The following is a 55,393-nucleotide window of genomic DNA, read 5'->3' on the forward strand; positions in this document are numbered from 1 at the left end:
CTAAATAGCTGCGCCTAATACCGCTACACTTTTGCCTGACCATGTTTTCCTCCGGGGAATGGGCTGGCGGTTTCCATAAAATGGCGGACCTTTTTCAGTAACTGCCACATTGAGCGGCACTGATGATTACGGGTTATCGTGTCATGAAGTGCCTGCCATAGCCGTTCCACATGATTCACCCACGGCGAGTAAACCGGCTGGTAAATTACCCTGAACTTGGGATTTGCTTTCAACCAGCGCTGTGTTTCGCGGCTTTTATGGATAATGTAGTTATCAACGATCAGCGTGATTGTTTTCGCCCGCCGGTAAGTGGCTTTCAGGTGCTTCAGCAGAGCGATAAACAGCGCTGAACTTTTGCTGTTGCCGCCCACGTAGCTGACTTTACCCGTGCCACTGTGCAGTGCGCCGGCCAAATAGTATTTTTCGTTCTGCCCCGGCGTCACTACCCGTTTCTGCTGTCCGCGCAACTGCCAGTCCGCACCGATTTTAGGATTAAGGTGGATATCCACTTCATCTTCATAAAATACCGGATGCTCTGCGCTGCATTCATCCAGCGCTTTGTGGATTACCGCCATCTTTTCATCTTTATGTGGGTCACGGATACGCAGAGTTGGCGCGGCCCTGCGCCATACAAGCCCCGCAGATGGCAACCAGCGGCGAACGGTTCCTGCATGTAACTGGCAACCGGTTATCTCATTGATTTTTATTGCCAGTAATTCGGTGCTCCAGCGTGAACGTTGATAACCAAAATCGCCGGGAGAATGCTTTATCAGCTCACGTAACAGGGTGCAGATATGTTCAAAAGGCCAGCGTCGGGAGCGCCCTGCGGGTAAGGATTTCAGGCCTTCAATACCTGAGTGCGTAAACCAGTTAATCCAGCGACCAACGGATGAACGGGCACAACAGAGAGTTCTGGCAACATCGCTGACCCGTTCACCCCGATGAAGCATCAGCATGGCCGTGAGTCTGCGGGCATGATTTTTATCACGCGTTTTATGAATAGCTTTCTGCATCAGGCGTCGTTCGCCACGGGGTATTGGTACTATGATCGGCATCGCTCAGTCCGGTTGGTGATTTTGGTTGGTTTGGCGATTGATCAGATCGCACAATCCGGGCTGAGTTCCCTTTCAGTGATCTACTATTCCGCGCAGCTATTTAGGGAAAACCGATCTCACGAATAAAATCGATTACATCGCTCCCGGCGAGCATAAACGGCTGGCGGTCCCCGCCGCCGCAGGGAAAACGGTGCAGTGGGCCGCGATCAACGACTATGGCGGTACCACCAAAACAGAAACCCAGACGCTGCAATAAGCCGCGCCTCACGATGATAGCTCTCAGGGAATGACAAGCGATATGACGCAAAGAACGCCGAATTTATCAACCGTGAAGCCACTTGCCTTCTGGTTGCACTGCGCAATCGCCAGCGGATGCCTGGCCTCCGGCCATGCCTGGGCCGGTGACTTCTACTTTGATCCAACCCTTCTGGAAACGGAGAAAAGCGGCCAACAGGCGGTGGATCTGGCGGTATTTTCGCAGAATAACGCCCAGCTTCCCGGCGAATATATTGTTGATATTTATATTAACAACAAGAAAACCGGCCAGCGTAAGCTGCCGTTCGTTGCAGGTAAAGAACACCAGTTGATTCCTCAGTTCACCCTCGGGCAATTGCGTGAACTGGGCTTTAAAATCGACAACTATCCACAGTTGGCGGAGCAGGACAACGCCACGACGGTTGCCGACCTGACGCAGGCGATTCCCGGCAGCATCTCACAGTTTGATATCAACCACAGCCGACTGAATCTCAGCGTGCCGCAGATTGCCCTTTACCGTGACGCCCGCGGCTATGTAGATCCTGCTCGTTGGGACGACGGGATGCCGGTTTTGTTCACCAACTACAACTTTAGCGGTTCGCAAAACCAGTACGACAACGACAGCGATCGGCGCCAGTATCTGAATATGCAAAATGGCGCCAACATCGGCCCCTGGCGACTACGCAATTACTCGACCTGGGCGCACAGCGATAATGACACGCGTTGGGATAGCATTAATAGCTGGCTACAACGGGATATCAAAAGCCTGAAATCGCAGCTGGTGATAGGCGAGAGCGCCACCGAAGGCACGGTGTTCTCCAGCTATCAGTTTACCGGCGTGCGGCTGTACTCTGATGAAACCATGCTACCCAACAGCCAGCGCGGTTTTGCGCCGACCATTCGCGGCATCGCCAACTCCAGCGCTATCGTTACGGTACGGCAAAACGGCTACATCCTGTATCAAAGCAACGTTCCGGCGGGGGCTTTTGAAATCAACGATCTCTACCCTTCGGCGTTCAGCGGCGACTTAGACGTCACTATCGAAGAAGCCGACGGCAGCATACGTCATTTCGTCCAGCCGTTCTCCGCGCTGCCGCAGATGCAAAGACCGGGTTATCTAAAATACAGCGTCACCGCGGGGCGCTTTCGCGCTGCCAGCTCGCAGGACAGCCACGAGCCGGAGTTCCTTGAAAGCACAGCCAGCTATGGTCTGAACAACGCGTTCACGCTTTACGGCGGCCTGAACGCCTCGCAGGACTACCGAGCGCTGGCGCTGGGCCTCGGCTCTACGCTTGGCGTTCTGGGAGCAGTATCGATGGACGTCAGCCGCGCGGACACTCAGCTTGATAACGATGAAAGCTATCATGGCTACAGCTGGCGCACCCAGTACATCAAAGACCTACCGGAAAGCGGCACCAGCGTGTCGCTAAGCTACTACCGCTACACCAGCAGCGGTTATTTCAACTTCTCCGACGCCAACCAGAAGGGTATCAACGGCGGCGATCACCTGCGCAATGAAGCTCAGTTCACTGTCAGCCAGACGTTGTTTTCTGGTATCAGTTTCTACGCCTCTGGCTCGCAGCAGGAGTACTGGGATCGCGAGCAGCAGGATAAAAACCTGTCCATTGGCCTGAACGGCAATCTGTGGGGCGTGAGCTATAACCTCAGCGGCCAGTTTACCGACTCACATGACAGCGACAACGACCGTACGCTGTCGCTCAGCCTGAGCGTGCCGTTGGATCGCTGGCTGTCGCATGCGCAGGCAACCTGGCGCACCACTGACCAGCGCGATTGCGCTACTCAGCACGAAGTGGGCATCAATGGCTCGCTGCTGGAAGACCGTCGGCTGACTTATAACCTGAAACAACGGCAAAGCGAAGGCGGCGATCCGGGCAGCAGCAGTCTGTACGGCAGCTACCGTTCTGCCTACGGCACCGTGAATGCCGGTTACGACTACAGCAGCGATAACCGCCAACTGAGCTACGGTCTCTCTGGTGGTATTGTCGCCCATCGTCACGGTGTGACCCTGTCGCAGTCGCTGGGCAATGCCTTTGCGCTGATTGACGCCAACGGCGCGGCAGGGATCCGGGTGAAAAATTACCCCGGCATCGCCACCGACTATTTTGGCTATGCCGTGATCCCCTATCTGACCGCGTATCAGGAAAACGCCATCTCTCTCGATACCACAATGATGCCGGATAACGTCGACGTCACCGAAACGGTGCGCACCGTAGTGCCTAATCGCGGTGCCGCCGTAACGGCACACTTTATTGCCCGGACCGGCTACCGCGTACTGCTGAAACTCACCGATGCGCGCGGAAAAGCACTGCCCTTCGGCGCCATCGCCAGCAGTCAGACGCAGCAGAGCATCGTCGATGAAGGTGGCGTGCTGTATATCACTGGTGTAAACAGCCAGCCGCAGATCTGGTCCGTGCGCTGGGGGAATCAGCCAGATCAACAGTGCCAGTTTACCTTCAGCCTGCCGGAAGATTCTGCTCGCAACACCGCAATACAAAATGGGAACGCGCTATGTCAATAAAGAGTCTGTGGATGAAAAATGGGATTACCGCCGTGCTACTGGCGCTACCTATCACCCCGGTCTACGCGGTGAACGGGGCCTGCTCCGCGACGGGAAGCTTTAACGTCAATATAGCCAGCGACTGGACGCAAGCACAGAACGTTGCGGGAACCTCGCTGGAACTGCCAACGCCGCTCTCAGGCAATGCTTATCAAATCGATTGCAGCTGTAGCGCGGGTAGCAAAGTGGCGTTGTACTATACGGTCACCAGCGCGCTATCTAAAAACGGTAAACTCAGCGGCTTTTACCAGTTGAATGATAATCTGGATATTAAAACTGAAGTTGATGACATTCCTGGGAAGACGGCGGTCACGCCGCTGAACACTAAACCTATCCAGGAAAGTGGCTCTTACAGCCCCAGCAGCAGCAAAGGTAGCGTGTGCACGGCTGACCCAGCGGAGATCCGCGCCGCGCCGGTAACCATTGGCGCGAGCACCCGTTTTACGCTGTACGTCACCAAACCCTTCCTGGGGGAACTGGTAATTCCAGACACCCTGGTCGCCTCAGTACAGGCCGGATGGACCAGTTCGTCCACCCCACCATCGGTGAGCAGCATGGAAGATATCGCCGAACTGCGCATCCAGGGGAGCATCACCGTGCCCCAGGATTGTAAAATCAACCAGGGCGACGTGATTCAGGTCGATCTCGGTTTTATCAACGCCAACCGTTTCACCACCAAGGACCAGATGCCGGACGGCTATACACCGGTCAATTTTGACATTCACTATGACTGCGGTGATACCTCAACCATCAAAAATAGCATGGAAATGAGGATTGATGCTGATGATGTGATTGAGCAGTACACGTTAGTCGCCCGCCGCCAGGAAGCCAATAACGTCCCGGACATCGGTGTGAGAATGGCCCGTATCGACGGGACCCATGTCAATGTCCCGTTCACAAATGGATTGATCAATATCGATCCTTCCGGCAAGGGAGTAATCAACCTGGAAGCCTGGCCGATTAATATGCTCGGCGGCACGCCCGCGCCGGGGAAATTTAGCGGTACCGCAACCATCACCGTTCTCGTGAAATAATGGCTCACAACATCGGCTGGCGCTGAGCCAGTTCGATAAAATGCTGCAGGGCGGGCTTTAGCTCGCCTTTTTTCCACGCCATCAACAGCGCAATGGTCGGAACATCGCCAACAATAGGACGGAAAACCACCTGTCCGGTATTAAAATTATTCATATAACCGGGTATCAAAGTCACCCCCAGCCCCATGCCGACCAGGTTCATGGTCACCAGAATGTTGGTTGCCACCTGCACAATGTTGGGCTGGCTTTTTTGTCGCTGAAACCAGTTTTTGACAATCATCGCTAACGCGCCGGAGTAGGCCGGATCGGTACTGACAAAATTCACGCCGTGTAGTTGTTCTGCGGAGATTGCTTGCTCATTAGCTAACGGATGATTCACCGGTAAAACCACTACTAACGGCTCATGAATCAGCTCCAGATAATCGAGATCCGGGCTGTACACCGGGTGGCGCATTAAGCCCACATCCAGCTCTCCACTCAGGATCTTCTCTTCCTGTTCAGTGGTGATCAGACTCACCAGCTCAATGTGCGTATCAGGCTGTTTTAAACGAAACAAAGGCAGCACCTTCGGCAGCAGATTTACCTCTGCGGAAGGGACAAAACCGATGGCGAAATGATTATCTTCCTGCACCGTTTTACGGGCACGAACTTTGGCGTTTTCCGCCTGTTCGAGGATCGCCAGCGCATCTTGTAAAAAGCACTCTCCCGCCGCCGTCAGCGCAACTTTTCGTTTATCCCGCACCAACAATGGAACGCCCACGCACATTTCCAGATCGCGGATCTGGCTGCTTAACGACGGCTGAGAGGTATGCAGCTTTTCTGCCGCTCGGGTGAAATTCAGCGCCTGCGCCACCGCTACGAAATAGCGTAAGTGCCTCAGTTCCATGCCCTTCTCCTTGTTATCGAAAAAATGTCTCAACTGGTAGAAATTTACTATTTCACAGATTGATAACCAAACAGCAACATCCTTAGGGTACAAAAAAAGAAGGTCAATACATCTTAGCTTTCAGGATTAAAAAATATGACCACACCCTCAAATTTAGACATCTACCAACTGATCGATACGCAAAACGGTCGCGTAACCCCACGAATTTATACCGACCCTGAAATTTACCAACTGGAGCTGGAACGCATCTTCGGACGCTGCTGGTTATTTCTCGCCCACGAAAGCCAAATCCCCAAACCCGGTGATTTTTTTAACACCTACATGGGCGAGGATGCAGTTGTGGTGGTTCGCCAGAAAGACGGCACCATCAAAGCGTTTCTCAACCAGTGTCGCCACCGCGCAATGCGTGTCAGCTACGCCGACTGTGGCAATACCCGCGCCTTCACCTGCCCTTATCACGGCTGGTCGTACGGCATTAACGGCGAGCTGATCGACGTGCCGCTGGAGCCACGCGCCTACCCACAAGGGCTGTGCAAATCGCACTGGGGGCTGAACGAAGTTCCTGGCGTAGAGAGCTACAAGGGACTGATTTTCGGCAACTGGGATACCTCCGCGCCTGCGCTGCGCGATTATCTCGGCGACATCGCCTGGTATCTCGACGGCGTGCTGGATCGTCGTGAAGGCGGCACCGAAATCGTCGGTGGCGTACAAAAGTGGACCATCGATTGTAACTGGAAATTCCCCGCCGAACAGTTTGCCAGCGACCAGTATCACGCGCTGTTCAGCCATGCCTCGGCCGTGCAGGTGCTGGGGGCAAAAGACGACGGCAGCGATAAACGCCTGGGAGACGGACAAACCGCCCGCCCGGTGTGGGAAACCGCCAAAGACGCACTACAGTTCGGTCAGGATGGGCACGGTAGCGGATTTTTCTTTACCGAAAATCCTGATGCCAATGTCTGGGTCGACGGCGAAGTCTCCAGCTACTACCGTGACACCTACGCGGAAGCCGAGCAGCGTCTGGGTAAAGTTCGCGCCCTGCGTCTGGCCGGTCACAACAACATTTTCCCAACGCTTTCCTGGCTCAACGGTACTGCCACCTTAAGGGTCTGGCATCCGCGCGGGCCGGATCAAGTTGAAGTGTGGGCATTCTGTATTACCGATAAAGCCGCCTCTGATGAAGTGAAAGCCGCGTTTGAAAACAGCGCAACGCGGGCTTTTGGCCCCGCCGGATTCCTGGAGCAGGACGACTCGGAAAACTGGTGTGAAATACAAAAACTGTTGAAGGGTCATCGCGCACGCAACACCAGGTTGTGTCTGGAAATGGGGCTTGGCCAGGAGAAACGTCGTGAAGACGGCATTCCGGGGATCACCAACTACATCTTTTCGGAAACCGCCGCGCGCGGCATGTATCAGCGCTGGGCCGATTTGCTCAGCAGCGAAAGCTGGCAGGAAGTGCAGGAGAAAACCGCAGCTTACCAGCAGGAGGTGATGAAATGAGCACCTTAGTTTCTCAGGAACTACACCATCGCATTACACAGTTTCTCTACCATGAAGCCAGCCTGCTGGATGACTGGAAGTTTCGTGACTGGCTGGCACAACTGGATGAAGACATTCGCTACACCATGCGTACGACGGTCAATGCCCAGACGCGCGATCGTCGCAAAGGCGTGCAGCCGCCGACCACCTGGATTTTCAACGACAACAAAGACCAGCTCGAACGTCGTATCGCGCGCCTGGAAACCGGCATGGCCTGGGCGGAAGAGCCACCGTCGCGTACCCGGCACCTGATCAGCAACTGCCAGGTCAGTGAAACTGGAGTTCCCGACGTCTTTGCCGTGCGCCTTAATTATCTGCTGTATCGCGCGCAAAAAGAGCGCGATGAAACCTTTTACGTCGGCATGCGCATAGACAAAGTGCGCCGTTTGCCGGGCGATGAGTGGCGCTTACTGGAGCGTGAGATCGTGCTGGATCAAGCGGTGATCACCTCCCATAACCTGAGTGTACTGTTCTGATGAGTCGTGTTTATGCCTGCCCCGTAGGGGATTTGCCGGAGGGTGAAGCGCTCCGGCTTGATACTTCGCCCGTCATCGCGCTGTTCAACGTTGGCGGCGAGTTCTATGCCATTAACGATCGCTGTAGCCACGGTAACGCCTCGATGTCGGAAGGCTATCTGGAAGACGACGCTACGGTGGAATGCCCGCTGCATGCCGCCAGTTTTTGCCTGAGAACCGGCAAGGCGTTGTGTCTACCCGCCACCGATCCGCTAACCACCTACGCAGTATATGTGGACGGTAGCGATGTGTTTGTTGATATTCCAGAGGACGCAAGATGAGCGATTTACGCGATAACGTGGTCTTTATCACCGGCGGCGGCTCCGGTCTTGGCCTGGCGCTGGTCGAGCGTTTCATCGAGGAAGGTGCGCGGGTCGCCACGCTGGAGCTGTCGCCAGCTAAAGTTGCCAGCCTGCGTCAGCGCTTTGGCGAACATGTGCTGGCAATCGAAGGCAACGTCACCTGCTACGCCGACTATCAGCGCGCGGTAGATCAAATCCTGACGCATTACGGTACGCTGGACTGTTTTATCGGAAATGCGGGGATATGGGATCACAACGCCTCGTTGGTCAATACGCCTGCGGATGCGCTGGAGAGCGGCTTTCATGAGCTGTTTAACGTCAACGTGCTGGGCTATCTGCTGGGCGCAAAAGCCTGTGCCCCTGCACTTATCGCCAGCGAAGGCAGCATCATCTTTACCCTGTCCAATGCGTCGTGGTATCCCGGCGGCGGCGGCCCGCTGTATACCGCCAGCAAACATGCGGCTACCGGGCTGATTCGCCAGCTGGCATACGAGCTGGCACCAAAGGTTCGTGTTAACGGTGTCGGTCCATGCGGTATGGCGACAGATCTACGCGGCCCGCAGGCGCTGGGACAAAACGATACATCGATTATGCAGTCGCTTACGCCGGAAAAAATCGCCGCTATTTTGCCACTACAGTTTTTCCCGGAGCCGGCGGATTTTACCGGCCCGTATGTGATGCTGGCGTCAAAGCGTAACAACCGCACATTGAGCGGCGTGATGATCAATGCCGACGCCGGTCTGGGTATTCGCGGTATTCGTCACGTCGCCGCCGGACTGGATCTCTGAGGAGGCGTTATGAACCCAAAAACTATCGCTATCGTCGGCGGCGGTCAGTCGGCGGCTATGGCTGCCGCTGCACTGCGCCAACAAGGATTTGACGGCGAATTACACCTGTTTTCCGATGAGCAACATCTGCCCTATGAACGCCCACCGCTCTCCAAAGCGATGCTACTGGACGACAATCCGCAACTTCAGCCGATACTCCCCGCTGACTGGTGGCGGGAACACAACGTACAGCTGCATCTGGGGGTTACTGTGCGGACGCTCGGCCGCCAAACGCATCAGTTGGTGCTGGCTAATGGGCAGAGTTATCCATGGGATCGGCTACTGATTGCGACGGGCGCTGCGGCACGCCCCCTTCCGCAACTGGATAAGCTGGGCGATCGTTGCTTCACCCTGCGCCACGCGGGCGATGCCGAGCGCCTGCGCGACAATTTATTGCCGGGCAAGTCGATTGTCATTGTCGGTGCGGGCACCATTGGTCTGGAACTGGCGGCCAGCGCGACTCAACGTGGCTGTCAGGTGACGGTAGTGGAGCTGGCGCCAACGGTCATGGGCCGCAACGCGCCTGCTCCGGTGCGCGACTATCTGCTAGCCCGCCACCAACTTGCGGGCGTGCGAGTACTGCTTAACAGCACTATTGAGCATGTCGAAGCAGGAGAGTGTCTCTCACTCACGCTACAAAACGGCGAAACTCTCACCGCTGATGCGGTGATCTATGGCATCGGTATCGTGGCGAACGATATGCTGGCCCGCGAAGCGGGGCTGGAGACGGCGAACGGCATTATCGTTGATATCGCCTGCACCACCTCCGATCCCGCGATTTTCGCCGCCGGTGACGTAGCGATAACGCGCCAGGCTGACGGTTCGTTAGTACGCGTCGAAAGCTGGGAAAACGCCAATTTTCAGGCACAGGTTGCCGCCGCCGCGATGCTCAATCAACCGCAGCCAGCAGCAACGCCGGGCTGGTTCTGGACCGATCAATATCGCGATAATTTGCAGTTTATTGGCGAAATGCAGGGAGATAGCTGGCTCATACGCGGCAATTCAGATGCGCAGAGAGCAATATGGTTTAACCTACAGGATGACGTGATTGTCGGCGCAGTAACGTTGAATCAGGGCCGAGAAATACGTTTATTGAGAAAATGGATTCAGGCAAAGAAAAAGCCGCCAGTGGCGGCTTTAATCGATGAAACAATCTTGCTTAAGTCAATATAACTGCCGGATGGCACTTCGTTTATCTGGCCTACATGTGAGTTACCTGTAGGCCGGATAAGATGTTTACACCACCATCTGGCAATCCGTATTACTTACGCGTAAACCGGGAAACGTGCACAGATATCCAGCACTTTACCTTTGACGCGCTCGATAACAGCTTCGTCATTGATGTTGTCCAGAACGTCACACATCCAGCCAGCCAGCTCTTTCACTTCAGCTTCTTTAAAGCCACGGCGAGTCACAGCCGGAGAACCGATACGGATACCGGAAGTCACAAACGGGCTCTTCGGATCGTTCGGTACGCTGTTTTTGTTAACGGTGATGTTAGCACGGCCCAGCGCGGCGTCAGCTTCTTTACCGGTCAGGTTTTTATCAACCAGATCCAGCAGGAACAGGTGGTTTTCAGTACCGCCAGAAACCACTTTGTAGCCACGGTTCAGGAACACTTCCACCATCGCTTTGGCGTTTTTGGCAACCTGCTGTTGGTAAACCTTGAACTCAGGCTCCATCGCTTCTTTCAGCGCCACAGCTTTCGCCGCGATCACGTGCATCAGCGGGCCGCCCTGCGCGCTTGGGAACACAGCGGAGTTCAGTTTTTTGTACAGCTCTTCGTCACCGCCTTTCGCCAGGATCAGGCCACCGCGCGGACCCGCCAGGGTTTTGTGGGTAGTGGTGGTCACAACGTGTGCGTGTGGAACCGGGTTCGGATAAACGCCCGCGGCAATCAGACCCGCAACGTGCGCCATATCGACGAACAGGTATGCACCGATGCTGTCGGCGATTTCGCGCATTTTTGCCCAGTCAACAACGCCGGAGTAAGCAGAGAAGCCACCGATGATCATCTTCGGTTTGTGCTCTTTGGCCTGCTTCGCCATGTCTTCGTAGTCAATTTTGCCGGACTCATCAATACCGTAAGGGATGATGTTGTACAGTTTGCCGGAGAAGTTAACCGGGGAGCCGTGAGTCAGGTGGCCGCCTTGTGCCAGGTTCATACCCAGAACGGTATCGCCCGGTTGCAGCAGAGCGGTATAAACAGCGAAGTTAGCCTGAGAACCAGAGTGCGGCTGTACGTTGGCGTAGTCAGCGCCAAACAGCTCTTTTGCACGATCGATAGCCAGTTGCTCAACGATATCAACGTACTCGCAACCGCCGTAGTAGCGCTTGCCCGGATAACCTTCAGCGTATTTGTTGGTCAGCTGAGAACCCTGCGCCTGCATAACACGCGGGCTGGTGTAGTTTTCGGAGGCGATCAGTTCGATGTGCTCTTCCTGACGTACTTTTTCCTGCTCCATAGCCTGCCACAGTTCGGCATCATAATCGGCAATGTTCATTTCACGCTTTAACATCCGCATCTCCTGACTCAGCTAACAATAGAATTTCGGCCTAAAAAGGCAGTCCCTAGGACTTCGGCCAACAGTATAACCGAATCATTCTTCGATAACAGGTCTTGACAAAGGATTTTACGCAAACGATTACCTTCGCGGTACGCAAGGCTTTGGAGAACAAAGGTCTGCTGAATTTCAACGGATTTCTTTTCAGGTTTGTGATGCAGATTTTTCACGATGTAACCTTTACAACGCAAAGTTACAAAGAACCATTTACAATGCAGGGGTATTTTTTATAAGATGTATTTGACATACATCATTAAAGTCTCAGATAGAAGGAAGACCGTATGCTTGACGCACAAACCATCGCTACAGTGAAAGCCACCATTCCCCTGCTGGTTGAAACAGGCCCGAAGCTGACCGCCCATTTCTACGACCGCATGTTTACGCATAACCCAGAGCTGAAAGAAATCTTCAACATGAGTAATCAGCGTAATGGCGATCAGCGTGAAGCGCTGTTTAATGCTATTGCCGCGTATGCCAGCAATATCGAAAATCTGGCGGCACTGTTGCCGGCTGTTGAGAAAATCGCACAGAAGCATACCAGCTTCCAGATTAAACCCGAGCAGTACAACATCGTAGGTGGCCATTTGCTGGCAACGCTGGACGAAATGTTCAGCCCAGGCCAGGAAGTTCTGGATGCATGGGGCAAAGCATACGGCGTTCTGGCGAACGTTTTCATCAACCGTGAAGCGCAAATCTACAGCGAAAATGCCAATAAAAATGGCGGTTGGGAAGGTACCCGTCCTTTCCGCATCGTGGCAAAAACTCCACGCAGCGCACTTATCACCAGCTTTGAGTTTGAACCTGTCGACGGTGGTGCAGTAGCTGAATATCATCCGGGGCAATATCTGGGCGTCTGGCTGAAGCCAGAAGGTTTCCCGCATCAGGAAATTCGTCAGTACTCACTGACCCGTAAACCCGATGGCAAAGGCTACCGTATTGCGGTTAAGCGTGAAGACGGTGGTCAGGTTTCAACCTGGCTGCACAACCATGCCAATGTTGGCGACGTTGTTCATCTGGCCGCACCTGCGGGCGATTTCTTTATGGACGTCGCGACCGACACCCCGGTATCTCTGATCTCCGCGGGCGTGGGACAAACCCCAATGTTGGCGATGCTGGATACGCTGGCGAAAGCGAAGCATACGGCGCAGGTTAACTGGTTCCACGCGGCAGAAAATGGCGATGTCCATGCCTTTGCTGATGAAGTCAATGAACTCGGCAAAACGCTGCCACGCTTTAGCGCACACACCTGGTATCGTGAGCCAACCGAAGCCGATCGCGCGAAAGGTGCGTTTGATAGCGTAGGTCTGATGGATTTGAACAAACTGGAAAGCGCAATTAGCGATCCGGCGATGCAGTTTTATCTGTGCGGTCCGGTTGGTTTCATGCAGTTCGCCGCGAAGCAGCTGGTCGGGCTGGGCGTGAAAAACGAGAACATTCATTACGAATGCTTCGGTCCGCACAAAGTCTTGTAATGTGTTACGCGAGTAGGCCGGATAAGGCGTTTACGCCGCCATCCGGCAATCACTCTACCTGATGCGCTACGTTTATCAGGCCTACAAATTAACGGCGCGGCTTAAATTGCCGCGTCGTCTTCTTCACCGGTACGAATACGAATAACGCGTGCCACGTCGAAGACAAAAATCTTACCGTCGCCGATCTTGCCGGTCTGGGCAGTACGGATAATGGTGTCGACGCAGGTATCGACGATGTCGTCGGTAACCACAATTTCAATTTTAACCTTCGGCAGAAAATCCACCATATATTCCGCACCACGGTACAGCTCGGTATGGCCTTTCTGACGGCCAAACCCTTTCACTTCTGTCACAGTCATACCGGTAATGCCGACTTCTGCCAGCGCTTCGCGGACGTCGTCCAGCTTGAAGGGTTTAATAATCGCATCAATCTTTTTCATGCTATTCCTTGAAAAGGTCGCCTGTCTTTTGATCGAATAAAGCTAACATAATCCGCAGATTTATTCTTTGAAATCGTTTGCATCCAGCTCGTGCCGAGAAAGCAATTTATAGAATTCGGTGCGGTTGCGCCCCGCCATTCTTGCTGCATGGGTCACATTGCCCTTGGTGATTTGCAGCAGCTTACGCAGATAGTTGAGCTCAAACTGGTTACGCGCCTCAACAAAGGTCGGCAGCGCGGTGTTTTCCCCTTCCAGCGCCTGCTCCACCAGCGCGTCGCTGATCACCGGCGAAGAGGTCAACGCCACGCACTGCTCAATCACGTTGACCAGCTGACGCACGTTGCCCGGCCAGCTGGCGGTCATTAACCGCTTCATGGCATCGGTTGAAAAGGCGCGTACGAACGGTTTGTGCCGTTCAGCAGACTGGCGCAGCAGATGGTTCGCCAGCAGCGGAATATCTTCCGTACGCTCGGCCAGCGCAGGGATCTTCAGGCTCACCACGTTGAGGCGATAGTACAAATCCTCGCGAAATTCACCCCGAGCCATCGCTTTGGGTAAATCGCGGTGGGTCGCAGAAACGATCCGCACATCAATGTCGATATCGCGGTTACTGCCCAACGGTCTGACTTTTCGTTCCTGCAACACGCGCAGCAGTTTCACCTGTAACGGCGCAGGCATATCGCCAATCTCATCGAGAAACAGCGTGCCGCCTTCCGCGGCCTGAAACAGCCCTTCACGATTGCTCACCGCACCGGTAAAAGCACCGCGCGCATGACCAAACAGTTCTGATTCCAGCAGTTGTTCCGGCAACGCGCCGCAGTTAATGGCAATGAAAGGTTTTTGGCTGCGCGGGCTGGCGTTGTGAATAGCCTGAGCGAAAACTTCTTTCCCGGTTCCGCTTTGGCCGTTGATCAAGACACTAACGTCCGATTGCGCCACCATCCGCGCCTGTTCCAGCAGGCGTAGCATCAGCGGGCTGCGGGTAACGATAGATTCGCGCCAGCTGTCATCGGTGGCGGGCGCAGACTGTTCCAGCGCCCCGTCAATCGCGTGATACAACGCGTCCTTGTCGACTGGCTTAGTGAGAAAACTGAACACCCCTTGCTGGGTCGCCGCAACGGCGTCCGGGATGGAGCCGTGAGCGGTCAGGATAATCACCGGCATTCCAGGTTGTACTTTCTGGATTTCAGTAAACAGCTGCATGCCATCCATTTCATCCATGCGCAGATCGCTAATAACCAGATCCACTTTTTCACGGTTCAGCACCCGTAACCCTTCCTGCCCACTTTCCGCGGTCACGACGCTGTAGCCTTCGCTGGTCAGTCGCATTCCAAGTAATTTCAACAGGCCCGGATCGTCATCCACCAGCAGCAGATGCGCGGGCTTACGGCTTATCATGGCGTAACCTCATCGGCAGACGGCGCTGCGCCTTCTTCGTTATCAGGCGTAGTGAGTTTATCGTTCCCGTGCAGCGCATCAGGATTGTAGTTACCGCCAGGTTTGCGCGTAGAAAGCTGGCGCTCAATATCGGTCAGATTCTCCAGCTTGCGGGTCGTGAGATCGAGCTGGGACTGCAAATGCTGTTGCTGTTGGCGCAGCGTATCGAGATCGCTGTCGGACGCCTGCTGGAGTTTACTGTAGCGCATACGCTCTTCGGCAAGCTGCAACTGCAACGTTTGGCTGCTGCGCCAGACCTGATACAGCGGACGTACCTGCGGCGGAATTTGCGGGCTTAACGCATCGAGGCGCGTAACAGCCTCCCGCCTTTCAGGCGGCGTAATGTTGGCATTATCGAGCAGGATCCCACGCCTGAAAGCGCCCTGCCAGGTATCTGTCATCAGGGTGCTGGCTTCACTACGCGCCTGCACCGGCATCAGGCGATTGGCACAATCTATCGCCCGCAGCCAGTACAACGGATTGGTTTCTGTAGACTGGCCAGACAGCGACCAGATATCCGTACAGTCGGTTGCAAGGTAGTCTGCCAGTTGATTAGGCGGAATTTTCTCCTGCGAGGGATCGCCGATAATATGATTCACCGCGTTCGGGACACAACCAACCAGCGCCAGGCACGGCAGGCTTGCGAGGATGACGCGACGAAGAAAATGTCGTTTAAGCATTCGGACAACAACGTATGGCATACTCACCAGACTTAGGTTTATTTTAGTGATTTTTCGCAGCAGCTAGCGGCAGTTCTATGCGAAAACAAACGTTTTGCGCATGGTCATCAACCAGATACAGCTTGCCCCGCATACGGCGGATGCAATCTCTGGCAATGCTTAGCCCCAACCCGCTTCCTTTTACCGCCCCTTTTCGCTGATGACTCCCCTGGAAAAAAGGCTCGAAGATCATGGTCTGTTCTGCTTCTGGAATCGGTGTGCCGGTATTCATTACATCGATGTATACCGTTGAGCCATGCAAACTGCTGCGGATCCAAATGTTACCGGATTCAGCACCATAGTGCACCGCATTGGAATAAAGATTGTCCAGCACGCTCATCAACAGCATCGGTTCTGCCAGGCAGGTGTTCACCGCAAGCGCAACATCAGTATGTATCATTTTGGCGCGAGCGGGCAGGCTATGCGCAGAAACAACGCTTTCCACCAGCGGCGTGATTTCCACACTTTCAAGTTCCACCTCGTCATCAGCCAGCTTGCGGTTGTAATCAAGGAGTTGTTCAATCAGCTTTTGCAGGTTGCGGCTGCTGTCATCCAGAATACCGACCACCTCTTTTTGCTCCGCTGTTAACGGGCCAACCACCTGATCGGCCAACAATTCGGTACCTTCGCGCATGCTCGCCAGCGGTGTTTTCAGCTCATGGGAAAGATGGCGTAAAAACTGATGCCGTTGCGACTCAAGCCAGGAGAGGCGTTCGCTTAACCAGATGATACGCTGCCCCACGGATCTCAATTCCCGTGGCCCGGTAAATAATACGCTATCCCCCAGCGAGCGCCCTTCTCCCAGACAGTTGATCATCCGTTCAATGCCCTTCACCGGACCGATAATCATGCGGGTAAACAGCAAGACCATCGCCAGGCTGACGAGAAACAGCACCAGTGCCTGCCAGCCAAAAAACTGCCCACGTTCGGCTATTTCCTGCTGTAACTGCTGCCCACGAGAAAAGATCACGGTACGCGTCGCTTGCACCATCTCGGTATTGGCATTGGCGAATGCTTCCAGTCGTGCAGCCGACACACTGTCAGGACCACTGTTTTTACACTGCAACTGCGCGAGATCGTTAAGATCCTGACGCAATGCCTGGTAGAGCTTGGTATCCGGCAACACCCCCGCATGCGCATCCAGCATGTCGCTGTAGCGTTTACGCTGGCTTTGGTAGACCCTGGCCAATGTTGGGTCATCAAGCACGCAGTATTGCCGATAGCTGCGCTCCATCTCCAGCGCGACGTTGGTCATCGCCTCGCTGCGTCTGGCATCAATCAGCGTGGTGCGGTTTGTCAGCGCAGCCTGCGCGCTCAGGGCATTCAGACTTTGCCATGCCTGCCAGGCCAGAACTAACAACGGCAGCAGGATAAGCAAGAAGGCCAACGTCACCAATTGACGTAAAGATCGGGGAAAAACTGACCAGCGCTTCAAGGCGTTACTCTCAATGGACAGGAATAGATTGATGCTAACTGAGGGGAACGCCAGATACAACAAAGCCGGGATTAACCCGGCTTTGTTATGGAATAAGGCGGTGCCTAACTCGACGTTTCGCCCGGAGGTTGATATGAGCAATGCTAATATCAGATGTTGGACGGCAGGCACCTTGTTGTGCGTCATTCGAAGTTTATGTAGCACGTCCCGAAGGGGCTGACATAAGAAGGTGAATGAGCCACTGGTTAATATTATGCAGCATCTGTGCCAATATTCAAAACACTTTATTTACACAATGATAAGTATGAAAAATATTATTATTTTCACAAATAACAATTCTGGCTGTTTTTTGTTCTCTCTGTCGCCAATAAGCAACACTTGCAGCACTTAAAAACAAATCCACATTAAATCAAATAATTAAACGTCTCTTTTTGACGACACCACAACCCTATCCATGTCGGCATTTCCCGACACTTTACTTTTAGGTGCAAGCGCTGAGTTTATTGCCGGATGGCGGCGTGAACGCCTTATCCGGCCTACAACCGCATTTTCCCTGTAGGCCTGATAAGCGTAGCGTCATCAGGCGGGTTCCATCCTGCAGACAAAAAAAAGCCCCTCGCGAAGAGGGGCTTGATGACTATTGCGCGAATTAACCGAGCTGTTTACGCGCGTTGCGGAAAATACGCATCCACGGGCTATCCTCGCCCCAGTTTTCCGGGTGCCAGGAGTTGCTCACGGTACGGAACACACGTTCCGGGTGCGGCATCATAATGGTGACGCGACCATTTTCAGTGGTCACTGCAGTAATACCGTTCGGCGAACCGTTCGGGTTAGCCGGATAGGTTTCGGTCACCTTACCGAAGTTATCAACATAGCGCAGCGCCACCAGACCTTTGCTCTCAAGCTGAGCCAGATGCGCACCGTCACGCACTTCCACACGACCTTCACCGTGAGAAACGGCAATCGGCATCATCGACCCCACCATATCGGCAAGCAGCAAAGACGGGCTTTGCGTCACTTCGACCAAGCTGAAGCGGGCTTCAAAGCGGTCAGAGTGGTTACGCACAAAGCGCGGCCACAGGTCACTTCCCGGGATCAGCTCACGCAGGTTAGACATCATCTGACAACCGTTACACACGCCGAGAGCCAGCGTTTGCGGGCGATGGAAGAAGGTTTCGAACTCATCACGGACGCGGTTGTTGAACAGAATCGACTTCGCCCAACCTTCCCCAGCGCCAAGCACATCGCCGTAAGAGAAACCGCCGCAGGCCACCAGCGCCTGGAAATTACCCAGGCCGATACGTCCGCCCAGCAGGTCGCTCATGTGCACATCGATGGCGTCGAAACCCGCACGGTGGAAGGCGGCTGCCATCTCAACGTGGGAGTTCACACCCTGCTCACGCAGTACGGCCACTTTGGGACGCGCACCGGTGGCGATGTACGGAGCGGCAACATCTTCGTTGATATCAAACGACAGTTTAACGTTGAGACCAGGGTCCGCATCGTTAGTTTTAGCGTCGTGTTCCTGATCGGCACATTCCGGGTTGTCACGCAGACGCTGCATCTGCCAGGTGGTTTCCGCCCACCACATACGCAGGGTAGTACGGCTTTCGCTAAACACCGGCTGGTCGTTAGCGGTCAGGTTGAAGCGGTCGCCTTCAACGGCTTTACCGAGGAAGTGTACGCAGTCTGCCAGGCCGTGGGCAGCCAGAATCGCTTCCACCGCCTCCCGTTCAGCAGCACGAACCTGAATCACCGCACCCAGTTCTTCGTTAAACAGCGCCGCCAGACGATCTTCACCCAGAGAGTGGATATCAGCGTCAATACCGCAGTGACCGGCGAAGGCCATTTCCGCCAGCGTAACCAGCAGACCGCCGTCAGAACGGTCATGATAGGCCAGCAGCTTACGCGCAGCGACCAGCGCCTGAATCGCATCGTAGAAGCCTTTCAGTTGCTCAACGTTACGCACGTCGGCAGGCTTATCACCCAGTTGACGGTAAACCTGCGCCAGCGACGTAGCGCCCAGCGCATTGTGACCAAGACCGAGGTCAATCAGCAGCAGGGCGTTGTCTTCAGTAGAGAGCTGCGGGGTAATGGTGTGGCGCACATCTTCCACGCGGGCAAAGGCGGTGATCACCAGCGACAGTGGCGAGGTCATTTCACGCTGCTCGTTACCTTCCTGCCAGCGGGTTTTCATCGACATAGAGTCTTTGCCCACTGGAATGGTCAGGCCGAGCGCCGGGCATAGCTCTTCCCCGACGGCTTTTACTGCTTCGTACAGGCCAGCATCTTCACCAGGGTGACCCGCAGCCGCCATCCAGTTTGCCGACAGCTTAATACGTTTGATGTCGCCAATCTGCGTTGCCGCAATGTTGGTCAGCGCTTCACCGACAGCCAGACGCGCAGAGGCAGAGAAGTCCAGTAGCGCAACCGGCGCGCGCTCGCCGATAGACATCGCTTCGCCGTAGTAGCTATCGAGGCTTGCGGTAGTGACCGCGCAGTTGGCGACCGGGATCTGCCATGGACCAACCATCTGGTCACGCGCAACCATACCGGTAACGGTACGGTCACCGATGGTCACGAGGAACGTTTTCTCCGCGACAGTCGGCAGATGCAGCACGCGGTTAACCGCATCTGCAATCGAGATTTCGTCACGATTCAGGGCATCGCCTTTGGCTTTCAGCGTCTGCACATCGCGGGTCATTTTCGGTGTTTTACCCAGCAGCACATCGAGCGGCATGTCGATCGGCTGGTTGTCGAAGTGGCTGTCGCTCAAGGTCAGATGCTGTTCTTCGGTAGCTTCACCAATCACCGCATACGGCGCGCGCTCGCGCTTACACAGTTCGTCAAACAGCGGCAATTGATCGGCAGCAACCGCCAGCACGTAGCGTTCCTGGGATTCGTTACACCAGATTTCCAGCGGACTCATACCCGGCTCGTCGCTGAGGATATCGCGCAGCTGGAACTTACCGCCGCGACCGCCATCGCTTACCAGCTCCGGCATAGCGTTAGACAGTCCACCCGCGCCAACGTCATGGATAAACAGAATCGGGTTCGCATCACCCATCTGCCAGCAACGGTCGATAACTTCCTGGCAACGACGTTCCATTTCCGGGTTGTCACGCTGTACGGAAGCGAAATCAAGATCGGCATCAGACTGGCCGGAAGCCATAGAGGAGGCTGCCCCGCCGCCAAGACCGATGTTCATCGCCGGGCCGCCGAGGACGATAAGCTTAGCGCCAACGACGATCTCGCCCTTCTGCACGTGATCGGCACGGATGTTACCGATCCCGCCTGCCAGCATGATCGGTTTATGGTAACCGCGCAACTCTTCGCCGTTGTGGCTGTTGACCTTTTCTTCATAGGTACGGAAGTAGCCGGTCAGCGCCGGACGACCAAATTCGTTGTTAAACGCTGCGCCGCCCAGCGGACCTTCGGTCATGATATCAAGCGCGGTAACAATACGGTCCGGCTTACCGAAGTCTTCTTCCCACGGCTGTTCAAAGCCAGGAATACGCAGGTTGGAAACGGAGAAACCCACCAGCCCGGCTTTCGGTTTTGCACCGCGACCGGTTGCGCCTTCATCGCGGATTTCGCCGCCGGAGCCGGTTGCCGCACCCGGCCACGGAGAGATGGCCGTCGGGTGGTTGTGAGTTTCAACCTTCATCAGGATGTGGGCTGGTTCCTGATGGAAATCGTAGCGGCCGGTTTTGTGGTCGGCAAAATAGCGGCCCACTTCAGAGCCTTCCATTACCGCAGCGTTGTCTTTATAGGCAGACAGCACGTGGTCCGGCGTGGTTTCGAAGGTATTCTTGATCATCTTGAACAGCGACTTCGGCTGCTGTTTACCATCGATAACCCAGTCGGCGTTAAAAATCTTGTGGCGGCAGTGCTCAGAGTTGGCCTGCGCAAACATGTATAGTTCAATATCGTTCGGGTTACGTCCCAGTTTGGTGAACGCATCCTGCAGATAGTCAATTTCGTCTTCCGCCAGCGCCAGACCCAGACGCAGGTTAGCGTCGATCAGCGCCTGACGCCCCTCACCCAGTAGATCAACGCTGGAGACCGGCGCCGGTTGGTGATGGGCAAACAGTTTTTCGGCATCGTTCAGCGCAGAGAAAACCGTTTCCATCATGCGGTCGTGCAGTTCGTCGGCCACCATCTGCCATTGCTCAGCTGTCAGCGTAGAGGCTTCTACATACCAGGCAATGCCACGTTCCAGGCGGCTAATCTGGTGCAGACCGCAGTTGTGGGCAATATCAGTCGCTTTAGAAGACCACGGGGAGATGGTGCCAGGGCGAGGCGTAACCAGCAGCAGTTTGCCTTCCGGGGCGTGGCTTTGCAGAGCAGGACCATATTTCAGCAGGCGTGCAAGCTGCGCGTGCTCATCTTCATTTAACGGTGCATTCAGATCGGCAAAATGGACGTACTCGGCGTAAATGTTGTGGACCTGGAGGTTGGCAGCCTGAAAACGTGCCAGCAGTTTGTTAATACGGAATGCAGACAGTGCAGGTGAACCACGCAGAATTTCCATCATAAGTCTCTCGTCTTCTAAGCTTTCGGTGTGCCCAAGTGGGGGAAACGGGCGTCATTATAAAGAATCTACCGCGCCGACGAAACCGTTTGCGTCGAAATAAAATCACGACCGTCACTTATCATCAAATGCGGTCAGATTTCTGAATAAGTTGCCAACTGACGCAAGTTTAAGCAAAATGCCGTTCATTAATGACGACTTCACTTCTTAATCAACACCACAGCAGACAGAGACAACGTACGGTTCAGAGAATTAACTAATTGAAAAAATTAAAGATTAATTATCTGTTCATCGGCATATTGACGCTGTTGTTGGCAGCGGCCCTTTGGCCATCTATCCCCTGGTTCGGTAAAGCCGAAAATCGTATCGCCGCCATTCAGTCGCGGGGAGAGCTGCGCGTCAGTACCCTTGATTCGCCATTAACTTACGCGACCCTCAACGGCAAAAAATTCGGTCTGGATTATGAACTGGCCCAGGAATTTGCCGACTACTTAGGCGTAAAGTTAAAAGTTACCGTACGCCAGAACATCAGCCAGCTTTTTGACGACCTGGATAACGGCAATGCCGACCTGTTAGCCGCAGGCCTGGTCTATAACAGCGAGCGGGTTAAAAATTACCAGCCCGGCCCGACCTATTATTCGGTTTCACAACAGCTGGTGTACCGGGTTGGGCAATACCGTCCGCGCACGCTTGCCACGGTGAACGAAAACCAGCTGACTATCGCCCCGGGGCACGTGGTAGTTAACGACCTCCAGCAGCTAAAAGAGAAAAAATTTCCCGATCTGAGCTGGAAAGTCGATGACAAAAAGGGCACCACCGAACTGCTTGATGATGTAATCGCCGGAAAGCTGGATTACACCATAGCCGATTCTGTCGCCATCAGCTTATATCAACGCGTGCATCCTGAGCTGGCCGTAGCGCTCGACGTCTCTGACGAACAACCGGTGACCTGGTTTAGTCGGCTGGACGATGACAACACGCTATCTGCCGCCCTACTGGATTTCTTCAACACCATGAATGAAGACGGTTCTCTGGCACGGCTGGAAGAGAAATATCTCGGGCATGGCGATGATTTTGACTATGTCGATACCCGCTCCTTTTTGCGCGCCGTAGACAGCGTGTTGCCGGACCTCAAGCCGCTGTTTGAGAAATATGCGCAAGAGATAGACTGGCGACTGCTGGCCGCTATCTCATATCAGGAGTCACACTGGGATGCGCAGGCCACCTCTCCAACCGGCGTACGCGGGCTGATGATGCTGACCAAAAATACCGCTCAGAGTCTTGGGCTGACCGACCGTACCGATGCCGAACAAAGCATCAGCGGCGGCGCGCGATATTTGCAGGACATGATGAGCAAAGTACCAGATACCGTCCCCGAAGGAGAACGCATCTGGTTTGCGCTTGCAGCCTACAATATGGGTTATGCGCACATGCTGGACGCACGGGCGCTGACGGTGAAAACCAAAGGCAATCCGAACAGTTGGTCCGACGTAAAACAGCGACTACCGCTGCTTAGCCAAAAGCCGTATTACAATAAGTTGACCTATGGTTATGCGCGTGGCCACGAAGCCTACGCCTATGTGGAAAACATCCGTAAATACCAGATTAGCCTGGTGGGATATCTGCAAGAGAAAGAAAAACAGGCGCTAGAAACGCAGCAACTGGCGCAGGATTACCCGGCGGTGACGCCCGCAGAGCTAATAGGTAAAGATGAATTCCCGCTTTCGGCGTTTCTGTCTCAGACGTCGTCAAACTACCTGTCGCACTCGCCTTCCCTACTGTTTTCACCGCAGAAAAAAGAGGGAAAGTAGTCCTGGTAGCCTGATAAGCGCAGCACCATCAGGCTGAGAGTTACTGATTAGCGGATTTTTTCAGGGCCTTAATTTCCTGCCGGCGCATGCGGAAGAAATCACTGAGCAGCGTGGCGCATTCATCCCGCAGTACCCCTTCGGTCACTTCAACCCGATGATTCATTCCAGGGTGATGCAGCACATCCATTAATGACCCGGCAGCCCCGGTTTTCGCATCGCGCGCGCCAAAAACGACCCGACCGATACGGCTGTGCACCATCGCGCCAGCGCACATCACGCACGGTTCCAGAGTGACGTACAGCGTGGCATCTAACAGGCGGTAGTTTTGCAGCACCAGGCCGCCCTGACGCAGCGCCATAATCTCAGCATGAGCAGTCGGATCATGATGACCTATCGGGCGGTTCCAGCCTTCGCCAATCACTCGGTTGTTATGTACCAATACCGCACCCACCGGGACTTCACGCTCATCCCAGGCGCGCTTAGCCAGCGTTAAAGCATGACGCATCCAGTATTCGTGGCTAAATTCAACATCTGACAAAGGGGTAACTCCAGTAATCAAAGCGGGCGCATTATACACGTCATACTTCAAATTGCATGTGCGTTGGCTATTCGAGTTGCTGAAGCTCTCCGCGCGGCGTGACGCGCCAGCGATGCTGGCAAAAAGAGAGCAGCGGATTGTCCTGATTACTGTCACTATAGCCACTGTAAAGCTGTAGCGGCGCGCCAATGTGGCGTTCCAGTTGTGTCACTTTCTCATGGCCCAGACAGCGCAGAGTCAGTACCCAGCCGCCGTATCCCCGCGCCATTTTGCTGGCAATCAGATTGACTCGCGGTAGCCATGGAGTATCAAAGTAAACCTGCTCGACCAGTGACTGTGGAGAGCCGGTAATAAGCCAGATATCAGCGTCAGAGCTTAACAGGTAGGTTGTCAGCCGCTGCTGCACGAGCGGAAACGCCGTCACGTTACTGCGAAACCAGCGCACAAAGTCGGCCTGATGCGCTTTCAGACACGCCTCGCTGCGGCCAAAAGTGCATCCCCATAACAGCAGGCTCATTGGCCAGCGGGCGGCACGTCCTTTTATCAGCAACGCCAGCGCAATCACCGGTAACAGAGGCAGCACAAGCAACGCGTTCAGCGGCTGGCGACGCAGCAGATAACGAATAAAACTACCGAACATATCCTGCTGGTGTAACGTGCCATCCAAATCAAAAAAGACAACGCGGCGCTGGTGATTGGTCAAACCTTATTCCTCTGGATCAGTGAATCCCAATAGCCAGGTAAACAAGAACCCGGCGATAACTGCTACCAGATAGCCTAACAGATAGAACATCACTTTTCCGGCAACAATCGTCAGTGCCAGCGGTAATCCGGAGATGCCAAAGGTGATGACCGTCGCCACCTTCCAGTAGCTAATCAGCGCCCCACCTACCGCGCCGCCAAGACAGGCACCGATAAACGGCTTACCCAACGGCAGCGTTACGCCAAAAATCAGCGGCTCGCCAATCCCCAGCAGTCCGACCGGTAGCGCCCCTTTGATCACTTTCTTTAGCCGCGCATTGCGGGTTTTCATCAAAACCGCAATCGCAGCACCTATTTGCCCAACGCCCGCCATCGCCAGGATCGGAAAGAGCGCGTTATAACCGTGCGCCTGGACCAGTTCAACATGGATGGGCACCAATCCCTGATGAAGCCCGGTAAGTACCAACGGCAGGAAGGTTCCCGCCAGCACGGCACCGACCAGAAAACCGCCGCGATCGATAGCCCAGGATGCGCCGTGAGCGATAGATTCAGAAATCCATCCGCCAAGCGGTTGCAGCGCCACAATCGCGATTACGCCGGTAATGATGGTGGTCAGCAGCGGGTTAAGGATAAGCTCCAGTGATTCTGGCAACAGCGCGCGGAATTTACGTTCGATCCAGCACATCAGCGCAACCACCAGCAATACCGCGATCACCCCACCGCGCCCCGGCTGCAACGCTTCGCCAAACAGGGTAATTTGCGCCAGCTGAGGGCTGGAGAGGATCCCCGCCATCACCCCGCCCATTGCCAGGGAGCCACCGAAAACTTTGGCGGTATTCACCCCGACCAGAATATTCATAATGGCAAATACGGCGCTGCCAAATATGCCCATCAACCCCAGCATATTTGGATAGTGGGTCGCAAAATCCCCCACGATATCCGGGCGCTTAAGGATGTTAATAATGCCGGTAATCAAACCGGAGGCGATAAACGCCGGAATAAGAGGGATAAAGACGTTCGCCAGCTTACGCAGCGCATCGCTCATCGGCGCTTTGTACTTCGCTTTGGCCTCTGACTTGGTGCGCTCAATATCATTGGCACCTGCTCGCTCGCCGCCATCGGCAATCAGGGAACGCATGGCATCCACCACTTTGGCTGCTTTACCGGGACCGACAATAATCTGGTGCTGTGCGCCCTGCTTCACGTAGCCGCTAACACCGGGCAGTTGCCTGAGGCGGGGAATATCGATCTGCCCGTCATCCTGAACTTCCACCCTGACACGGGTCATACAGTTTTCCAGACGCAGAATATTGTTCTCTCCGCCAACGCCCAGCAGGATGTCGCTGGCCAGCAACGCCGTCTTATCCATATACACCTCTTAGTGTTCTAACGCCGCGCGTAAAAAACCCTGGTGAGCGGCAAGTTTTTCGCGGGCGGCAGCAGCATCCAGGCCGGTGAGAGCCATTAAAATAGCCGGCTTAACATCATAATCCGTCTGCTTCAGCAGCGTTTCAGCTTGAGCACGCGCAATGCCGGTGGCTTCAACCACCATACGGCACGCCCGATCGACCAGTTTGACGTTGGTTGCCTGCATATCCACCATCAGGTTCTGGTACACCTTGCCAAATTTCACCATCGCGCCGGTGGAGATCATATTGAGCACCAGCTTTTGCGCGGTGCCGGATTTCAGTCGTGTTGACCCGGTCAGCGCCTCTGGCCCCACCACCGGAGAAATGGCAATGTCCGCTTCATGCGCGATAGGGGAATCCGGATTGCATGAAATAGCCGCCGTCGTACAGCCCACCGAACGCGCATATTTCAACCCACCAATGACATACGGCGTGCGACCAGAAGCTGCCAGCCCCACCACCAGATCCTGTGCGGTAAGATTGAGCGTACGCAGATCGTCTTCACCTAGCTGCGGGTTATCTTCTGCGCCTTCTACGGCCTTAAGCAGCGCACCCGGTCCCCCGGCAATCAGCCCAACCACCAGACCGTGCGGAACGCCGAAGGTTGGCGGGCATTCAGACGCGTCCAGCACCCCAAGACGCCCACTGGTACCTGCTCCCATGTAAATAATGCGTCCACCGGCTTTTAGCGCGTCAGCTGCCGCATCAACCGCGCGCGCAACTTCAGGAAGAGTTGCTTTTACTGCTTCTGCTACCAGCGTATCCTGTTGATTAAAACGATGAACCAACTCCAGAGTGGAGAGCGCATCCAGATCCATGGTCTGAGGATTGCGGGTTTCTGAAACTAACGCACCGAGATTCATTTTTTGTTCCTTAGGAATTTTTAATTCATAATAATCTGTCATAATGGAATATTATATTCACTAAGGCGAGTGATATTTTGTTTTGTAATCGCCATCACATTTTCGCCAGGAGAAAGCATGAACTGTTTAATTCGCATTCGTCAGCGTTATCAGGATCTCGCGCAAAGCGATAAAAAGCTTGCGGATTATCTTCTTGCTCAACCGGATGCTGCGCGTCATCTCAGTTCACAACAGCTGGCCTTTGAAGCGGGCGTCAGCCAGTCCAGCGTGGTGAAATTCGCGCAAAAGATGGGCTTTAAAGGATTCCCGGCACTCAAACTGGCGATTAGCGAAGCATTGGCCAGCAATCCCAATCCCCATTCCATTCCGGTACATAATCAGATTCGCGGTGACGACCCGATGCGAATGGTAGGCGAGAAACTGATTAAAGAGAACGTGGCGGCGATGCATGCGACGCTGGACGTCAACAGCGAAGAGAAACTGATGGAGAGCGTCACGATGCTGCGTTCAGCCCGCCGCATTATCGTGACCGGGATTGGCGCATCGGGTCTGGTGGCACAGAATTTTGCCTGGAAGCTGCTGAAGATTGGTTTTAACGCGGTGGTGGAACGCGATATGCACGCCCTACTGGCGACGGTGCAGGCGCTTTCGCCTAACGATCTACTGCTGGCCATTTCGTATACCGGAGAGCGTCGAGAGCTCAACCTGGCTGCGGATGAAACGTTGCGCACCGGCGCGAAAATCCTCGCCATCACCGGATTCACACCGAACGCCCTGCAGCAACGGGCAAGTCATTGTCTGTACACCATTGCCGAGGAGCAGGCCACGCGCAGCGCAGCGATTTCCTCCACCCATGCGCAAATGATGCTCACTGATTTACTGTTTATGGCGCTGGTGCAGCAGGATCTGGAGCATGCCCCGGAACGTATTCGCCACAGTGAGGCCCTGGTAAAAAAACTGGTCTGAGCAAAGAATGCGCGTATAATGCCCGCCCGATTTGTGATGTTTTGAGAGTTTCCTGATGGCCCTGTTAATCACTAAAAAGTGTATCAATTGCGATATGTGCGAGCCCGAATGCCCGAATGAGGCGATTTCGATGGGTGATAGCATTTACGAGATTAACAGCGACAAGTGTACGGAATGCGTAGGCCATTACGACACGCCAACCTGCCAGAAGGTGTGCCCTATTCCCAATACTATTTTGAAAGATCCGGCGCATGTCGAAACAGAAGAGCAGCTGTGGGATAAGTTTGTGCTGATGTACCACGCCGATAAACTTTAGCCGCGTCGCCATCTGGCGATGAAGCTCCTACCCTGCCCCTGCAACAAACGCATAACCCGTAGGCCGGATAAGACGCTACGCGTCGCCATCCGGCAACGTCCTGAATCTAACTTTCGATAATCACCGTGGCGCAGGCGTAGTGACGCTCATCGGCCAGCGTCACATGCATGTGCGCAACGCCGAGTTTTTCCGCCAGTTTTAACGCCTCTCCCCATAATCGCAGACGCGGCTTACCGAGTTCGTCGTTAAAGACTTCAAACTGATTAAACGCCAGCCCATTGCGAATACCCGTGCCAAAGGCTTTTGCTGCCGCCTCTTTGACTGCAAAACGCTTCGCCAGAAAACGCACCGGCTGCTGATGCGTTTCCCAGATTGCCCATTCGTTGTCGCTGAGCACACGTCTTGCCAGGCGGTCGCCGGAACGGGAGATCACCGCTTCGATGCGGGCAATCTCCACGATATCCGTACCTAATCCCAGAATCGCCATTAGCCACGCGCTTCCAGCATCAGGCGCTTCATTTCGACTACGGCCTCTTTCAGGCCGCTCATCACCGCACGTCCGATAATGGCATGGCCAATATTCAGCTCGTGCATTTCCGGGATCCGCGCGATAGCTTTAACGTTGTGATACGTCAGACCGTGACCCGCATTCACCTTCAGGCCAAGGCTTGCAGCAAAAGTCGCCGCTTTGGCGATACGCGCCAGTTCGCTGGCCTGTTCTGCGTCGGTTTTCGCATCGGCGTAACAGCCGGTGTGAATTTCAATAAACGGTGCGCCAACTTCCGCAGCGGCCTTAATCTGCTCTTCATCGGCATCGATAAACAGCGAAACCAGAATGCCTGCGTCCGCCAGACGTTTGCAGGCATCGCGCATCTTGTCACGCTGTCCGGCGACGTCCAACCCACCTTCAGTGGTAACTTCCTGACGTTTTTCCGGCACCAGGCAGCAAAAATGCGGCTTAGTCTCAACGGCAATCGACAGCATCTCTTCGGTGACGGCCATTTCCAGATTCATGCGCGTATCCAGCGTCTGGCGCAAAATACGTACGTCACGGTCGGTGATATGACGACGGTCTTCACGCAGGTGTACGGTAATACCGTCCGCGCCCGCCTGTTCAACGATAAACGCTGCCTGAACCGGGTCCGGATATGCGGTACCGCGTGCATTACGTAAAGTGGCAATGTGGTCAATGTTGACGCCTAACAGTAATTCGGCCATGACAATCCTCGTTTTTTATTTTCGCTTCGGCATAAACTGCCGGAATAATTCGCGGCTCTTTAAGGGCTTACCACCAAGATACGGCTTTAACGCCATGCGGGTAAAGCGTTTCGCGGCGCGAAGCGTATCAGCATCCGGAAATTCCCGCGATTCGAGTGCTTTCAGATGGCGTCCGGTAAAGGTGGCGTTATCAATCACTACGCTGGCGATAAACCCTTTTTCTTCCCGGTAGCGATAGGTCATGGTGTCGTCTACCGGCTCGCCGCTGCCTGCACAGTGGGTAAAATCGACGCCATACCCCAGATGACCAAGTAAGGCCAGCTCAAAGCGACGCAACGCAGGTTCTGGCGAACCCGTGGCGCCAGCCAGCGCCTGAATACAGTTCAGGTAATCGAAAAAGAGTGCAGAAAAGCGGGTTTCGTATTCGAGTACGCGCGAGATAAGCTCGTTAATATACAAGCCGCTGTACAGCGTGATTCCGCTAAGGGGGAGTGCCAGAGAAACGGCTTCGGCGCTGCGCAAGGTTTTGACCTCGCCACGTCCACCAAAGCGAAGCAACAACGGGGTAAAAGGCTGGAGTGCGCCTTTAAGATTGGAGCGTTTGGAACGTGCGCCTTTAGCCACCAGGCGCACGCGACCCGACTCTTCCGTGAAGACATCCAGCACGAGACTGGTTTCGCTCCAGGGGCGACTATGCAGGACAAAAGCGCGTTGCCATCCTTCCATATACTCGCCGTGTTTCAGAAGATGTGTTTAGACGTCGTCGCCGTAACCGAGGCTACGCAGCGCGCGTTCGTCATCGGCCCAGCCGGATTTCACTTTCACCCACAGTTCGAGGTGAACGGGCGCTTCGAACATCTCCTGCATGTCTTTACGCGCTTCGATGCCGATGGTTTTAATCTTGGCCCCTTTGTTGCCAATAACCATCTTCTTCTGCCCTTCACGTTCGACGAGGATCAGGCCGTTAATGTCGTAGCCGCCGCGTTCGTTAGAGATAAAACGCTCAATCTCCACGGTAACGGAGTACGGCAGTTCAGCCCCCAGAAAACGCATCAGCTTTTCACGTATGATTTCAGAGGCCATAAAGCGCTGAGAACGGTCGGTGATGTAATCTTCCGGGAAGTGATGAATAGCTTCCGGCAAATGCTTACGCACGATGCCCGCAACGGTATCGACATTCAAGCCGGTTTCGGCAGAAATCGGTACGATATCAAGGAAGTTCATCTGGCTTGCCAGGAACTGCAGGTGCGGCAGCAGATCGGCTTTTTCCTGAACGTTGTCGACTTTGTTGACGGCCAGAATAACCGGGGCTTTGCCATCACGCAGCTTGTTGAGCACCATTTCGTCGTCCGGCGTCCAGCGGGTGCCTTCGACAACGAAAATAACCAGTTCAACATCACCGATCGAGCTGCTCGCCGCTTTGTTCATCAGGCGGTTAATAGCCCGTTTTTCTTCCATATGCAGACCCGGGGTATCAACATAAATCGCCTGATACGCGCCTTCGGTATGGATGCCAACAATACGGTGACGTGTTGTCTGAGCCTTACGTGAGGTAATAGAAATCTTCTGCCCAAGCAGATTATTCAACAGGGTGGATTTGCCGACGTTCGGGCGACCGACGATAGCAATAAATCCGCAGTAGGTTTTCTCTTCGCTCATTCCAGCTCCAGTTTTTTCAACGCCTGTTCGGCGGCAGCCTGCTCAGCCTTACGACGGCTCGAACCTGTGCCAACCACCGGTTCACTCAGGCCGCTGACCTGGCAGTGGATAGTAAATTCTTGATCGTGCGCTTCACCACGGACCTGCACCACCAAATAAGACGGCAGAGGCAGGTGGCGACCCTGCAAATATTCCTGCAGGCGCGTTTTCGGATCTTTTTGTTTGTCGCCTGGGCTAATTTCATCCAGACGAGTTTGATACCAGTTAAGGATCAATTGCTCAACGGTTTGAATATCGCTGTCGAGGAAGACGCCGCCGATCAAAGCTTCAACGGTATCCGCCAGGATTGATTCACGACGGAAGCCGCCGCTTTTCAGCTCACCAGGCCCCAAACGTAAACATTCACCGAGGTCAAACTCACGGGCTAATTCTGCCAGCGTATTGCCGCGAACCAGCGTCGCGCGCATGCGGCTCATATCACCTTCATCCACACGCGGGAAACGGTGATACAGCGCATTAGCGATAACAAAGCTCAAAATAGAGTCGCCTAAAAATTCTAAACGCTCGTTATGTTTGCTGCTGGCGCTCCGGTGAGTTAATGCCTGCTGCAACAGCTCCTGATGATTAAAAGTGTAGCCCAGCTTCCGTTGAAGCCGATTAATTACGATGGGGTTCATGCGATACCAATAAATGAATGCGTCAACAATTCAGCACACGAAACAGACCTGATATACGCACTTCGCTGAGCCATCCGGCTTCGCCTGCATGCTTTTGTATACAAACCAACGCTGTTTCGTGTGCCGTGGCAACCTGTCGGTGCCAACCTAAAACTTCGGGGGAATATTCTATACACAACGACAAGGGATGTCGTTAGTCTGCGGGAATTTATCCGAGAAATAATTCACGCTGCCGCCGTAATGACGACAACGTGAACAATTATCGGTGATTAGTGAATGCCACCAATACGGCTTAAACGCACACCGGTCGGCCATTCACCTTCTTGCTTATCGAAACTCATCCAGATAGCGGTCGCTTTACCAACCAGATTCGCTTCCGGTACAAATCCCCAGTAACGGCTGTCCGCGCTGTTATCACGGTTATCACCCATCATGAAGTAGTGTCCCGGCGGAACGATCCAGGTTGCCAACGGCTGACCAGGTTGACGGTAATACATCCCCACCTGATCCTGCGCAATCGGCACGGTCAGAATGCGGTGCGTAACCTCACCCAGCGTTTCTTTACGCTCAGAAAGGCGAATACCGTTCTCTTTCGTTTCGTTCAGCGGAACTTCAAAGAAGCCGCTGGTCGCTTCACCGCCGTTACGACGAGCAAAGGTCTGTACAAAATCACTTGGCTGAACATCAGAGTACGTTACCGGCAACGCGTTTTCACACGCCTGACCGGAACGGCATCCTGGCTGAATAGTCACCTCTTTCGCCACTGGATCGTACGTTACTTTGTCTCCCGGTAAACCGACAGCACGTTTAATGTAGTCCAGACGCGGGTCTTCCGGGTATTTAAACACCACAATATCACCGCGTTTCGGATGACCGGTTTCGATCAACGTTTTCTGGTAAATCGGATCTTTAATCCCGTAGGCGAATTTCTCCACCAGGATAAAGTCACCGATAAGCAGCGTCGGCATCATCGAACCTGACGGGATCTGGAATGGTTCATAGATAAATGAACGCACCACCAGCACAATCGCCAGTACCGGGAAAACGGACGCCCCGGTTTCCAGCCAGCCTGGCTTAGGTGCCACTTTTTTCAGCGTAGCTTTATCCAGTGAATCACCTGCAGCAGCTTGCGCTGCTGCCTGACGCTCCCGGCGCTTTGGCGCGAAGATGAATTTATCTACGCACCATAAAATGCCCGTCACCAGTGTGGCAATCACCAGAATCAGGGCAAACATGTTCGCCATGCCAACTCCTTAAGATTATTTGCTGTCTTTACCGACATGCAGAATGGCGAGGAACGCTTCCTGCGGCAGTTCGACGTTACCGATCTGCTTCATGCGCTTTTTACCCTCTTTCTGTTTTTGCAGCAGCTTTTTCTTACGGCTGATATCGCCACCGTAGCATTTCGCCAGAACGTTTTTACGCAGCTGCTTAACCGTTGAACGCGCGATGATGTGCGTACCAATGGCCGCCTGGATCGCGATATCAAACTGCTGGCGAGGGATCAGATCTTTCATCTTCTCAACCAGTTCACGGCCACGGCTCTGGGAGTTGTCGCGGTGGGTAATCAGCGCCAGCGCATCGACACGTTCGTTGTTGATAAGGACATCAACACGCACCATGTCAGACGCCTGGAAGCGTTTGAAGTTATAGTCCAGCGACGCGTAGCCGCGAGAGGTCGACTTCAGACGGTCAAAGAAATCGAGTACGACTTCCGCCATCGGTATCTCATACGTCAGCGCCACCTGGTTACCGTGGTAAACCATGTTGGTCTGGACGCCACGCTTCTCGATACACAGGGTGATGACATTGCCAAGGTAAGCCTGCGGCAGCAGCATGTGACACTCAGCGATCGGCTCACGCAGTTCGTAGATGTTGTTCAGCGGCGGCAGCTTGGACGGGCTATCGACGTAGATAGTCTCTTTCGCCGTGGTTTCAACTTCGTAGACTACGGTCGGTGCGGTGGTGATCAGATCCAGATCGTATTCACGCTCCAGACGTTCCTGAATGATCTCCATGTGCAGCAGACCAAGGAAGCCACAACGGAAGCCGAAGCCTAGCGCGGTAGAGCTTTCCGGCTCGTAGAACAGGGAGGCGTCGTTCAGGCTCAGCTTGCCAAGCGCGTCACGGAAGTTTTCATAGTCGTCAGAGCTCACCGGGAACAGACCAGCGTAAACCTGCGGCTTCACTTTTTTAAAGCCTGGCAGCGGTTTGTCTGCCGGGTTACGCGCCTGCGTCAGGGTATCACCAACCGGTGCGCCGAGGATGTCTTTAATCGCACAAACCAACCAACCTACCTCGCCGCATTTCAGCTCGGTACGGTCAACTTGTTTTGGCGTGAAGATACCCAGACGGTCGGCGTTATAGACCTGACCGGTGCTCATCACTTTAATTTTGTCGCCTTTACGCATGGTGCCGTTTTTAATACGCACCAGTGACACCACGCCAAGGTAGTTATCGAACCAGGAGTCGATGATCAGCGCCTGCAATGGGCCTTCCGGATCGCCTTCCGGCGGCGGAATGTCGCGTACCAGACGTTCAAGAACGTCAGTGACGCCAACGCCGGTTTTCGCCGAGCAGCGAACGGCATCCGTCGCATCGATACCGACGATATCTTCGATCTCTTCCGCTACGCGTTCAGGATCGGCGGCTGGCAGGTCAATTTTATTCAGTACCGGTACTACTTCCAGATCCATTTCCATGGCGGTATAGCAGTTAGCCAGGGTCTGCGCTTCTACGCCCTGTCCGGCATCAACCACCAGCAATGCGCCTTCACAGGCAGCAAGCGAGCGGGAAACTTCATACGAGAAGTCAACGTGGCCCGGGGTGTCGATAAAGTTAAGCTGATAGGTTTCACCATCAGATGCTTTGAAATCGAGCGTCACGCTCTGCGCTTTGATAGTAATACCGCGCTCACGCTCAAGATCCATCGAGTCGAGAACCTGCGCTTCCATTTCACGGTCAGACAGGCCACCGCAGATCTGGATAATACGGTCAGACAGCGTCGATTTACCGTGGTCGATGTGAGCTATGATTGAAAAGTTACGTATGTTCTTCATATAGTGTAATTATTGTGCCTTACGCCCGCCGGAGCAGGCTCTGAGAAGTCGCTGATCTGAGCTTAACGTCTGTTTAAGTGAAACGCCGCATTCTACACTACAACGCTGAGGCGAGGAAACGTTCATAGAGCAAGGATAGCGGGAACTGGAAACAACCTTGCAAAGTCGGTGAAACTTTTGCCGGATGGCGTCATAAACGCCTTATCCGGCCTACGCTTGCATCTGAGCACGCTGTAGGCCTGATAAGCGCAACGCCATCAGGCAAAGATATCACTGCTGGGTTTCGACGCGAATAAGATCGGGTGGGAGAGCAACGTTCAGAATGACCGGCTGCCAGGTTTCGCGTTCAGCAAGCTTACGAGAGTATCCACGAGCAATCAGGAATCCGCCCACGCCCCCCAGCACTGCGCCGCTTAATGCGGCAAGATCGGAACCAAACAGCACCTGGAACAGCGCAGCGAAAAGAAACAGTCCTGCCAACGGAGACATGTAGACCAGCATCGCCGATCCCAGCAGGCTACCTTCGGCAATGCCCAGTTCAACTTTTTGACCAGGGGTCAAGGGTTCGTCGCAGGGCACCACGATGGTGTGTGTGGTCTGTGGCCCCAGTTTGTTCAGCACGCGGCTCCCGCATCCGGCCCGGGAAGCACAGCTGCTACATGATGCTTTAACATCGCAGCTGACCGTCGCCAGACCATTTTGCCAGGAGACGACCGTCGCCCACTCTTTAATCATTGTGCTGCCCTGAACTTGATATTGTCCGCGATACGCTTCGCCGTTTGCGGTGGAAGCTCGCCCACAATCGTAATCTCCGCGTTATCACGCACGCTGGTGCTGACCGTTCTGCGGCCAGTACGCAGCAGTTGATCGGCACTGTTCTGCGTCGCACGGTTTACGTTCACGGAGAAACTAAACAGGCCATCAGAATAAAGGCGTGATTCAATCGGCATGTTATCCATCGTCGGCAGCGGACGTCGACTGCTTGAGACCTCACTGAAACCTTGTGGCAACCACGACGGACTCCAGTTGAAGTTGGTTTTCTCGCCCGCAGGAACAGACAGCAACGGTGGTAAATTCGCTTTTGCTAACGTCTGCATGCTGTCGCTAACACCGTTATTCACGGTAAAGGAGATTACACGGAACTGTTCCAGCGTTTCGCCATCACGATCGAGGAGATCGACACGCATCGGCAGTTTGGTCTCCGTGTCCATCCAAACGATATAGCTGTAACGGGTGCCGTCACGCGCCACAACGCGGATCACTTCACAGAGCCGATCGGCAATACGGGTGCGGCCTACTGAGATAAAATCATAGTAGGGAGCAAGGCGTTTGAAATCGGTGTAAATCAGGGATGGCAGAGAGTCAACGATATAATCGCCGTTCAGCGTGAACGGTTCGAGGCCAGGCTCAAAATAGCTAATTTCGTTGCCGCGTTGCACCACTTCCCGGCGCGGTCCATCCATTTGTAATAGTTGCGCGAGTGGACGGTTATCCTGGCGGGCATGACGATAACGTAGGGATTCAACACCCTGCTTATTGATGCTGACAAATGACAGCTCATAGGTTAGCGACTGGCTGGCCAGATTCATCTGCTGCAACAACGCCCCGGACGCAGGATTGGCCGAGGCGTTTACAGAGAAGAACAGGCTACCAGCCACAAGTGACATGGCAAACCAAAGTTGCTTCATTACTGCGATTGCGTTCCTAAAGTTTGAATTCCTGGCACCTGAACAGCGGCTTGCTGTGTTTGCGCCTGCTCAAACTGAAGCTGTTCAGAGTGCAGTCGACGTTGCAATTCGTAATCCTGCAACATGGCATTAATACGACGACGCTGCTCCTGTACCTGCTGTTGTTGACCGCCGCTGGCCGTCGCGTCAGAAGGTACACCCAAGCTAACCGGACTGGCTTTACCCATCATCGGTAATGTATTAAACACCGGCGTTTCGGGCTGCTGGGACGTTTCAGATTGCCCATTATAGTGCTGGACGCCAACGATAACTGCAAGTGATACGCACGCGGCCACACCCATTTGGGTAAGCTGCGCGGCCCACGGACGCATTTTCTTCCAGAATGGCATTTTCTGCCACTGGTGCGGTGCTGGCTGGGCCTCAGGAATCAATGGCGCCGTCTGACGTACTGGCTCATCCTGGATGGCGGCCATTACGCGGGCGGAAATATCGAAATGGAGAACGTCGGCGGTATCACCTCGCATGGAATCGCGAATCAGGTGATAACTCTCCCAGGTTTTTTGCATTTCCGGGTCGTGAGTTAGCTCTTTGAGTAACTCAGTATCCAGCGTTTCGCCATCCATTAAAGCGGAAAGTTTCTCTTTCTGCATGCCTAATACCTTTTCCAGTATCCCGCTATCGTCAACGCCTGATAAGCGGTTGAACTTTATTATCAATAGCTTCCCTCGCTCGGAAGATACGTGAACGCACCGTACCTACCGGACAATCCATGATAGCGGCTATCTCTTCATAGCTCAGGCCATCCAGCTCCCGCAAGGTTATTGCCATGCGTAAATCTTCCGGGAGGGACTCAATAGTTCGGAAAACTATCTGTCTCAGCTCTTCTGACAACATTAAGTTCTCAGGGTTCGAAATTTCTTTCAGCGCACCGCCACTTTCGTAATTTTCTGCTTCAATCGCATCAATGTCACTGGAAGGTGGACGACGCCCCTGAGCGACCAGGTAATTCTTCGCTGTATTGACTGCAATACGATACAGCCAGGTATAAAAAGCACTATCTCCCCGGAACGAGTCCAGCGCACGATAGGCTTTGATAAATGCTTCTTGTACTACATCGGGTACATCACCCGACGGTACATAGCGAGAAACCAGACTCGCCACCTTATGCTGATAGCGCACTACCAGTAGGTTAAAGGCTTTCTGATCTCCCTTCTGGACCCGTTCTACCAGGACCTGGTCCGTTAACTGCTCGCTCATCCGAGGTAAAGTCTCCCCAAACCAAATTTCCACGCGCTTTCGAAACGCCACTCCATCAGCTTCACTATGAGCAAGCAAATGCTTAGAGTGCTCAAGTTTCGTAAAGTTCCGTTACGCATTGTTTTTTGTTTGTCATGTTGTAGACAGGTCTTATCTCTCATTATAAGTCTACATAACCCGATCAACGCACTATCTGTACAGAAATGCCCATTTCACCGCTTGCAGAGTAACCCAACGGGCACTTTATTTCATCACATAATCTGATGCTAACGGCCTGCTTCACAAAATATTTTTGCCTATTTCGTCCTCGTCATGCTTTTCTTTCATGTTTAGTCATTGCAACACATTTAAAAATAAAACGTGCAGTATCGCGCAATGTGGTGCTATGGTGACCAAACACTGTTTAGTAAATTAAACAAACATCATGAATACGACTCCTGAATTATCCTGTGACGTGCTGATCATTGGCAGCGGGGCTGCCGGACTCTCACTGGCGCTGCGCCTGGCTGAAAAACATCAGGTTATTGTCCTGAGCAAAGGGCCGGTCAGCGAAGGCTCGACATTTTATGCCCAGGGGGGTATTGCCGCGGTTTTCGATGAAACCGACAGTATCGACTCCCACGTTGAAGATACGCTGATTGCCGGGGCCGGGCTGTGCGATCGCCATGCGGTTGAATTTGTCGCCAGCAATGCCCGCACCTGCGTTCAATGGCTTATCGATCAGGGCGTCTTATTCGATACACAGGTTCAGCCTAACGGCGAAGAGAGCTATCACCTGACCCGTGAAGGCGGTCACAGCCATCGACGCATCCTGCACGCTGCGGATGCTACCGGCAAAGAAGTCGAAACCACCCTCGTCAGCCAGGCACAAAATCACCCCAATATCCGGGTTCTTGAGCGTAGCAACGCCGTCGACCTGATTGTCTCCGATAAAATCGGTCTGCCGGGAACGCGTCGGGTTGTCGGCGCATGGATCTGGAATCGTAATAAAGAAGCCGTCGAAACCTGCCATGCGAAGTCGGTAGTGTTGGCCACCGGCGGCGCATCAAAGGTGTATCAATACACTACCAATCCGGATATTTCCTCGGGTGACGGGATTGCAATGGCCTGGCGCGCAGGATGCCGCGTCGCCAACCTGGAGTTTAACCAGTTTCACCCGACTGCGCTGTATCATCCGCAGGCACGCAATTTTCTGCTGACCGAAGCGCTGCGCGGCGAAGGCGCGCACCTGAAGCGCCCGGACGGTTCACGCTTTATGCCCGATTTTGACGAACGTGGCGAACTGGCTCCCCGCGATATTGTCGCCCGCGCCATTGATCATGAAATGAAGCGCCTTGGTGCAGATTGCATGTTCCTCGATATCAGCCATAAGCCGGAAGAATTTGTTCGTCAGCATTTCCCGATGATTTATGAAAAGTTGCTGGGACTGGGCATTGATTTAACCAAAGAGCCGGTTCCCATCGTGCCTGCCGCGCACTATACCTGCGGCGGTGTGATGGTGGATGACTTTGGCCGTACCGATGTCGACGGGCTGTATGCGATCGGCGAAGTGAGTTACACCGGCCTGCATGGCGCCAACCGGATGGCATCGAACTCATTGCTGGAGTGTCTGGTTTATGGCTGGTCCGCGGCTGAAGATATCGACAGGCGCATGCCTTATGCTCGCGGCGTTAGCACGCTCCCGGGCTGGGATGAAAGCCGGGTAGAAAATCCGGATGAGTTGGTTGTTATCCAGCATAACTGGCATGAGCTGCGGCTGTTTATGTGGGATTACGTCGGTATTGTGCGTACGACCAAGCGCCTGGAGCGCGCTCTGCGCCGTATCACCATGCTGCAACAGGAAATCGACGAGTATTACGCCCATTTCCGCGTGTCGAACAATTTGCTGGAACTGCGTAACCTGGTGCAAGTTGCGGAGCTGATTGTCCGCTGCGCAATGATGCGCAAAGAGAGTCGGGGCCTGCACTACACGCTGGATTACCCAGAACAGCTTCCTGAGTCGGGCCCGTCTATTCTCTCACCGCTAAGTCATCACATAAACAGGTAAAACGCCTGGGTCAGCGCCGTATAACCTTCAGAGTAACGTTGGTCTGGCCCACGAATCACCAGCCTGTCGCTAAAGCACTCCCCGGCCTGCGGGGAGAATGCCAGCAACACCCGATGCGGTAGCCGGGCTTCCGTTTCTGCTACATCCGTACGTAATCGCAGATGCCAGCCCATACTTAATGCCTGCTGGGTAAACGCGTTCCCAATCTGTTCCGGCAGCACTACACAAAAAAATCCTTCTTCCGTAATGCTGTCCGCCGCCAGCGTAAGCAACGCCTGGTGATCGAGCGAGGTGGTATAACGCGCTTGCTCACGCTGCGGTGTAGCGCATTCCACGCCCTGTTCATAATAGGGAGGATTGCTGATTATCAAATCAAAACGCACGGTCTGACGCGGTATCCACTGTTGCGCATCTTCTGTATGAACACTCACGCGATGCATCCACGGAGATTGCGCGATGTTCTCCTGCGCCTGCTGCGCGGCGTCGACATCAAGCTCCACGGCGTCAATGATGACGTTTTCATCAGTGCGCTGGGCCAGCATCAGCGCCAACAGGCCGCTCCCGGTACCAATATCCAGGATCCTTTTTACGCCCGCAACGGGGGCCCAGGCTCCCAATAAAATGCCGTCTGTTCCGACTTTCATTGCACAGCGATCGTGTGCCACAAAAAACTGCTTAAAAGTAAATCCATTACGTCTCAGTACGGATGTAGACTGGGGCATGAAGAACAACCTTCCTGGAAAAAAAACGATAACATAGGATAAAAACAATACCTGAGAAGGTATATCCATACAAACAGATGAAGATTGCAGCCGTAACGTCTATAATCAGCGCCCCACTCAGAGGTAGAACATGACTGTAACGACTTTTTCCGAACTTGAACTCGATGAAAGCCTTCTGGATGCCCTCCAGGAAAAAGGTTTCACTCGCCCGACCGCCATTCAGGCTGCCGCCATTCCGCCTGCGCTCGATGGCCGTGATGTACTCGGTTCTGCGCCGACAGGCACCGGTAAAACGGCGGCATATTTGCTGCCAGCGTTGCAGCACCTGCTCGACTTCCCGCGCAAGAAATCTGGTCCGCCGCGCATTTTAATCCTGACACCAACGCGCGAACTGGCGATGCAGGTTGCCGAACACGCTCGTGAGCTGGCGAAGAATACGCATCTGGATATCGCTACGATTACCGGCGGCGTGGCTTACATGAACCACATGGAAGTCTTTAGCGAAAACCAGGACATCGTGGTCGCCACCACGGGTCGTCTGCTGCAATACATTAAAGAAGAAAACTTCGACTGCCATGCGGTTGAAACGCTAATTCTCGATGAAGCAGACCGTATGCTGGACATGGGCTTTGCCCAGGACATCGAGCATATCGCCGGTGAAACACGCTGGCGTAAGCAAACCATGCTGTTTTCCGCCACGCTGGAAGGCGATGCGATTAAGGATTTTGCCGAGCGTCTGTTGGAAGACCCGGTCGAAGTCTCAGCGGATCCGTCCACCCGTGAACGCAAGAAGATCCATCAGTTTTACTATCGTGCCGATGACATCGAGCACAAAACTGCCATGCTGATCCACCTGTTAAAACAGCCAGAGGCGACCCGCTCAATTGTTTTCGTACGCAAACGCGAGCGTGTGCACGAACTGGCAGGCTGGCTGCGCCAGGCTGGCATTAATAACTGCTATCTCGAAGGCGAGATGGTGCAGAACAAACGTAACGAAGCAATCAAACGCCTGACCGATGGCCGCGTGAACGTGCTGGTAGCAACCGACGTCGCCGCTCGCGGGATCGATATTCCGGACGTCAGCCACGTGTTTAACTTCGACATGCCGCGCAGTGGCGATGCCTATCTGCACCGTATTGGCCGTACCGGTCGTGCTGGCCGTAAAGGCACTGCGATCTCTTTGGTTGAAGCGCACGACCACCTGCTGCTCGGCAAAGCGAGCCGCTATATTGACGAACCGCTGAAAGCTCGCGTCATTGACGAACTGCGTCCAACCACGCGCGCGCCAAGTGAGAAATCTAACGGTAAGCCATCCAAGAAAGTGCTGGCGAAGCGCGCTGAGAAAAAGGCGAAAGAGAAAGAGAAGCCGCGGGTGAAAAAACGTCACCGTGACGCCAAAAATATCGGCAAACGTCGTAAGCCGAGCGGAGCTGCTACCCAGCAGTCCGACAAAGAGTAAACCGAATGCCGGGCCATTTAGCCCGGCATTTTTTCACGTGATGCAAAACTCTCTTCAATACACTCAAGAAACACCCGCATCGCCGGGCTAACGACTTTTCCGGCATGATAACCACACAATGCCGTAATTAACTCAGGTTGTTCACTGAACGGTAATTCAATCAACTCCCCTGAACGTAACTCCTTCTCGACGGCAAAATGCGGCAAAAAGCTGATCCCAAGATTTGCCGATACGCACTGCTTAATGCTTTCAATGCTCCATAACTCAATGGTATTTTCCAGCGTAATCTGTCGTTTACGCAGTAGCCCCTCGAAGCGTTGTCTGAAAATACATTGCGGCTCATTAATGATAAAACTGCAGGGAATGTGCTGGTTATGCTGAGTAAAATCAACGTGCTGAAGCAGTGGCGAAGCAACTAATGCCAGTGACTGATCGCCAAGCGGTATCAACTCCAGGGCATCGTCATTACCCACCCGATAAAACACCCCCAGATCAACATCATCACTGAGCAACGCATCGCGAATGACATAACAATTGAGCGACTGTAAAGACAACCGCACATGAGGCGCGCGTTGTTTAAATCGCTGTAAAACCTGCGGCATTTTATACGCCAGCAGCGTTTCGCCTGTTGCGACACGTAGATCGCCGCTCGGCTGCGCATCCTGATGTGCCGACTGTCGAATCGATGCCATCACGCGCGTCAGGTCATGGATATGCGGCATCAGCCGTTTTCCCTCACTGGTGAGACACATCCGGCGACCAATTTTTTCAAACAACTGCACCGACAGCTCTTGCTCAAGCTGTTGAATATGAAAGGTAACCGTTGATTGCGTACAGCACAGTTTTTGTGATGCCCGCAGAAATGAGCCCTCTTCCACCACCGTTTTTAGCGTAATAAACCGACGTAAATCCATCCGCACCAACCCATCGAAAATATCGAATTCAGAATGCAAAAACATTCATTTTTTTTAATGTTTTGCCTCGGGTACTGTCTATCAAAACAGAGGAGATAACAAGTGACCCCCATGCTTTTAAGTGCATTCTGGACCTATACATTGATTACCGCGCTAACCCCCGGACCAAACAACATCCTTGCGCTCAGTGCCGCGACGTCACACGGTTTTCGTCAGAGTACACACGTACTGGCCGGAATGAGTCTGGGCTTTTTAATCGTCATGATGATGTGCGCCGGGATTTCATTTTCACTGGCGGTCATGGATCCAGCCATCATCCACTGGCTTAGTTGGGCTGGAGCCGCTTATATCCTGTGGCTGGCGCTGAAGATCGCTACCAGCCCGACCTCGAACGATAGATTGCAGTCAGAGCCGATTAGCTTCTGGGCAAGTTTTGGCTTGCAGTTTGTTAACGTGAAAATCATTTTGTACGGCATTACCGCGTTATCCACGTTTGTATTACCGTACACTCAGGACGCCCACTGGCTGATTGGGGTGAGTATTCTGTTAGCGCTGATAGGCACCTTCGGGAATGCCTGCTGGGCGCTGGCGGGCCATCTTTTTCAGCGCGTTTTTCGCCGTTACGGTCGACAGTTGAATATCATTCTGGCGCTGTTGTTGGTGTATTGCGCGGTGAGGATCTTTTACTAACAGATGCAAAAAAGCGGAAGACGCACTGGCATCTTCCGCTTTTTGATTCTCTGCTAAACGGGGTTATTCCCCGTGAGCCTTACAGGCTCTCAGTAAAGGTACGAGCAATAACGTCGCGCTGCTGTTCTGGGGTCAGAGAGTTGAAACGCACTGCATAACCAGAAACACGGATGGTCAGCTGCGGATATTTTTCCGGATGCTTAACTGCATCTTCCAGCGTTTCGCGACGCAGAACGTTCACGTTCAGGTGCTGACCACCTTCCACGCGGACTTCCGGCTGTACGTCTACCGGTACTTCACGGTATTCGATTTCGCCCAGTTTGCTGACTGCAACGACTTCATCAGCATTGAAACCTGCTTTCGCAACGATGCAGCGTGCTTCGCCTTTTTCGCTGTCCAGCAGCCAGAAAGAGTTCAGCAGGTCGTCGTTTGCAGCTTTAGTAATCTGGATACCTGTAATCATTTGATGCCTCCCCGGCAAAATTATTTGATCTCGGTTGGCCGTCATCCGGCCAATTGGTAAAACCATTGTTGCTTGAGTGTATATATACCCCTCACACACCCTTGAATCTTTGATTTAAATCAAAAAAAACCACACATGAAAAGTGGTGATAGGTGGATTTTATTGTTTTACATCAACTTACGCCATATGCGCAGCTAAACTTTTTACATAAATTTTCAACTATCTTTAAGGGGTAGACCATTGAGAAACGTACAGAATTTTGCGACGCCGAAAGAAGCAGTTAAGCTAGGGGGATTGAAAATTCGCAGGAGAGCGAGATGGCCACCGAATTAACCTGGCACGATGTGCTGGCTGAAGAGAAACAGCAGCCTTATTTTGTTAACACACTGCATACTGTTGCCGGCGAGCGTCAGTCAGGAATGACAATTTATCCGCCGCAAAAAGATGTGTTTAACGCTTTTCGCTTTACCGAGCTTGGTGACGTGAAAGTTGTCATCCTGGGTCAGGATCCTTACCACGGTCCAGGCCAGGCACACGGTCTCGCGTTCTCTGTCCGCCCCGGCATTGCCACTCCACCCTCATTGCTGAACATGTACAAAGAGCTGGAGGCAACGATTCCAGGTTTCACGCGCCCAACACACGGATATCTGGAAAGCTGGGCACGTCAGGGGGTACTGTTACTCAACACCGTACTCACCGTCCGCGCCGGTCAGGCACATTCTCACGCCAGCCTTGGGTGGGAAACATTTACCGATAAAGTCATCAGTCTGATTAACCAACATCGGGAAGGCGTGGTTTTCCTGCTCTGGGGTTCTCACGCGCAGAAGAAAGGCGCGATTATTGATACGCAGCGTCACCATGTGTTGAAAGCGCCCCACCCATCACCGCTCTCTGCGCATCGCGGTTTCTTTGGCTGCAATCACTTTGTACTGGCGAATGAATGGCTGGAACAACGAGGTGACAAGCCAATTGACTGGATGCCGATATTACCCGTAGAAAGCGAGTAAAAAAATGCCAGCGATTCGCTGGCATTTTATTATCAGGCTTTGTTCTGACGCCACCACTCCGCGAGCAGCACGCCTGTTGCCACAGAAACGTTGAGCGTTTCTACCTTGCCAGTGCCGTCAATCGCTATGCACAAATCGTCGGCTGAGCATGCTGCTTCTGGCAGAGCTTCACGCTCACGCCCTAATACCAGCACCATTTTTTCCGGCAGGGTGGTAGTAAACAGCGGTTTGCCTTTCCCGCTTGAGGTCATCACAACCGTGTAACCCGCCTGGCGGAAGTCGTCCAGCACATCAACAATGCTGTCGCCGGTAATCGGCTGAACGTGCTCAGCTCCGCCTTCAGCTGTACGGATGGCCGCACCTGATTCCAGCAGCGCCGCATCCTGAACCACTACGCCTTTCACACCGAAGTGCGCGCAGCTACGCATCATGCCGCCCAGGTTATGGGGGTTAGCGATATCTTCCAGTGCCAGCACGCAATCCTGCGCCCCTGCCTGACCAACCCATTGCTTAACGGTAGTACCGTTACGTTTTTTGATCAGGAAACAGACGCCGCCATGGTGTTCGGTGCCAGAGGCTTTCGCCAGCTCGGCTTCGTCAACCACGTGATAGGCTTTGCGGTTTGCCGCCATCCAGCGTAATGCTTCTTTAAAGCGCGGGGTTACGCTCTGAACAAACCAGGCGCGAACGATGGCGTCCGGGCGACTCTGGAACAGAGCCTGGCAGGCATTCTCACCGTAAACGCGGGTTTCTTCCGCGCGCTGACGGCGTAATACTTCAGGATCGATAAAGCTCTTACCGCTAATACCGCCGTGATCGGCTTTATCCGCTGCGTCATCATTCGGTGCGCGGGACACGGTACGCCACGGTGAATCTTCACGTCTGCGGTCACGTTCTACATCGCGGTCACGACCACGTTCACGACCGCGTTCGCTGTTCGGACCCTTTCGGTCATCACGGGCAGGGCGACGACCGCCTTCGGCTCGGGAAGTACCGGGGCGACCACCGCCTTTGCCAGTACGTGGATTTTGGGTGCGTTTATCCGAGTCATCGTCACTGCGGACGTACATCACTTTGACCTTGCCGTTTTTGTTCTTCAGTTCGTCGCTCATGTTTTTCTCCACCTGCTCTGCGCGAAGCGCGCAGATTACCCGATGTGCACGTCGTTAGCCATTATTTCATTTAAAAGCTAAGGACTATTGTACTCATTGAATAAAACGCATTGTTGTTTAGAACAGACTCCCCGATAATATGTAACATAATAGAAACATACTGGCGTTCCTGCCGTGAAGTCCACTCCACTCATCCAGAGGTTAGTTATGAATACCGTTTGTACCAGCTGCCAGGCTATCAACCGCATCCCTGACAATCGTGTCCAGGAAGCGGCTAAATGTGGACGCTGTGGTCACGACCTGTTTGATGGGGAGGTGATCAATGCGACCGGTGAGACACTGGATAAACTGTTAAAAGACGATCTCCCGGTGGTCGTTGACTTTTGGGCCCCCTGGTGTGGTCCATGTCGTAACTTCGCCCCGATTTTTGAAGATGTCGCGGAAGAGCGTAGCGGTAAAGTGCGTTTTGTTAAAGTGAATACGGAAGCCGAGCGAGAACTCAGCGCCCGTTTCGGTATCCGCAGCATTCCGACCATTATGATTTTCAAAAAAGGGGAAATCGTCGACATGCTTAACGGCGCTGTACCAAAAGCCCCGTTTGATAGCTGGCTTAACGAATCATTATAATCTCTACGGGGCGCATCTTGTGCCCCGTTTTCACCTCTGCGACAATAGCGTTTTTCAACGTGTTTACCCATGACCGATAACGCTGTTCTTCAGTTACGCGCTGAGCGCCTCGCGCGCGCCACGCGTCCTTTCCTTGCCCGAGGTAATCGCGTTCGCCGATGTCAGCGCTGCCTGCTGCCGCAGAAACTCTGCTTGTGCGCAACGCTGGCACCCTCTGAGGCAAAAAGTCGTTTTTGTCTGGTGATGTTTGATACCGAGCCGATGAAGCCCAGCAACACGGGGCGTTTGATTGCTGATATTCTGCCCGATACCACGGCTTTTCAGTGGTCACGCACCGAGCCGCCGCAGGCGCTGCTGGAACTGGTGAAAAATCCGGATTACCAGCCGATGGTTGTATTCCCGGCCTCCTATGCGGGTGAAGAGCGTGAAGTGATTTTCACGCCACCAGCCGGTAAGCCCCCATTGTTTATCATGCTCGACGGCACCTGGCCTGAGGCGCGTAAAATGTTCCGCAAAAGCCCGTACCTCGATAACCTGCCGGTGATCTCCGTTGATTTATCACGCCTTTCTGCTTACCACCTGCGTGGCGTTCACGCTGAAGGGCAATATTGCACTGCCGAAGTGGCCATCGCCTTGTTGGATCTGGCGGGAGATACGCAAGCCGCTGAAGGGTTAAGCGATCATTTCACTCGCTTTAAAACCCGCTACCTGGCAGGAAAAACTCAACATCAGGGAAGCGTCACAGCAGATTCATCAGAAAACGTTTAAAATCATTCGGTCACTGGTGTCATTAAGGAAGCCGATATGAGTCAGCGTGGCCTGGAAGCACTACTGCGACCGAAATCCATTGCAGTGATTGGGGCGTCAATGAAGCCTAATCGCGCGGGTTACCTGATGATGCGTAACCTGCTTGCCGGCGGTTTCAATGGACCTGTTTTACCGGTGACGCCCGCATGGAAAGCGGTGTTGGGCGTACTGGCGTGGCCCAATATCAACAGCCTGCCTTTTAGCCCGGATCTCGCTGTGTTGTGCACCAATGCCAGCCGTAACCTGGCGTTACTCGAAGCGCTTGGCGAGAAAGGCTGTAAAACCTGCATTATTCTCTCAGCTCCCGCGGCGCAGCACGCAGAGCTACTGGCCTGCGCATCACGCTACAACATACGTTTGCTGGGCCCCAACAGCCTGGGACTTCTCGCGCCCTGGCAAGGACTTAACGCCAGCTTTTCCCCCGTTCCGATTAAGCGCGGCAAGCTGGCTTTTATCTCTCAATCCGCCGCCGTATCCAACACCATTCTCGACTGGGCACAGCAGAGAGAAATGGGCTTTTCTTACTTTATCGCGCTGGGTGATAGCCTGGATATTGACGTTGATGAGCTGCTGGATTACCTGGCGCGCGACAGCAAAACCAGCGCGATATTGCTGTATCTCGAGCATTTAAGTGATGCCCGACGCTTTGTTTCCGCCGCCCGCAGCGCCTCGCGCAATAAACCTATTCTGGTGATTAAGAGCGGTCGTAGTCCAGCGGCGCAGCGTTTACTGCATACCAGCGCCGGGATGGACCCCGCGTGGGACGCCGCTATTCAGCGCGCCGGTTTACTACGCGTACAAGACACCCACGAGCTGTTCTCGGCGGTCGAAACCCTGAGCCACATGCGCCCGCTGCGTGGCGACAGGCTGATGATCATCAGCAATGGGGCCGCGCCTGCCGCACTGGCATTAGATGAACTGTGGTCAAAAAATGGCAAGTTGGCGACGTTGAGTGAAGACACCTGCCAGAAATTACGCGATGCCTTGCCTGAACATGTTGATATCGCCAACCCGCTGGATCTGCGTGATGACGCCAGCAGCGAACACTACGTTAAGACGCTGGATATTTTGCTTGCCAGCCAGGATTTCGACGCGTTGATGGTGATTCATTCCCCCAGCGCAGCCGCTCCCGGAACCGAAAGCGCACAGGCATTGATTGAAGCGGTAAAGCATCACCCCCGAGGAAAATTCGTCTCGTTACTGACCAACTGGTGCGGAGAGTTTTCCTCTCAGGAAGCCCGCAGACTGTTTAGTGAAGCCGGACTGCCCACCTACCGCACGCCGGAAGGTACCATCACCGCATTTATGCATATGGTGGAGTATCGGCGAAACCAGAAGCAGCTACGAGAAACGCCTGCGCTGCCTGACAGCCTGACCTCCAACACCGCCGAAGCGCATAATCTGTTACAGCGGGCGATTGCTGAAGGAGCCACATCGCTTGATACCCACGAAGTGCAGCCGATTTTACAGGCTTATGGCTTACACACGCTGCCAACGTGGATCGCCAGCGACAGCGCGGAAGCGGTACACATCGCGGAGCAAATCGGCTACCCGGTGGCGCTCAAGCTGCGTTCTCCTGATATCCCGCATAAGTCGGAAGTTCAAGGGGTAATGCTCTACCTGCGTACAGCAACAGAAGTGCAGCAGGCTGCCAATGCAATTTTCGATCGGGTAAAAATGGCCTGGCCGCAGGCACGCATTCACGGTTTATTAGTACAAAGTATGGCGAATCGCGCTGGTGCTCAGGAACTTCGCGTCGTCGTTGAACACGACCCGGTATTTGGCCCGTTGATTATGCTGGGTGAAGGTGGTGTTGAGTGGCGACCGGAAGATCAAGCCGTGGTGGCATTGCCGCCATTGAACATGAATCTGGCGCGTTATCTGGTGATCCAGGGGATCAAAAATAAAAAGATCCGCGCGCGCAGTGCACTGCGCCCATTGGATATCGCCGGGTTGAGCCAGCTTCTGGTGCAGGTCTCCAACCTGATCGTCGACTGTCCGGAAATTCAGCGTCTGGATATTCATCCGCTGCTGGCCTCGGCCGGAGAATTTACCGCGCTGGACGTTACGCTGGATATTGCCCCTTTCACGGGCGATAACGAAAGCAGACTGGCTGTACGTCCCTACCCTCATCAGCTTGAAGAGTGGGTGGAGTTGAAGAACGGCGAGCGCTGTCTGTTCCGCCCCATTTTGCCGGAGGATGAACCTCATCTTCAGCAGTTCATTTCTCAGGTGACAAAAGAAGATCTTTATTATCGCTATTTCAGTGAGATCAACGAATTTACCCACGAAGATTTAGCCAATATGACGCAGATCGACTACGATCGGGAAATGGCCTTTGTTGCGGTGCGTTGTAAAGATAATCACGAAGAGATCCTCGGCGTAACGCGAGCGATCTCGGATCCTGATAACGTAGACGCTGAGTTTGCCGTACTGGTTCGTTCCGATCTCAAAGGGCTTGGACTGGGTCGCCGATTGATGGAAAAATTAATTGCCTATACTCGAGATCACGGACTTATACGTTTGAATGGTATTACGATGCCGAACAATCGTGGGATGGTCGCCCTGGCCCGAAAACTCGGGTTTGTTGTTGACGTCCAGCTCGAAGAGGGAATTGTTGGGCTAACGCTTAATCTGGCCCAATGTGAGGAATCGTGAGTAAGGTACTGGAAATGTTGACCACATTAATGGGTACTGGTGGTATCATTGCCCGCTTATGTCGTCTGCATAGCACAGAGGACCCTTCAATGAACAGAGAAGAAATGCACTGTGATGTTGTCAAAATTTAAGCGTAATAAACATCAACAACACCTTGCCCAACTACCCAAGATTTCTCAGTCAGTTGATGATGTAGATTTCTTTTATGCTCCCGCTAATTTCAGGGAGACTCTGCTGGAAAAAATAGCCAGCGCGACGCGACGGATCTGCATTATTGCGCTGTACCTGGAACAGGATGACGGTGGTAAAGGCATACTTGACGCTCTCTATGCGGCAAAACGGCAGCGTCCTGAACTGGATGTCCGGGTGCTTGTCGACTGGCACCGAGCCCAGCGCGGTCGTATTGGGGCTGCGGCATCCAATACCAATGCTGACTGGTATTGCCGAATGGCGCAAGAAAACCCTGGTATCGATATTCCTGTCTATGGCGTTCCGATTAACACCCGTGAAGCGCTTGGCGTCCTGCATTTCAAAGGCTTTATCATTGATGACAGCGTCCTGTACAGCGGGGCCAGTCTGAACGATGTTTACCTGCATCAGCATGATAAATATCGCTATGACCGTTATCAGTTGATTCGCAACGCGCAAATGGCCGATATCATGTTCGATTGGGTGACGCAAAACCTGATGAACGGTCGAGGCGTTAACCGTCTTGATGATATCAACCGCCCTAAAAGCCCAGAAATTAAAAACGACATCCGCCTGTACCGTCAGGAACTGCGCGATGCGTCATTCCATTTTCAGGGTGATGCTGATAACGAACAGCTTTCGGTTACGCCTCTGGTGGGTCTTGGGAAATCCAGTCTGTTAAATAAGACCATTTTCCATCTTATGCCCTGCGCGGAGCACAAGCTTACAATCTGTACCCCTTATTTCAACCTTCCCGCCATACTGGTGCGCAATATCATTCAACTGCTGCGTGAAGGGAAAAAGGTTGAAATCATTGTCGGTGATAAAACCGCCAACGACTTTTTCATCCCGGAAGATGAGCCATTCAAGATCATCGGTGCGCTGCCTTATCTGTATGAAATAAATCTGCGCCGTTTCCTGAGCAGATTGCAGTATTACGTGAATACCGACCAGTTGGTCGTGCGCTTATGGAAAGATGATGACAATACCTATCATCTGAAAGGTATGTGGGTTGATGATAAATGGATGCTACTCACCGGCAACAACCTTAACCCTCGCGCCTGGCGTCTGGATCTGGAAAACGCCATCCTTATCCACGATCCTAAGCAAGAGCTCACCCCTCAGCGCGATAAAGAGCTGGAGCTTATCCGTACGCATACTACCGTCGTTAAGCACTATCGCGACCTGCAAAGCATTGCTGACTATCCAGTCAAAGTGCGTAAGCTCATCCGTCGACTACGCCGTATTCGTATCGACAGATTAATTAGCCGTATTCTGTAATCAAGACCCCGTCCAGTGACGGGGTTTTTCATATGGAGGCAACGGTGCGCCTGTTCATTCTTATCAGTATCCTTGCCATTTCGGGCTGCAGCCATATGGCTAACGACCAGTGGAGCGGGCAAGACAAAGCTCAACACTTCATCGCCTCCGCCATGCTTGCCGCAGCCGGCAATGAATATGCCCAACATCAGGGTAACAGCCGCGATCGCAGTGCGGCTATCGGCCTGATGTTCTCAGTCAGCCTGGGTGCGTCAAAAGAGCTATGGGACAGCCGTCCCGCTGGGAGCGGCTGGAGCTGGAAGGACTTCGCCTGGGATGTTGCAGGCGCATCTACCGGCTATGCGGTCTGGCAACTGGCACATTACTAGAGGCGCAGACCTTTCCCCTTCCCATGCAGCATTAGCGATACTAAAAACGCAACGACTGCCAGCGCAGTGACGTACCAGAAGAATGTCGTTTCCATACCGACAGACTTCAGGGACAACGCGACATATTCGGCTGAACCGCCAAACAACGCATTGGCCACCGCATAAGATAATCCAACCCCCAGAGCGCGCACCTGCGCCGGGAACATTTCGGCCTTCAGAATACCGCTAATTGACGTATAGAAACTGACGATTAACAGAGCACACATCACCAGAGCAAACGCCATATACGGGGATGTTACGCTTTGCAATGCTGTCAGAATGGGAACAGTGAAAATCGCGGCCAACGCGCCAAAACACAGCATTGAAGTACGTCGGCCAATTTTATCAGACAAGGCGCCGAACAGCGGTTGTACTAGCATGAACACACACAGTGCCGCCGTCATAATCCCGCTGGCTACGTTGGCATGCATACCGGCTGTGTTAACCAGGTACTTCTGCATATAGGTTGTGAACGTGTAAAAACACAACGAACCCGCGGCGGTAAAACCAAGCACCATGACAAAAGCTTTGCGATTACGCCACAGACCTTTCAGAGAGCCCGCTTCTTTCAGCGCACGAACGTCCTGTTTCGAGGTTTCATCCAGTTGGCGACGCAGCCATAGCGCAACAATAGCCAGCACGGCGCCCAACGCAAATGGAATACGCCAACCCCATTCTCTGAGCGCTGAGTCTTCTAACGTGTGCTGTAATATGACCACAACCAGCAATGCCAGTAACTGTCCGCCGATTAACGTTACGTACTGGAATGAAGCATAAAAACCTTTCTTACCTTCAACGGCGACTTCACTCATATAGGTCGCGCTGGTTCCGTATTCACCACCGACAGATAACCCCTGGAATAGCCTGGCCAGCAGTAATAGCGCAGGCGCCCAGGTACCGATAGTTTCATATCCCGGTAGACAAGCGATCACCAACGATCCCATGCACATCATGCAAACGGACAGCAACATGGACTTTTTACGCCCGTGCTTATCTGCGATACGGCCAAACAGCCAGCCTCCAATTGGTCGCATCAAGAAGCCAGCGGCAAAAACGCCGGCGGTTTGTAAGAGTTGTGTGGTGGTGTTTCCGGAGGGAAAAAAGATATGAGCGAAATAGAGAGAGCAGAAAGAGTAGATATAGAAATCAAACCATTCGACCAGATTTCCTGATGATGCTCCGACAATCGCCCATATACGACGACGGGTATCGCCGTCTGACAGCGCCCCGTTCTCAGTTACACTACTATCAGCCATTAGAATTGTACCCCTGCCAACGATCGCGTGAATTTATCAATGATGGTTGTGTGTTTTTTAGTGAATAGAATGTTATATAATTGTTATATCTTATTGTGCGGTAAAGATCACGATTTTAATTAGCAGAGAAAGGATTCAGATATGGTCGAGGGAGAGATCCGTGTAGTAGATCGAGACAGTGTGCTTTTGTTGGTCGATTAAGGCTGTTACGTCGAATCCGGCAATGTACCGCCGCGTTGCCTGATACGCTGCGCTTATCAGGCCTACAAAATACATTCAGCCCAGCCCCTGCAGGCCGGATAAGGCGGCACGCCGCATCCGGCGGTTTTCATCCCGCACAGACGCAAAAAAGCCCATCCGGCAGGATGGGCTTCTTCACTTTAATTGATGCCTGGCAGTTCCCTACTCTCGCATGGGGAGACCCCACACTACCATCGGCGCTACGGCGTTTCACTTCTGAGTTCGGCATGGGGTCAGGTGGGACCACCGCGCTACAGCCGCCAGGCAAATTCTGTTTATCAACACGCTTTTGCATGTCAATCTAATCTGTAATCAGGCTGAATATTGTCTCTGTCTTTCGCCAAAACATCTTCGGCGTTGTAAGGTTAAGCCTCACGGTTCATTAGTATCGGTTAGCTCAATGTATCGCTACACTTACACACCCGACCTATCAACGTCATCGTCTTTAACGTTCCTTCAGGACTCTCAAGGAGTCAGGGAGAACTCATCTCGGGGCAAGTTTCGTGCTTAGATGCTTTCAGCACTTATCTCTTCCGCATTTAGCTACCGGGCAATGCCATTGGCATGACAACCCGAACACCAGTGATGCGTCCACTCCGGTCCTCTCGTACTAGGAGCAGCCCCCCTCAATTCTCCAGCGCCCACGGCAGATAGGGACCGAACTGTCTCACGACGTTCTAAACCCAGCTCGCGTACCACTTTAAATGGCGAACAGCCATACCCTTGGGACCTACTTCAGCCCCAGGATGTGATGAGCCGACATCGAGGTGCCAAACACCGCCGTCGATATGAACTCTTGGGCGGTATCAGCCTGTTATCCCCGGAGTACCTTTTATCCGTTGAGCGATGGCCCTTCCATTCAGAACCACCGGATCACTAAGACCTGCTTTCGCACCTGCTCGAGCCGTCACTCTCGCAGTCAAGCTAGCTTATGCCTTTGCACTAACCTCCTGATGTCCGACCAGGATTAGCTAACCTTCGTGCTCCTCCGTTACTCTTTAGGAGGAGACCGCCCCAGTCAAACTACCCACCAGACACTGTCCGCAACCCGGATTACGGGTCTACGTTAGAACACCAGCCATTAAAGGGTGGTATTTCAAGGATGGCTCCATGCAGACTGGCGTCCACACTTCAAAGCCTCCCACCTATCCTACACATCAAGGACCAGTGTTCAGTGTCAAGCTATAGTAAAGGTTCACGGGGTCTTTCCGTCTTGCCGCGGGTACACTGCATCTTCACAGCGAGTTCAATTTCACTGAGTCTCGGGTGGAGACAGCCTGGCCATCATTACGCCATTCGTGCAGGTCGGAACTTACCCGACAAGGAATTTCGCTACCTTAGGACCGTTATAGTTACGGCCGCCGTTTACCGGGGCTTCGATCAAGAGCTTCTCCTTACGGATAACCCCATCAATTAACCTTCCGGCACCGGGCAGGCGTCACACCGTATACGTCCACTTTCGTGTTTGCACAGTGCTGTGTTTTTAATAAACAGTTGCAGCCAGCTGGTATCTTCGACTGATTTCAGCTCCATGGGTAAACCACTTCACCTACATATCAGCGTGCCTTCTCCCGAAGTTACGGCACCATTTTGCCTAGTTCCTTCACCCGAGTTCTCTCAAGCGCCTTGGTATTCTCTACCTGACCACCTGTGTCGGTTTGGGGTACGATTTCGTGTTACCTGATGCTTAGAGGCTTTTCCTGGAAGCAGGGCATTTGTTACTTCAGCACCGTAGTGCCTCGTCATCACACCTCAGCGTTAA

49 protein-coding genes, 2 rRNA genes and 1 pseudogene are annotated in these 55,393 nt (G+C 53.6%); 21 read left to right on the forward strand and 31 right to left on the reverse strand.

Annotated features, from left to right (window positions below; genetic code table 11):
* Positions 1 to 23: 23 nt before the first annotated feature.
* Entirely contained in the window at positions 24 to 1,055 is a 1,032-nt protein-coding gene (locus tag OGX92_RS13145) for an IS630-like element ISEc33 family transposase (RefSeq protein WP_001395480.1), read from the reverse strand.
* A gap of 106 nt (positions 1,056 to 1,161) precedes the next feature.
* Here OGX92_RS13145 and OGX92_RS13150 point away from each other — a divergent pair.
* The 3 genes and pseudogenes from OGX92_RS13150 to OGX92_RS13160 form a co-directional block, all read left to right on the forward strand.
* Positions 1,162 to 1,311: pseudogene (locus OGX92_RS13150) on the forward strand (fimbrial biogenesis chaperone); the annotation flags it as partial.
* Between the two features lie 42 nt (positions 1,312 to 1,353).
* Positions 1,354 to 3,849, forward strand: a complete 2,496-nt coding sequence (locus OGX92_RS13155) for a fimbria/pilus outer membrane usher protein (protein WP_286586634.1) — start codon at positions 1,354 to 1,356, stop codon at positions 3,847 to 3,849.
* Positions 3,840 to 4,922 (forward strand): fimbrial protein, encoded by a 1,083-nt coding sequence (locus OGX92_RS13160; RefSeq protein ID WP_003835263.1) that lies wholly within the window; start codon positions 3,840 to 3,842, stop codon positions 4,920 to 4,922. The genes OGX92_RS13155 and OGX92_RS13160 overlap by 10 nt, the downstream gene beginning before the upstream one ends.
* A 4-nt stretch (positions 4,923 to 4,926) precedes the next feature.
* Here the strand turns inward: OGX92_RS13160 and hcaR are convergent, their stop codons facing one another.
* Entirely contained in the window at positions 4,927 to 5,808 is an 882-nt protein-coding gene (hcaR, locus tag OGX92_RS13165) for a DNA-binding transcriptional regulator HcaR (RefSeq protein ID WP_286586635.1), read from the reverse strand.
* Positions 5,809 to 5,943: 135 nt separating this feature from the next.
* On the opposite strand from hcaR, the gene hcaE reads away from it, so the two are divergent.
* Genes hcaE through hcaD form a run of 5 tightly spaced genes read left to right on the forward strand, consistent with a single transcriptional unit; the run spans position 5,944 to position 10,161 of the window.
* Positions 5,944 to 7,305 (forward strand): 3-phenylpropionate/cinnamic acid dioxygenase subunit alpha, encoded by a 1,362-nt coding sequence (hcaE, locus tag OGX92_RS13170; RefSeq protein ID WP_003835267.1) that lies wholly within the window; start codon positions 5,944 to 5,946, stop codon positions 7,303 to 7,305.
* Positions 7,302 to 7,820 (forward strand): 3-phenylpropionate/cinnamic acid dioxygenase subunit beta, encoded by a 519-nt coding sequence (gene hcaF / locus OGX92_RS13175; protein WP_032944241.1) that lies wholly within the window; start codon positions 7,302 to 7,304, stop codon positions 7,818 to 7,820. Before hcaE ends, hcaF begins: the two co-directional genes overlap by 4 nt.
* Positions 7,820 to 8,140 carry a 3-phenylpropionate/cinnamic acid dioxygenase ferredoxin subunit gene (hcaC, locus tag OGX92_RS13180; RefSeq protein WP_003835270.1) on the forward strand — a complete coding sequence of 107 codons (321 nt, stop codon included), beginning with the start codon at positions 7,820 to 7,822 and terminating at the stop codon, positions 8,138 to 8,140. The genes hcaF and hcaC overlap by 1 nt, the downstream gene beginning before the upstream one ends.
* Entirely contained in the window at positions 8,137 to 8,949 is an 813-nt protein-coding gene (gene hcaB, locus OGX92_RS13185; RefSeq protein ID WP_048215769.1) for a 3-phenylpropionate-dihydrodiol/cinnamic acid-dihydrodiol dehydrogenase, read from the forward strand. The genes hcaC and hcaB overlap by 4 nt, the downstream gene beginning before the upstream one ends.
* Positions 8,950 to 8,958: 9 nt before the next feature.
* Positions 8,959 to 10,161: a phenylpropionate dioxygenase ferredoxin reductase subunit gene (gene hcaD, locus OGX92_RS13190; RefSeq protein WP_286586636.1), complete on the forward strand. Its 1,203-nt coding sequence runs from the start codon at positions 8,959 to 8,961 to the stop codon at positions 10,159 to 10,161.
* Positions 10,162 to 10,253: 92 nt separating this feature from the next.
* Here the strand turns inward: hcaD and glyA are convergent, their stop codons facing one another.
* Positions 10,254 to 11,507: a serine hydroxymethyltransferase gene (glyA, locus tag OGX92_RS13195; protein ID WP_003835277.1), complete on the reverse strand. Its 1,254-nt coding sequence runs from the start codon at positions 11,505 to 11,507 to the stop codon at positions 10,254 to 10,256.
* A gap of 326 nt (positions 11,508 to 11,833) precedes the next feature.
* Between glyA and hmpA the strand changes: the two genes are divergently transcribed.
* Positions 11,834 to 13,024 (forward strand): NO-inducible flavohemoprotein, encoded by a 1,191-nt coding sequence (gene hmpA, locus OGX92_RS13200; RefSeq protein WP_003037624.1) that lies wholly within the window; start codon positions 11,834 to 11,836, stop codon positions 13,022 to 13,024.
* A 101-nt stretch (positions 13,025 to 13,125) separates the two neighbouring features.
* Here the strand turns inward: hmpA and glnB are convergent, their stop codons facing one another.
* The 5 genes from glnB to purL all read right to left on the reverse strand — a co-directional run bounded on the left by glnB (position 13,126) and on the right by purL (position 21,592).
* Positions 13,126 to 13,464 (reverse strand): nitrogen regulatory protein P-II, encoded by a 339-nt coding sequence (glnB, locus tag OGX92_RS13205; protein WP_002914032.1) that lies wholly within the window; start codon positions 13,462 to 13,464, stop codon positions 13,126 to 13,128.
* A 60-nt stretch (positions 13,465 to 13,524) separates the two neighbouring features.
* On the reverse strand, positions 13,525 to 14,859 hold the full coding sequence (glrR, locus tag OGX92_RS13210) for a two-component system response regulator GlrR (RefSeq protein WP_304502732.1): 1,335 nt from the start codon (positions 14,857 to 14,859) through the stop codon (positions 13,525 to 13,527).
* A complete protein-coding gene (qseG, locus tag OGX92_RS13215) occupies positions 14,859 to 15,602 on the reverse strand; it encodes a two-component system QseEF-associated lipoprotein QseG (protein ID WP_286586638.1) in 744 nt (247 codons plus the stop codon). The genes glrR and qseG overlap by 1 nt, the downstream gene beginning before the upstream one ends.
* 22 nt (positions 15,603 to 15,624) lie before the next feature.
* Positions 15,625 to 17,055: a two component system sensor histidine kinase QseE/GlrK gene (qseE, locus tag OGX92_RS13220; protein ID WP_125112766.1), complete on the reverse strand. Its 1,431-nt coding sequence runs from the start codon at positions 17,053 to 17,055 to the stop codon at positions 15,625 to 15,627.
* 649 nt (positions 17,056 to 17,704) lie between these two features.
* Positions 17,705 to 21,592 carry a phosphoribosylformylglycinamidine synthase gene (purL, locus tag OGX92_RS13225; protein WP_197385616.1) on the reverse strand — a complete coding sequence of 1,296 codons (3,888 nt, stop codon included), beginning with the start codon at positions 21,590 to 21,592 and terminating at the stop codon, positions 17,705 to 17,707.
* Between the two features lie 257 nt (positions 21,593 to 21,849).
* On the opposite strand from purL, the gene mltF reads away from it, so the two are divergent.
* The gene (gene mltF, locus OGX92_RS13230; protein WP_003835310.1) at positions 21,850 to 23,400 is read left to right on the forward strand and encodes a membrane-bound lytic murein transglycosylase MltF; all 1,551 of its coding nucleotides are present in this window, start codon (positions 21,850 to 21,852) and stop codon (positions 23,398 to 23,400) included.
* A 40-nt stretch (positions 23,401 to 23,440) separates the two neighbouring features.
* Here mltF and tadA read toward each other — a convergent pair whose 3' ends face one another.
* From tadA to murQ, 4 genes are read right to left on the reverse strand one after another with little or no spacing between them, the layout of a single operon-like run.
* The gene (gene tadA / locus OGX92_RS13235) at positions 23,441 to 23,977 is read right to left on the reverse strand and encodes a tRNA adenosine(34) deaminase TadA (RefSeq protein ID WP_071845284.1); all 537 of its coding nucleotides are present in this window, start codon (positions 23,975 to 23,977) and stop codon (positions 23,441 to 23,443) included.
* A gap of 28 nt (positions 23,978 to 24,005) precedes the next feature.
* Positions 24,006 to 24,641, reverse strand: a complete 636-nt coding sequence (gene yfhb, locus OGX92_RS13240; RefSeq protein WP_003835313.1) for a phosphatidylglycerophosphatase C — start codon at positions 24,639 to 24,641, stop codon at positions 24,006 to 24,008.
* Positions 24,642 to 24,644: 3 nt separating this feature from the next.
* Positions 24,645 to 26,009, reverse strand: coding sequence for a PTS transporter subunit EIIC (locus tag OGX92_RS13245; RefSeq protein WP_125112747.1), 1,365 nt, complete (start codon positions 26,007 to 26,009; stop codon positions 24,645 to 24,647).
* 9 nt (positions 26,010 to 26,018) lie between these two features.
* Positions 26,019 to 26,912 carry an N-acetylmuramic acid 6-phosphate etherase gene (murQ, locus tag OGX92_RS13250; RefSeq protein ID WP_003835317.1) on the reverse strand — a complete coding sequence of 298 codons (894 nt, stop codon included), beginning with the start codon at positions 26,910 to 26,912 and terminating at the stop codon, positions 26,019 to 26,021.
* A 117-nt stretch (positions 26,913 to 27,029) separates the two neighbouring features.
* Between murQ and OGX92_RS13255 the strand changes: the two genes are divergently transcribed.
* Positions 27,030 to 27,878, forward strand: coding sequence for a MurR/RpiR family transcriptional regulator (locus OGX92_RS13255; RefSeq protein WP_286586639.1), 849 nt, complete (start codon positions 27,030 to 27,032; stop codon positions 27,876 to 27,878).
* 55 nt (positions 27,879 to 27,933) lie between these two features.
* Positions 27,934 to 28,194 carry a YfhL family 4Fe-4S dicluster ferredoxin gene (locus OGX92_RS13260; RefSeq protein WP_286586640.1) on the forward strand — a complete coding sequence of 87 codons (261 nt, stop codon included), beginning with the start codon at positions 27,934 to 27,936 and terminating at the stop codon, positions 28,192 to 28,194.
* Between the two features lie 106 nt (positions 28,195 to 28,300).
* On the opposite strand, the gene acpS is transcribed toward OGX92_RS13260, so the two are convergent.
* From acpS to rseD, 12 genes are all read right to left on the reverse strand, one after another.
* Entirely contained in the window at positions 28,301 to 28,681 is a 381-nt protein-coding gene (acpS, locus tag OGX92_RS13265) for a holo-ACP synthase (protein WP_003037588.1), read from the reverse strand.
* Positions 28,681 to 29,412, reverse strand: a complete 732-nt coding sequence (pdxJ, locus tag OGX92_RS13270) for a pyridoxine 5'-phosphate synthase (RefSeq protein WP_003835325.1) — start codon at positions 29,410 to 29,412, stop codon at positions 28,681 to 28,683. Before pdxJ ends, acpS begins: the two co-directional genes overlap by 1 nt.
* Positions 29,413 to 29,427: 15 nt before the next feature.
* Positions 29,428 to 30,138 (reverse strand): DNA repair protein RecO, encoded by a 711-nt coding sequence (gene recO, locus OGX92_RS13275; RefSeq protein WP_008785495.1) that lies wholly within the window; start codon positions 30,136 to 30,138, stop codon positions 29,428 to 29,430.
* 27 nt (positions 30,139 to 30,165) lie between these two features.
* Positions 30,166 to 31,071: a GTPase Era gene (gene era, locus OGX92_RS13280; RefSeq protein ID WP_003037581.1), complete on the reverse strand. Its 906-nt coding sequence runs from the start codon at positions 31,069 to 31,071 to the stop codon at positions 30,166 to 30,168.
* Complete coding sequence (gene rnc / locus OGX92_RS13285) at positions 31,068 to 31,748, reverse strand: ribonuclease III (RefSeq protein ID WP_003037579.1); 681 nt, start codon at positions 31,746 to 31,748, stop codon at positions 31,068 to 31,070. Before rnc ends, era begins: the two co-directional genes overlap by 4 nt.
* A 269-nt stretch (positions 31,749 to 32,017) precedes the next feature.
* Positions 32,018 to 32,992 (reverse strand): signal peptidase I, encoded by a 975-nt coding sequence (gene lepB, locus OGX92_RS13290; protein WP_003835329.1) that lies wholly within the window; start codon positions 32,990 to 32,992, stop codon positions 32,018 to 32,020.
* A 15-nt stretch (positions 32,993 to 33,007) separates the two neighbouring features.
* A complete protein-coding gene (gene lepA, locus OGX92_RS13295) occupies positions 33,008 to 34,807 on the reverse strand; it encodes a translation elongation factor 4 (RefSeq protein ID WP_003037577.1) in 1,800 nt (599 codons plus the stop codon).
* A gap of 270 nt (positions 34,808 to 35,077) precedes the next feature.
* Positions 35,078 to 35,542 carry a SoxR-reducing system protein RseC gene (gene rseC / locus OGX92_RS13300; protein ID WP_257661746.1) on the reverse strand — a complete coding sequence of 155 codons (465 nt, stop codon included), beginning with the start codon at positions 35,540 to 35,542 and terminating at the stop codon, positions 35,078 to 35,080.
* Positions 35,539 to 36,495 (reverse strand): sigma-E factor regulatory protein RseB, encoded by a 957-nt coding sequence (rseB, locus tag OGX92_RS13305; protein ID WP_003835334.1) that lies wholly within the window; start codon positions 36,493 to 36,495, stop codon positions 35,539 to 35,541. Before rseB ends, rseC begins: the two co-directional genes overlap by 4 nt.
* Positions 36,495 to 37,145: an anti-sigma-E factor RseA gene (rseA, locus tag OGX92_RS13310; protein ID WP_008785497.1), complete on the reverse strand. Its 651-nt coding sequence runs from the start codon at positions 37,143 to 37,145 to the stop codon at positions 36,495 to 36,497. The genes rseB and rseA overlap by 1 nt, the downstream gene beginning before the upstream one ends.
* Positions 37,146 to 37,176: 31 nt before the next feature.
* On the reverse strand, positions 37,177 to 37,752 hold the full coding sequence (gene rpoE, locus OGX92_RS13315; protein WP_003037573.1) for an RNA polymerase sigma factor RpoE: 576 nt from the start codon (positions 37,750 to 37,752) through the stop codon (positions 37,177 to 37,179).
* A complete protein-coding gene (gene rseD / locus OGX92_RS13320; RefSeq protein ID WP_122973798.1) occupies positions 37,749 to 37,913 on the reverse strand; it encodes a rpoE leader peptide RseD in 165 nt (54 codons plus the stop codon). The genes rpoE and rseD overlap by 4 nt, the downstream gene beginning before the upstream one ends.
* 263 nt (positions 37,914 to 38,176) lie before the next feature.
* Here rseD and nadB point away from each other — a divergent pair, with 263 nt between their 5' ends.
* Positions 38,177 to 39,799 (forward strand): L-aspartate oxidase, encoded by a 1,623-nt coding sequence (gene nadB / locus OGX92_RS13325; protein WP_063941920.1) that lies wholly within the window; start codon positions 38,177 to 38,179, stop codon positions 39,797 to 39,799.
* On the opposite strand, the gene trmN is transcribed toward nadB, so the two are convergent.
* Positions 39,784 to 40,521, reverse strand: a complete 738-nt coding sequence (gene trmN, locus OGX92_RS13330; protein WP_003835339.1) for a tRNA(1)(Val) (adenine(37)-N(6))-methyltransferase TrmN — start codon at positions 40,519 to 40,521, stop codon at positions 39,784 to 39,786. The genes nadB and trmN overlap by 16 nt on opposite strands.
* A 130-nt stretch (positions 40,522 to 40,651) precedes the next feature.
* Between trmN and srmB the strand changes: the two genes are divergently transcribed.
* Complete coding sequence (gene srmB / locus OGX92_RS13335) at positions 40,652 to 41,980, forward strand: ATP-dependent RNA helicase SrmB (RefSeq protein WP_003835340.1); 1,329 nt, start codon at positions 40,652 to 40,654, stop codon at positions 41,978 to 41,980.
* A gap of 17 nt (positions 41,981 to 41,997) precedes the next feature.
* Here the strand turns inward: srmB and OGX92_RS13340 are convergent, their stop codons facing one another.
* Positions 41,998 to 42,894 carry a LysR family transcriptional regulator gene (locus OGX92_RS13340; RefSeq protein ID WP_126319767.1) on the reverse strand — a complete coding sequence of 299 codons (897 nt, stop codon included), beginning with the start codon at positions 42,892 to 42,894 and terminating at the stop codon, positions 41,998 to 42,000.
* Positions 42,895 to 42,996: 102 nt separating this feature from the next.
* Here OGX92_RS13340 and eamB point away from each other — a divergent pair, with 102 nt between their 5' ends.
* Entirely contained in the window at positions 42,997 to 43,584 is a 588-nt protein-coding gene (gene eamB / locus OGX92_RS13345) for a cysteine/O-acetylserine transporter (RefSeq protein WP_003835342.1), read from the forward strand.
* A gap of 79 nt (positions 43,585 to 43,663) precedes the next feature.
* Here eamB and grcA read toward each other — a convergent pair whose 3' ends face one another.
* Positions 43,664 to 44,047: an autonomous glycyl radical cofactor GrcA gene (gene grcA / locus OGX92_RS13350; RefSeq protein WP_003037563.1), complete on the reverse strand. Its 384-nt coding sequence runs from the start codon at positions 44,045 to 44,047 to the stop codon at positions 43,664 to 43,666.
* A 317-nt stretch (positions 44,048 to 44,364) separates the two neighbouring features.
* Here grcA and ung point away from each other — a divergent pair, with 317 nt between their 5' ends.
* A complete protein-coding gene (ung, locus tag OGX92_RS13355; RefSeq protein ID WP_286586641.1) occupies positions 44,365 to 45,054 on the forward strand; it encodes a uracil-DNA glycosylase in 690 nt (229 codons plus the stop codon).
* A gap of 32 nt (positions 45,055 to 45,086) precedes the next feature.
* Here ung and OGX92_RS13360 read toward each other — a convergent pair whose 3' ends face one another.
* Entirely contained in the window at positions 45,087 to 46,166 is a 1,080-nt protein-coding gene (locus tag OGX92_RS13360; RefSeq protein WP_003835345.1) for a tRNA/rRNA methyltransferase, read from the reverse strand.
* Positions 46,167 to 46,373: 207 nt separating this feature from the next.
* Between OGX92_RS13360 and trxC the strand changes: the two genes are divergently transcribed.
* The 5 genes from trxC to OGX92_RS13390 all read left to right on the forward strand — a co-directional run bounded on the left by trxC (position 46,374) and on the right by OGX92_RS13390 (position 52,096).
* Complete coding sequence (gene trxC, locus OGX92_RS13365) at positions 46,374 to 46,793, forward strand: thioredoxin TrxC (protein WP_003835346.1); 420 nt, start codon at positions 46,374 to 46,376, stop codon at positions 46,791 to 46,793.
* 69 nt (positions 46,794 to 46,862) lie between these two features.
* On the forward strand, positions 46,863 to 47,561 hold the full coding sequence (tapT, locus tag OGX92_RS13370; protein ID WP_003835347.1) for a tRNA-uridine aminocarboxypropyltransferase: 699 nt from the start codon (positions 46,863 to 46,865) through the stop codon (positions 47,559 to 47,561).
* A 36-nt stretch (positions 47,562 to 47,597) separates the two neighbouring features.
* Complete coding sequence (locus tag OGX92_RS13375; protein WP_003835349.1) at positions 47,598 to 50,258, forward strand: bifunctional acetate--CoA ligase family protein/GNAT family N-acetyltransferase; 2,661 nt, start codon at positions 47,598 to 47,600, stop codon at positions 50,256 to 50,258.
* A gap of 114 nt (positions 50,259 to 50,372) precedes the next feature.
* Complete coding sequence (gene pssA / locus OGX92_RS13385) at positions 50,373 to 51,728, forward strand: CDP-diacylglycerol--serine O-phosphatidyltransferase (protein ID WP_003835350.1); 1,356 nt, start codon at positions 50,373 to 50,375, stop codon at positions 51,726 to 51,728.
* Between the two features lie 32 nt (positions 51,729 to 51,760).
* Positions 51,761 to 52,096, forward strand: a complete 336-nt coding sequence (locus OGX92_RS13390; protein WP_208021691.1) for a YfiM family lipoprotein — start codon at positions 51,761 to 51,763, stop codon at positions 52,094 to 52,096.
* Here OGX92_RS13390 and OGX92_RS13395 read toward each other — a convergent pair.
* The 3 genes from OGX92_RS13395 to OGX92_RS13405 all read right to left on the reverse strand — a co-directional run.
* Entirely contained in the window at positions 52,093 to 53,391 is a 1,299-nt protein-coding gene (locus OGX92_RS13395; RefSeq protein WP_048225111.1) for an MFS transporter, read from the reverse strand. The genes OGX92_RS13390 and OGX92_RS13395 overlap by 4 nt on opposite strands.
* Before the next feature lie 389 nt (positions 53,392 to 53,780).
* Positions 53,781 to 53,896 (reverse strand): 5S ribosomal RNA (rrf, locus tag OGX92_RS13400).
* A 96-nt stretch (positions 53,897 to 53,992) separates the two neighbouring features.
* A 23S ribosomal RNA gene (locus OGX92_RS13405) occupies positions 53,993 to 55,393 on the reverse strand; the annotation flags it as partial.

It is taken from the genome of Citrobacter sp. Cpo089, assembly GCF_030332695.1.
GTDB lineage: Bacteria > Pseudomonadota > Gammaproteobacteria > Enterobacterales > Enterobacteriaceae > Citrobacter > Citrobacter portucalensis.

Excerpts from the sequence above, each read along its gene's own strand:
- OGX92_RS13145 (WP_001395480.1), bottom strand. The coding sequence starts at position 1,055 with ATGCCGATCATAGTACCAATACCCCGTGGCGAACGACGCCTGATGCAG.
- OGX92_RS13155 (WP_286586634.1), top strand. The coding sequence starts at position 1,354 with ATGACGCAAAGAACGCCGAATTTATCAACCGTGAAGCCACTTGCCTTC.
- OGX92_RS13160 (WP_003835263.1), top strand. The coding sequence starts at position 3,840 with ATGTCAATAAAGAGTCTGTGGATGAAAAATGGGATTACCGCCGTGCTA.
- hcaR (WP_286586635.1), bottom strand. The coding sequence starts at position 5,808 with ATGGAACTGAGGCACTTACGCTATTTCGTAGCGGTGGCGCAGGCGCTG.
- hcaE (WP_003835267.1), top strand. The coding sequence starts at position 5,944 with ATGACCACACCCTCAAATTTAGACATCTACCAACTGATCGATACGCAA.
- hcaF (WP_032944241.1), top strand. The coding sequence starts at position 7,302 with ATGAGCACCTTAGTTTCTCAGGAACTACACCATCGCATTACACAGTTT.
- hcaC (WP_003835270.1), top strand. The coding sequence starts at position 7,820 with ATGAGTCGTGTTTATGCCTGCCCCGTAGGGGATTTGCCGGAGGGTGAA.
- hcaB (WP_048215769.1), top strand. The coding sequence starts at position 8,137 with ATGAGCGATTTACGCGATAACGTGGTCTTTATCACCGGCGGCGGCTCC.
- hcaD (WP_286586636.1), top strand. The coding sequence starts at position 8,959 with ATGAACCCAAAAACTATCGCTATCGTCGGCGGCGGTCAGTCGGCGGCT.
- glyA (WP_003835277.1), bottom strand. The coding sequence starts at position 11,507 with ATGTTAAAGCGTGAAATGAACATTGCCGATTATGATGCCGAACTGTGG.
- hmpA (WP_003037624.1), top strand. The coding sequence starts at position 11,834 with ATGCTTGACGCACAAACCATCGCTACAGTGAAAGCCACCATTCCCCTG.
- glnB (WP_002914032.1), bottom strand. The coding sequence starts at position 13,464 with ATGAAAAAGATTGATGCGATTATTAAACCCTTCAAGCTGGACGACGTC.
- qseG (WP_286586638.1), bottom strand. The coding sequence starts at position 15,602 with ATGCCATACGTTGTTGTCCGAATGCTTAAACGACATTTTCTTCGTCGC.
- purL (WP_197385616.1), bottom strand. The coding sequence starts at position 21,592 with ATGATGGAAATTCTGCGTGGTTCACCTGCACTGTCTGCATTCCGTATT.
- OGX92_RS13245 (WP_125112747.1), bottom strand. The coding sequence starts at position 26,009 with ATGGATAAGACGGCGTTGCTGGCCAGCGACATCCTGCTGGGCGTTGGC.
- murQ (WP_003835317.1), bottom strand. The coding sequence starts at position 26,912 with ATGAATCTCGGTGCGTTAGTTTCAGAAACCCGCAATCCTCAGACCATG.
- OGX92_RS13255 (WP_286586639.1), top strand. The coding sequence starts at position 27,030 with ATGAACTGTTTAATTCGCATTCGTCAGCGTTATCAGGATCTCGCGCAA.
- OGX92_RS13260 (WP_286586640.1), top strand. The coding sequence starts at position 27,934 with ATGGCCCTGTTAATCACTAAAAAGTGTATCAATTGCGATATGTGCGAG.
- acpS (WP_003037588.1), bottom strand. The coding sequence starts at position 28,681 with ATGGCGATTCTGGGATTAGGTACGGATATCGTGGAGATTGCCCGCATC.
- pdxJ (WP_003835325.1), bottom strand. The coding sequence starts at position 29,412 with ATGGCCGAATTACTGTTAGGCGTCAACATTGACCACATTGCCACTTTA.
- recO (WP_008785495.1), bottom strand. The coding sequence starts at position 30,138 with ATGGAAGGATGGCAACGCGCTTTTGTCCTGCATAGTCGCCCCTGGAGC.
- era (WP_003037581.1), bottom strand. The coding sequence starts at position 31,071 with ATGAGCGAAGAGAAAACCTACTGCGGATTTATTGCTATCGTCGGTCGC.
- rnc (WP_003037579.1), bottom strand. The coding sequence starts at position 31,748 with ATGAACCCCATCGTAATTAATCGGCTTCAACGGAAGCTGGGCTACACT.
- lepB (WP_003835329.1), bottom strand. The coding sequence starts at position 32,992 with ATGGCGAACATGTTTGCCCTGATTCTGGTGATTGCCACACTGGTGACG.
- lepA (WP_003037577.1), bottom strand. The coding sequence starts at position 34,807 with ATGAAGAACATACGTAACTTTTCAATCATAGCTCACATCGACCACGGT.
- rseC (WP_257661746.1), bottom strand. The coding sequence starts at position 35,542 with ATGATTAAAGAGTGGGCGACGGTCGTCTCCTGGCAAAATGGTCTGGCG.
- rseB (WP_003835334.1), bottom strand. The coding sequence starts at position 36,495 with ATGAAGCAACTTTGGTTTGCCATGTCACTTGTGGCTGGTAGCCTGTTC.
- rseA (WP_008785497.1), bottom strand. The coding sequence starts at position 37,145 with ATGCAGAAAGAGAAACTTTCCGCTTTAATGGATGGCGAAACGCTGGAT.
- rpoE (WP_003037573.1), bottom strand. The coding sequence starts at position 37,752 with ATGAGCGAGCAGTTAACGGACCAGGTCCTGGTAGAACGGGTCCAGAAG.
- rseD (WP_122973798.1), bottom strand. The coding sequence starts at position 37,913 with ATGAGAGATAAGACCTGTCTACAACATGACAAACAAAAAACAATGCGT.
- nadB (WP_063941920.1), top strand. The coding sequence starts at position 38,177 with ATGAATACGACTCCTGAATTATCCTGTGACGTGCTGATCATTGGCAGC.
- trmN (WP_003835339.1), bottom strand. The coding sequence starts at position 40,521 with ATGCCCCAGTCTACATCCGTACTGAGACGTAATGGATTTACTTTTAAG.
- srmB (WP_003835340.1), top strand. The coding sequence starts at position 40,652 with ATGACTGTAACGACTTTTTCCGAACTTGAACTCGATGAAAGCCTTCTG.
- OGX92_RS13340 (WP_126319767.1), bottom strand. The coding sequence starts at position 42,894 with ATGGATTTACGTCGGTTTATTACGCTAAAAACGGTGGTGGAAGAGGGC.
- grcA (WP_003037563.1), bottom strand. The coding sequence starts at position 44,047 with ATGATTACAGGTATCCAGATTACTAAAGCTGCAAACGACGACCTGCTG.
- ung (WP_286586641.1), top strand. The coding sequence starts at position 44,365 with ATGGCCACCGAATTAACCTGGCACGATGTGCTGGCTGAAGAGAAACAG.
- OGX92_RS13360 (WP_003835345.1), bottom strand. The coding sequence starts at position 46,166 with ATGAGCGACGAACTGAAGAACAAAAACGGCAAGGTCAAAGTGATGTAC.
- trxC (WP_003835346.1), top strand. The coding sequence starts at position 46,374 with ATGAATACCGTTTGTACCAGCTGCCAGGCTATCAACCGCATCCCTGAC.
- tapT (WP_003835347.1), top strand. The coding sequence starts at position 46,863 with ATGACCGATAACGCTGTTCTTCAGTTACGCGCTGAGCGCCTCGCGCGC.
- OGX92_RS13375 (WP_003835349.1), top strand. The coding sequence starts at position 47,598 with ATGAGTCAGCGTGGCCTGGAAGCACTACTGCGACCGAAATCCATTGCA.
- pssA (WP_003835350.1), top strand. The coding sequence starts at position 50,373 with ATGTTGTCAAAATTTAAGCGTAATAAACATCAACAACACCTTGCCCAA.
- OGX92_RS13390 (WP_208021691.1), top strand. The coding sequence starts at position 51,761 with ATGGAGGCAACGGTGCGCCTGTTCATTCTTATCAGTATCCTTGCCATT.
- OGX92_RS13395 (WP_048225111.1), bottom strand. The coding sequence starts at position 53,391 with ATGGCTGATAGTAGTGTAACTGAGAACGGGGCGCTGTCAGACGGCGAT.